Source organism: Burkholderia sp. Nafp2/4-1b, from assembly GCF_003635165.1.
Taxonomy (GTDB): domain Bacteria; phylum Pseudomonadota; class Gammaproteobacteria; order Burkholderiales; family Burkholderiaceae; genus Burkholderia.
Map to the genome: position 1 here is coordinate 796924 of NZ_ML058597.1, position 56712 is coordinate 853635.

Annotated in this window: 51 protein-coding genes and 5 pseudogenes (2 of these 56 cut by a window edge); 25 read left to right on the forward strand and 31 right to left on the reverse strand. The window is 66.7% G+C overall.

What is annotated here, in order from left to right:
• The 3 genes from C7H84_RS03665 to C7H84_RS03680 form a co-directional block, all read left to right on the forward strand.
• Positions 1-520 carry the 3' portion of a cytochrome b/b6 domain-containing protein gene (locus C7H84_RS03665; RefSeq protein ID WP_121857464.1) on the forward strand. Its footprint begins 11 nt before the window's first position, so 520 of the gene's 531 nt are visible here — the last part of the coding sequence; the start codon falls outside the window, past its left edge; it ends in the stop codon at positions 518-520.
• Positions 521-751: 231 nt separating this feature from the next.
• Positions 752-1336, forward strand: coding sequence for a hemerythrin domain-containing protein (locus tag C7H84_RS03670; RefSeq protein WP_121857465.1), 585 nt, complete (start codon positions 752-754; stop codon positions 1334-1336).
• A gap of 284 nt (positions 1337-1620) precedes the next feature.
• Complete coding sequence (locus tag C7H84_RS03680; RefSeq protein ID WP_121857466.1) at positions 1621-2571, forward strand: universal stress protein; 951 nt, start codon at positions 1621-1623, stop codon at positions 2569-2571.
• Between the two features lie 16 nt (positions 2572-2587).
• On the opposite strand, the gene C7H84_RS03685 is transcribed toward C7H84_RS03680, so the two are convergent.
• Complete coding sequence (locus tag C7H84_RS03685) at positions 2588-4879, reverse strand: heavy metal translocating P-type ATPase (protein WP_121857898.1); 2292 nt, start codon at positions 4877-4879, stop codon at positions 2588-2590.
• A 232-nt stretch (positions 4880-5111) separates the two neighbouring features.
• Here C7H84_RS03685 and C7H84_RS03690 point away from each other — a divergent pair, with 232 nt between their 5' ends.
• Entirely contained in the window at positions 5112-5729 is a 618-nt protein-coding gene (locus C7H84_RS03690) for a hypothetical protein (RefSeq protein ID WP_121857467.1), read from the forward strand.
• Between the two features lie 391 nt (positions 5730-6120).
• On the opposite strand, the gene C7H84_RS03695 is transcribed toward C7H84_RS03690, so the two are convergent.
• Together C7H84_RS03695 and C7H84_RS03700 are read right to left on the reverse strand one after the other, a co-directional pair.
• Positions 6121-8499 (reverse strand): exo-beta-N-acetylmuramidase NamZ domain-containing protein, encoded by a 2379-nt coding sequence (locus tag C7H84_RS03695; RefSeq protein ID WP_121857468.1) that lies wholly within the window; start codon positions 8497-8499, stop codon positions 6121-6123.
• A 109-nt stretch (positions 8500-8608) separates the two neighbouring features.
• A complete protein-coding gene (locus tag C7H84_RS03700) occupies positions 8609-9082 on the reverse strand; it encodes a carboxypeptidase regulatory-like domain-containing protein (RefSeq protein WP_121857469.1) in 474 nt (157 codons plus the stop codon).
• A 468-nt stretch (positions 9083-9550) separates the two neighbouring features.
• Here C7H84_RS03700 and C7H84_RS03710 point away from each other — a divergent pair, with 468 nt between their 5' ends.
• Positions 9551-10048 carry a lecithin retinol acyltransferase family protein gene (locus tag C7H84_RS03710; protein ID WP_121857471.1) on the forward strand — a complete coding sequence of 166 codons (498 nt, stop codon included), beginning with the start codon at positions 9551-9553 and terminating at the stop codon, positions 10046-10048.
• 55 nt (positions 10049-10103) lie between these two features.
• On the opposite strand, the gene C7H84_RS03715 is transcribed toward C7H84_RS03710, so the two are convergent.
• The gene (locus tag C7H84_RS03715; protein WP_121857472.1) at positions 10104-11360 is read right to left on the reverse strand and encodes a putative glycoside hydrolase; all 1257 of its coding nucleotides are present in this window, start codon (positions 11358-11360) and stop codon (positions 10104-10106) included.
• Positions 11353-12147: a polysaccharide deacetylase family protein gene (locus C7H84_RS03720; RefSeq protein WP_121857473.1), complete on the reverse strand. Its 795-nt coding sequence runs from the start codon at positions 12145-12147 to the stop codon at positions 11353-11355. The genes C7H84_RS03715 and C7H84_RS03720 overlap by 8 nt, the downstream gene beginning before the upstream one ends.
• A 270-nt stretch (positions 12148-12417) precedes the next feature.
• On the opposite strand from C7H84_RS03720, the gene C7H84_RS03725 reads away from it, so the two are divergent.
• Positions 12418-14022: a bifunctional aminoglycoside phosphotransferase/ATP-binding protein gene (locus C7H84_RS03725; RefSeq protein ID WP_121857899.1), complete on the forward strand. Its 1605-nt coding sequence runs from the start codon at positions 12418-12420 to the stop codon at positions 14020-14022.
• A gap of 19 nt (positions 14023-14041) precedes the next feature.
• On the opposite strand, the gene C7H84_RS03730 is transcribed toward C7H84_RS03725, so the two are convergent.
• The 5 genes from C7H84_RS03730 to C7H84_RS03745 form a co-directional block, all read right to left on the reverse strand.
• On the reverse strand, positions 14042-15301 hold the full coding sequence (locus tag C7H84_RS03730; protein ID WP_162999214.1) for a nitrate/sulfonate/bicarbonate ABC transporter ATP-binding protein: 1260 nt from the start codon (positions 15299-15301) through the stop codon (positions 14042-14044).
• 119 nt (positions 15302-15420) lie between these two features.
• Complete coding sequence (locus tag C7H84_RS03735) at positions 15421-17154, reverse strand: ABC transporter permease subunit (protein ID WP_121857475.1); 1734 nt, start codon at positions 17152-17154, stop codon at positions 15421-15423.
• A 136-nt stretch (positions 17155-17290) separates the two neighbouring features.
• Positions 17291-17416 (reverse strand): hypothetical protein, encoded by a 126-nt coding sequence (locus C7H84_RS37540; protein ID WP_276208390.1) that lies wholly within the window; start codon positions 17414-17416, stop codon positions 17291-17293.
• Positions 17417-17443: 27 nt separating this feature from the next.
• Positions 17444-17893 (reverse strand): CBS domain-containing protein, encoded by a 450-nt coding sequence (locus tag C7H84_RS03740; RefSeq protein WP_121857476.1) that lies wholly within the window; start codon positions 17891-17893, stop codon positions 17444-17446.
• Between the two features lie 133 nt (positions 17894-18026).
• Positions 18027-18962 carry a 1-phosphofructokinase family hexose kinase gene (locus C7H84_RS03745; RefSeq protein ID WP_121857477.1) on the reverse strand — a complete coding sequence of 312 codons (936 nt, stop codon included), beginning with the start codon at positions 18960-18962 and terminating at the stop codon, positions 18027-18029.
• A gap of 219 nt (positions 18963-19181) precedes the next feature.
• On the opposite strand from C7H84_RS03745, the gene C7H84_RS03750 reads away from it, so the two are divergent.
• Positions 19182-20993 (forward strand): adenosylcobalamin-dependent ribonucleoside-diphosphate reductase, encoded by a 1812-nt coding sequence (locus C7H84_RS03750; protein ID WP_276208392.1) that lies wholly within the window; start codon positions 19182-19184, stop codon positions 20991-20993.
• A gap of 55 nt (positions 20994-21048) precedes the next feature.
• Here C7H84_RS03750 and ftsH read toward each other — a convergent pair whose 3' ends face one another.
• The 4 genes and pseudogenes from ftsH to C7H84_RS03770 all read right to left on the reverse strand — a co-directional run.
• The gene (gene ftsH, locus C7H84_RS03755) at positions 21049-22956 is read right to left on the reverse strand and encodes an ATP-dependent zinc metalloprotease FtsH (protein ID WP_121857479.1); all 1908 of its coding nucleotides are present in this window, start codon (positions 22954-22956) and stop codon (positions 21049-21051) included.
• A gap of 33 nt (positions 22957-22989) precedes the next feature.
• Positions 22990-23499: a BCAM0308 family protein gene (locus tag C7H84_RS03760; RefSeq protein ID WP_121857480.1), complete on the reverse strand. Its 510-nt coding sequence runs from the start codon at positions 23497-23499 to the stop codon at positions 22990-22992.
• A 40-nt stretch (positions 23500-23539) separates the two neighbouring features.
• Positions 23540-24187 (reverse strand): BON domain-containing protein, encoded by a 648-nt coding sequence (locus C7H84_RS03765; RefSeq protein WP_121857900.1) that lies wholly within the window; start codon positions 24185-24187, stop codon positions 23540-23542.
• A gap of 103 nt (positions 24188-24290) precedes the next feature.
• Positions 24291-25153: pseudogene (locus tag C7H84_RS03770) on the reverse strand (poly-beta-hydroxybutyrate polymerase N-terminal domain-containing protein); the annotation flags it as partial.
• 185 nt (positions 25154-25338) lie between these two features.
• Between C7H84_RS03770 and C7H84_RS03775 the strand changes: the two are divergent.
• From C7H84_RS03775 to C7H84_RS03790, 4 genes and pseudogenes are all read left to right on the forward strand, one after another.
• Positions 25339-26178 carry a universal stress protein gene (locus C7H84_RS03775; RefSeq protein WP_121857481.1) on the forward strand — a complete coding sequence of 280 codons (840 nt, stop codon included), beginning with the start codon at positions 25339-25341 and terminating at the stop codon, positions 26176-26178.
• A gap of 8 nt (positions 26179-26186) precedes the next feature.
• A pseudogene (locus tag C7H84_RS03780) lies at positions 26187-27387 on the forward strand (acetate kinase).
• A 69-nt stretch (positions 27388-27456) separates the two neighbouring features.
• A complete protein-coding gene (locus C7H84_RS03785; protein WP_121857482.1) occupies positions 27457-27960 on the forward strand; it encodes a universal stress protein in 504 nt (167 codons plus the stop codon).
• Positions 27957-28790, forward strand: coding sequence for a universal stress protein (locus C7H84_RS03790; protein WP_121857483.1), 834 nt, complete (start codon positions 27957-27959; stop codon positions 28788-28790). The genes C7H84_RS03785 and C7H84_RS03790 overlap by 4 nt, the downstream gene beginning before the upstream one ends.
• Positions 28791-28877: 87 nt before the next feature.
• On the opposite strand, the pseudogene C7H84_RS03795 reads toward C7H84_RS03790, so the two are convergent.
• Positions 28878-29057 (reverse strand): annotated as a pseudogene (locus C7H84_RS03795) (universal stress protein); the annotation flags it as partial.
• A 237-nt stretch (positions 29058-29294) separates the two neighbouring features.
• Between C7H84_RS03795 and C7H84_RS03800 the strand changes: the two are divergent.
• The gene (locus C7H84_RS03800; RefSeq protein WP_121857484.1) at positions 29295-31289 is read left to right on the forward strand and encodes a PAS domain S-box protein; all 1995 of its coding nucleotides are present in this window, start codon (positions 29295-29297) and stop codon (positions 31287-31289) included.
• Positions 31286-31933 carry a response regulator transcription factor gene (locus C7H84_RS03805; protein ID WP_059608858.1) on the forward strand — a complete coding sequence of 216 codons (648 nt, stop codon included), beginning with the start codon at positions 31286-31288 and terminating at the stop codon, positions 31931-31933. Before C7H84_RS03800 ends, C7H84_RS03805 begins: the two co-directional genes overlap by 4 nt.
• 52 nt (positions 31934-31985) lie before the next feature.
• Here the strand turns inward: C7H84_RS03805 and C7H84_RS03810 are convergent, their stop codons facing one another.
• Positions 31986-32378: an OsmC family protein gene (locus C7H84_RS03810; RefSeq protein WP_240461955.1), complete on the reverse strand. Its 393-nt coding sequence runs from the start codon at positions 32376-32378 to the stop codon at positions 31986-31988.
• Positions 32379-32508: 130 nt separating this feature from the next.
• Positions 32509-32832 (reverse strand): hypothetical protein, encoded by a 324-nt coding sequence (locus C7H84_RS37060; protein ID WP_240461977.1) that lies wholly within the window; start codon positions 32830-32832, stop codon positions 32509-32511.
• Here C7H84_RS37060 and C7H84_RS03815 point away from each other — a divergent pair.
• Positions 32729-33472, forward strand: coding sequence for a helix-turn-helix domain-containing protein (locus tag C7H84_RS03815; RefSeq protein ID WP_240461972.1), 744 nt, complete (start codon positions 32729-32731; stop codon positions 33470-33472). The genes C7H84_RS37060 and C7H84_RS03815 overlap by 104 nt on opposite strands.
• A 25-nt stretch (positions 33473-33497) precedes the next feature.
• On the opposite strand, the pseudogene C7H84_RS03820 reads toward C7H84_RS03815, so the two are convergent.
• A pseudogene (locus tag C7H84_RS03820) lies at positions 33498-34118 on the reverse strand (alcohol dehydrogenase catalytic domain-containing protein).
• Between the two features lie 173 nt (positions 34119-34291).
• Here C7H84_RS03820 and C7H84_RS03825 point away from each other — a divergent pair.
• From C7H84_RS03825 to C7H84_RS03840, 4 genes are all read left to right on the forward strand, one after another.
• Positions 34292-35299: a nitroreductase family protein gene (locus tag C7H84_RS03825; protein WP_121857486.1), complete on the forward strand. Its 1008-nt coding sequence runs from the start codon at positions 34292-34294 to the stop codon at positions 35297-35299.
• 19 nt (positions 35300-35318) lie between these two features.
• Positions 35319-35654 (forward strand): c-type cytochrome, encoded by a 336-nt coding sequence (locus tag C7H84_RS03830; RefSeq protein ID WP_121857487.1) that lies wholly within the window; start codon positions 35319-35321, stop codon positions 35652-35654.
• Positions 35655-35709: 55 nt separating this feature from the next.
• Positions 35710-36735 (forward strand): LOG family protein, encoded by a 1026-nt coding sequence (locus C7H84_RS03835; RefSeq protein WP_121857488.1) that lies wholly within the window; start codon positions 35710-35712, stop codon positions 36733-36735.
• 90 nt (positions 36736-36825) lie between these two features.
• Complete coding sequence (locus C7H84_RS03840) at positions 36826-37041, forward strand: hypothetical protein (protein WP_121857489.1); 216 nt, start codon at positions 36826-36828, stop codon at positions 37039-37041.
• Positions 37042-37176: 135 nt separating this feature from the next.
• Here the strand turns inward: C7H84_RS03840 and C7H84_RS03845 are convergent.
• The 6 genes and pseudogenes from C7H84_RS03845 to C7H84_RS36195 form a co-directional block, all read right to left on the reverse strand.
• A pseudogene (locus C7H84_RS03845) lies at positions 37177-37260 on the reverse strand (OsmY domain-containing protein); the annotation flags it as partial.
• 79 nt (positions 37261-37339) lie between these two features.
• A complete protein-coding gene (locus tag C7H84_RS03850) occupies positions 37340-37774 on the reverse strand; it encodes an Hsp20/alpha crystallin family protein (RefSeq protein WP_121857490.1) in 435 nt (144 codons plus the stop codon).
• A 177-nt stretch (positions 37775-37951) separates the two neighbouring features.
• Positions 37952-38227, reverse strand: a complete 276-nt coding sequence (locus C7H84_RS03855) for a DUF1488 domain-containing protein (protein WP_121857491.1) — start codon at positions 38225-38227, stop codon at positions 37952-37954.
• A 118-nt stretch (positions 38228-38345) separates the two neighbouring features.
• Positions 38346-38819 carry a universal stress protein gene (locus tag C7H84_RS03860; RefSeq protein WP_121857492.1) on the reverse strand — a complete coding sequence of 158 codons (474 nt, stop codon included), beginning with the start codon at positions 38817-38819 and terminating at the stop codon, positions 38346-38348.
• A gap of 143 nt (positions 38820-38962) precedes the next feature.
• Positions 38963-40564: a GMC family oxidoreductase gene (locus C7H84_RS03865; protein WP_121857902.1), complete on the reverse strand. Its 1602-nt coding sequence runs from the start codon at positions 40562-40564 to the stop codon at positions 38963-38965.
• Positions 40551-40742 (reverse strand): hypothetical protein, encoded by a 192-nt coding sequence (locus C7H84_RS36195; protein ID WP_162999195.1) that lies wholly within the window; start codon positions 40740-40742, stop codon positions 40551-40553. The genes C7H84_RS03865 and C7H84_RS36195 overlap by 14 nt, the downstream gene beginning before the upstream one ends.
• A 190-nt stretch (positions 40743-40932) precedes the next feature.
• Here C7H84_RS36195 and C7H84_RS03870 point away from each other — a divergent pair, with 190 nt between their 5' ends.
• The 4 genes from C7H84_RS03870 (at position 40933) to C7H84_RS03885 (ending at position 45285) form a co-directional block, all read left to right on the forward strand.
• A complete protein-coding gene (locus C7H84_RS03870) occupies positions 40933-41193 on the forward strand; it encodes a hypothetical protein (RefSeq protein WP_121857493.1) in 261 nt (86 codons plus the stop codon).
• 762 nt (positions 41194-41955) lie between these two features.
• The gene (locus C7H84_RS03875; protein ID WP_121857494.1) at positions 41956-42216 is read left to right on the forward strand and encodes a hypothetical protein; all 261 of its coding nucleotides are present in this window, start codon (positions 41956-41958) and stop codon (positions 42214-42216) included.
• Between the two features lie 298 nt (positions 42217-42514).
• The gene (locus C7H84_RS03880; RefSeq protein ID WP_121857495.1) at positions 42515-44899 is read left to right on the forward strand and encodes a molybdopterin cofactor-binding domain-containing protein; all 2385 of its coding nucleotides are present in this window, start codon (positions 42515-42517) and stop codon (positions 44897-44899) included.
• On the forward strand, positions 44827-45285 hold the full coding sequence (locus tag C7H84_RS03885; RefSeq protein ID WP_121857496.1) for a (2Fe-2S)-binding protein: 459 nt from the start codon (positions 44827-44829) through the stop codon (positions 45283-45285). Before C7H84_RS03880 ends, C7H84_RS03885 begins: the two co-directional genes overlap by 73 nt.
• A gap of 24 nt (positions 45286-45309) precedes the next feature.
• Here C7H84_RS03885 and C7H84_RS03890 read toward each other — a convergent pair whose 3' ends face one another.
• Positions 45310-47436: a serine/threonine protein kinase gene (locus tag C7H84_RS03890; protein ID WP_121857497.1), complete on the reverse strand. Its 2127-nt coding sequence runs from the start codon at positions 47434-47436 to the stop codon at positions 45310-45312.
• Between the two features lie 397 nt (positions 47437-47833).
• Here C7H84_RS03890 and C7H84_RS03895 point away from each other — a divergent pair, with 397 nt between their 5' ends.
• Positions 47834-48052, forward strand: coding sequence for a hypothetical protein (locus C7H84_RS03895; RefSeq protein WP_205611388.1), 219 nt, complete (start codon positions 47834-47836; stop codon positions 48050-48052).
• A 35-nt stretch (positions 48053-48087) separates the two neighbouring features.
• Here C7H84_RS03895 and C7H84_RS03900 read toward each other — a convergent pair whose 3' ends face one another.
• Complete coding sequence (locus C7H84_RS03900; RefSeq protein ID WP_162999196.1) at positions 48088-48330, reverse strand: hypothetical protein; 243 nt, start codon at positions 48328-48330, stop codon at positions 48088-48090.
• Between the two features lie 42 nt (positions 48331-48372).
• Positions 48373-48918: a lecithin retinol acyltransferase family protein gene (locus C7H84_RS03905; protein WP_121857498.1), complete on the reverse strand. Its 546-nt coding sequence runs from the start codon at positions 48916-48918 to the stop codon at positions 48373-48375.
• A gap of 481 nt (positions 48919-49399) precedes the next feature.
• Between C7H84_RS03905 and C7H84_RS03910 the strand changes: the two genes are divergently transcribed.
• Together C7H84_RS03910 and C7H84_RS03915 are read left to right on the forward strand one after the other, a co-directional pair.
• Complete coding sequence (locus C7H84_RS03910; RefSeq protein WP_121857499.1) at positions 49400-49684, forward strand: hypothetical protein; 285 nt, start codon at positions 49400-49402, stop codon at positions 49682-49684.
• Positions 49685-49768: 84 nt separating this feature from the next.
• Positions 49769-50539: a protein phosphatase 2C domain-containing protein gene (locus tag C7H84_RS03915; RefSeq protein WP_121857500.1), complete on the forward strand. Its 771-nt coding sequence runs from the start codon at positions 49769-49771 to the stop codon at positions 50537-50539.
• Positions 50540-50571: 32 nt separating this feature from the next.
• Here C7H84_RS03915 and C7H84_RS03920 read toward each other — a convergent pair whose 3' ends face one another.
• The 4 genes from C7H84_RS03920 to C7H84_RS03935 all read right to left on the reverse strand — a co-directional run.
• Positions 50572-51891, reverse strand: a complete 1320-nt coding sequence (locus C7H84_RS03920; RefSeq protein WP_121857501.1) for a sigma-54 dependent transcriptional regulator — start codon at positions 51889-51891, stop codon at positions 50572-50574.
• On the reverse strand, positions 51888-54959 hold the full coding sequence (locus C7H84_RS03925) for a peptidase domain-containing ABC transporter (protein WP_121857502.1): 3072 nt from the start codon (positions 54957-54959) through the stop codon (positions 51888-51890). Before C7H84_RS03925 ends, C7H84_RS03920 begins: the two co-directional genes overlap by 4 nt.
• Before the next feature lie 18 nt (positions 54960-54977).
• Entirely contained in the window at positions 54978-55730 is a 753-nt protein-coding gene (locus C7H84_RS03930) for a peptidylprolyl isomerase (RefSeq protein ID WP_121857503.1), read from the reverse strand.
• A 100-nt stretch (positions 55731-55830) separates the two neighbouring features.
• Positions 55831-56712, reverse strand: the 3' portion of a protein-coding gene (locus tag C7H84_RS03935; protein ID WP_205611389.1) for an HlyD family efflux transporter periplasmic adaptor subunit. It continues 528 nt past the right edge of the window; the window shows 882 of its 1410 coding nt (coding positions 529-1410); the start codon falls outside the window, past its right edge; it ends in the stop codon at positions 55831-55833.

The following is a 56712-nucleotide window of genomic DNA, read 5'->3' on the forward strand; positions in this document are numbered from 1 at the left end:
GCTGCTGGCCGCCGCGCTGATCGGCAACCTGATCGTCGGCTTGCTGCTGGACGACAACGAGGACCTCGTCGGCCTGCACAAGTCGATCGGCATCATCGTTCTCGGGCTCGTGCTGGTTCGCATCGCGAATCGATTCCGCCTGCGGCGCGGATTGCCCGCGTCGATCAATCCGGCAGGCTCGGCCACCCGCCTCGCCGAGCAGGCGGTCCACAGCCTGCTGTACGTGTTGATGTTCGCCATCCCCGTGCTCGGCTGGATGAAAACGAACGCAGCCGGGCATACGGCCAGTTGCTTTGGCCTCTTCTCATTGCCGACACTGGTGCCGAAAAGCCGCGCCGCGTCGCAGTGGCTGGGTGAATTGCATGCGCTGACGGCATACGGGCTCGCCGCCTTGATCGGCTTCCACGTGCTTGGCGCCCTGGTGCATCGGCTGATGCGCACGGAGAGTGTTCTTCCGCGCATCCTGCCCTGGAACCCGCGTGCAAGGCACCGCCGGGTTCAGGCGGAGGATATCGGCTGAGACTGGGCAGCAGTTTTCACACGGTACGGGCGGCCGAAAAAGCCTGTCGACACCGGCACGCCTGACGGGCAAATGTGCCAGATCGCTCGTTGATCTTCGTCAACGCCGTGGGATTCGCCCGCTTTGATCGCGCGTGGCGCGCGATCAATATGGAGATGACGATCCTGGTTTTCGTGAGCGCCGTCGCAGTGAGGACGTGAGCCGCCGGTTCGTTCCTCTGTGGAGCTGGAAATGCCATTGCTCGGGCCGCGTAGCGCTGTCACCGTCATCCGCCGGGAACACGACCAGTTGTCTACCGTGATCCACGGCATGCGGCGCTTTGTCCATCTGCTGGTTGCCGGCGCGCCCGTTCCGGGCCTCATCGTGTTTCGGGCAATGCTTTATTACATCAGGGAATACCCACAGCAGATACATCATCCCAAAGAGGATCTCTACCTGTTCAGGCCGTTGCGGGATCGGACCGACGAGTTCGACAGCGTTCTCGACGAACTGGAGTCCCAGCACGCAAGAGGCGACATGAAGCTGCGAAATCTGGAGCATGCGCTGACGCGGTACGAGTTGAAAGGCGCCGCGGCACTTCGCACGCTGGGCGCACTGATGGACGATTATGCGGAGTTTTATGCGGACCATCGGTGCCTGGAAGAGACACTGATCTTGCCGGCCGCCGAACGTCTGTTGACGAGGGACAACTGGGCCGAGATCGACGCCGCCTTCGGAGCAAATCGCGATCCGTTCGAAGAAGAAAGGCTCGAGGGCGATCTGGAAAAACTGTTCTCGATGATCGTCGATGCGATCCCGGACCGGGAGGCAAGCTAGCCCGGAATCGGCCCGGTAACGAGAGTCAGACGTCGAGAACGGTTGCCGCGACTCCAGCCACTCCGAGACTTCTTTCGCTTCATCGGCGCCCAGTGTGTGCGCCACGGCCGTCATGACCGGCGCATTTACGCGTGACCGTTCCTGACTACTTCAATCTGGCGAAGCAAGTACGCCTTGTGCTGGTATCGCGACGACGACGGTGCTTGACGCAGGTCAAACCGGAAAAACCGCGCGAGCGAAAAATTTCCGCAGGCACGTTCGCCCGTTGCCACCGGGAGGCATTCATGAGCACAACGACTTCCCCCTTCCAGGCAGTTCCCGCTCCGCGGCGAGTATTGATCGCCGTCGACGGTTCGAGCGCATCCGCTCATGCACTCGCGTATGCCAAGGCGTTACTTCCGGCGAATGCCGCGGTGCACATCGTCAGCGTTGCGGAAAATCCGAGAACGCTCGTCCCGCTCGGATCGAAAACCCTGGCATTCCTCGAGTCGGCGCGCGACGAATTGCTCAGGGATGCATCCGATGCGCTGTCGCGCGCCAAATCCGCGATAGAGCGCGACGACCTCGCCATCGACACGGAGGCCATCGATCTGGGTGCCCACGGCGGTGATATCGTGCATGCACTGGCCGACAGTGCGCAAGCCTGGCAGGCCGATCTCCTGATCGTCGGCGCACGCCAGCATCATGGCCTGCTCGGCTGGGTCGAAGGAACGGTTTCCGGCCCGCTCGGCAAGCTCGTCGGCTGCCCGCTGCTCATCGTTCCGGAAGGCTTCGCATCCGTTGCCGAACACCTGCCGCGGCGGATGCTGTTCGCCGTCGACGGCAGCCCGATCGCACTCAACGCATTGCGAACGGGATTGAAGTTCGCACGACCGGACACCGAATTCCGGGCGATACACGTCCTCGATCGCCCCGTATCGCTGGGTGATTTCGTCCCTGTCGAGACGCTGGAAAGCGCATTGATCAGCGAGGGCAATCGTGCGTTGCAAAAGGCCACGGCCCTGCTCGGCGACAGCGCAAGACAAGCACGGTCGGAACTGATTCAGACGGACCCGAGCGGTGCTGACGTTGCTCACCTGATCGTGCACGACGCCGTCGAATGGAACGCGGATATGCTCGTCATGGGCACCCACGGGCGGCGCGGTGTCACCGGCTGGCTCGTCGGGAGCGTGGCCGGACGCGTTGCTCGCATCACCAAAACGCCGCTCCTGCTCGTGAACGCGCCGCATGCGTGACGCGTCTCTACGCTCGTCACGCATCCGCGCCCACGGCGTGGAACAGCTCCTCCTCCTGCGCGCAATGCAGGCGTACGATCGCTTCCAGACCGTACAACAAGCGTTGTATCGCCTGAACCTGCAAGGTGTTCGTTCCGTCGCGCGGCAGGTCCGCGACCGTCTGCCTGAGCGAGCGGACCATCTTGAAGATCTCCCGGTGTGCGCCGCTCATCGCTGCGAGGGGATCCTCGCCACCGAGCAGCGGCGCAAGACGCGCGTAGACTTCCCGATCGTCGGCGCGCTCGTGCGGCAGCAGCCGTTGGTCCAGCGAGTCGACGACGTCGACAAGCTCGCTGGCGATAGTGGCCCCGGCCAGCTGCGGCAAGCGATCCGCGAGATCCCTGATCCGGTCCAGCAACGGTGACAACGCCGCGTGCTCGCGCTTGAGTTGCTCGATGTCGACACCGGCCAGCCGGGTTTCCGGCGGCCTCGGGCGCACCAGCAACACGCGCAGCGCATTGACGATGACGACGACATCGACGACTTCCTGAATCACCGCGCCGGCAATCGGCTCCAGGAATCCCGCCGCCGCGATCGTCATCGCGACGATCGACAACGACATGCCGATCAACACGCTCTCCAGCGCGATCCGGCGCGATCGACGTGCGATGCGCATCGCATCCACGAGTCGATCAAGCCGATCCACCAGCAATACCACGTCGGCTGCTTCCGATGACGCGGCCGCTCCCCGCGCACCCATCGCGATGCCGACGTCGGCCGCCGCCAGCGCCGGCGCGTCGTTCACGCCGTCGCCGACCATGATTGTCACGCCCTCCTTGCGCGCCGCCTGGATGGCGGCAAGCTTGTCCGCGGGCGTCTGTTCGGCGCGCACGTCGGTGACGCCCAGCAGTTCGCCAACGGCCTGGGCAATGTCGCGCCGGTCGCCGGTCAGCATGACGAGGCGCTCGACGCCCTCGCGTCTGAGCAGCCGCAACGCCCGCGGCGTTTCGAGTCGCACCTGGTCGGCCAGCTGGATCGCGCCGACCATCACGCCATCGACGCCGACGAACACGGCAGCCCCGCCCTCGTTGCCGACCCGCGTCAGGAAGGCTTCGCTCCAGGGTGCCACCGCCGAGCAGGCGCGGACGTGCCCGAACTTGCCGATCGTGACGGTCCGGTCGTCGACCCGGCCGGTCACGCCCTCGCCGGCCGTTTCCATGACGGCCGACGGCGGCGACAGGTGGATCCCGCGTTCTCGCGCCGCGACCGTCAGCGCATCCGAAATGACGTGGCCCGAGGCCTGGGCCAACGACGCCGCGACACGCAGCACGTCGTCCGTTCCGATGCCGGTGCCGCATTCGATGGCAACGATGCGTGCGCGCCCGCCCGTCAGCGTCCCGGTCTTGTCGAAGAACAGGATCGTCGCTTGCGCGAGACGTTCGAGCGCGCCCCCGCCTTTGACCAGGATGCCGCGTTTCGAACAACGCGACAGGCCGGACACGATGGCGACCGGCACGGCAAGGATCAATGGACAAGGCGTGGCGACGACGAGCACGGCGAGCGCGCGCGTGACATCGCCGGTCAGCAGCCACGCGATCCCGGCGACGAGCAGCGAGGCGAGCACGAAGAACGCGGCGTAACGATCCGCGAGACGCACGGACGGACCGCGCTCGTGTTGAGCGCGCTCGACCATGCGGACGATGCCTGCAAACGTGCTGTCGCCTGCCGTGGTGCGGGCGACCATGTCGAATGGCGCGCCTGCGTTGACCACGCCGCTGCAGACGCTTTCCCCCGAACGTCGCCGTTGGGTGGACGACTCGCCCGTCAGCATGGACTCGTCCAGTTCCGCGTCGTCCGTCAACGTGCCGTCGACCGGCGCGCATTCGCCGCTACGCACGAGCAGCCTGTCACCCGGAATGATGGTTTCCGGCGCAACGGAACGCCATTCGCCGTTCTCGAACCGGGTCGCCTGCCGGGGGGCACGGCCGAGCAGCGCGGTCATCTCGCGTTGCGCTCGGTCCTGCGCATACCGCTCCAGGGTCCGGCCGCTTGCCAGCATCAATGCGATGACCGCGGCAGTCAGCGTCTCGTCGAGCGCGATGGCGAGCCCGATCGCCAGCCACGCGAGCACGTCGATGCCAGCCTGCCGTTTCGCCACTGCCCTTGCAAGGGACACCGTCAACGCGAGCAAGACCGGCACCGTACCCAGCAGCCAGACGACCCGCGCGAGCGAAGGCAGGCCGAACGCCATGCATATACCGCCTGCGGCGAGCGTAACGGCCGCCAGGACCAGCAATGCGAGATCGATCGACCAGGGAATTCGGGACATGACCATTCTTCCGATTGCCGTGCACGGCGGGTTCGCCGCATCCGGTTCCGATTGCGGTTGCGGACGGCGTGGCATCAGTCTAGGAAACGCCGCGGTTCGACCGTTGACCTGCGTCACGGCGAAGCGCGTCACGCGAACGGCCGGCATGGCGCGCTGCTTGACATGAATCAGGCGTTCGACGCCTTTCGTCAGCACAATCGAAGCGTGACACCGGAGCCCTGGAGTCGATATCGTGCTGACGCTGGCTGTACTGTTTCTGCTGATTCTCCTGCTGAATCTCATGCCGGCGTTCGCCCCGCCGACATGGATGGCGATGTCGTGGGTCGGGTTCAACCTGCCCGACGGCAATCCGCTGGTCTTTGCCGTCGTGGCGGCTGGCGCGGCGACGACCGGCCGCGTCATTCTGGCGATCTTCGCAAGGTCGCTCGTGCGCTCCCGCTGGATGCGGGACGCGGATCGCGAGAACATCGACGTCGCCACGCACTGGCTGCGCAAGCACAGGACGCTCACCGCCGGTGCGTTCTTCTTCTATGCGTTGAGCCCGCTTCCGTCGAACTATCTGTTCATCGCTTACGGCCTTTCCGGGTTGCCGCTCAGGATCATCGCCGCGGCGTTCTTCGTCGGCCGCGCCACGACCTATGCGATCTGGGCGCACCTCGGCCGCTTCGCGTCGACCCGGCTGGACGTGGAGTCCGGATTCGAAGGCACTTATCTCGGCGGGTACTTCGTCGTTACGCAACTGGTGTTGCTCGGCGTCGTGTTCGCGTTGATGAGGCTCGATTGGCGCGCGCTGCTCACCGAACGCCGGTTGACGTTCCGGCGCAGCCATCCTCCGCACGGTGCGGAATGAAGCCCCGCATGCGCGCCGTGCCGATCGGCCGCGCCGGCCGCATCGGCCGACCGTTGCTGCTCGCCGTGCAGTCTGTTCGGACACGTAGATGACCGACTAGCTGGCCGCCCCGGTTTCATCGGCCAACTATGAGGTTGACCGAATCGGCTATTGGGTGAGCCGGCATGGCTGGCATTTCGCGCAACTGCCGCAGGCCGGCCACGAATTCACGCTGATGCTGCTCGTGTTTCCAATGCAGGTCGCCGCATTCTGAATCGAACCCGGCGCCCGGCGCATTCGGCCTTGTGTCGGCGGACAGCTCCTGCACCGAACCGTTGCAGGCAGCGCGTTCGATATTGCGCAGACGCCGCGCGCCTATCGGTGTCACGACCGCCGTCGGTCCGACATTCGTTCAGTACAGCAGAAACGCGGCCCGCTCGCCGGCGAACGCCGTATCCTGAGCATCGATCACCCGTTCGATCTCGTCGAGCGGCCGCCCCGCGTCCAGCATGTCCGCCACCTCGCGCGAGCCGACCGATGCCCGTATCGCGTCGATGCGGAACTGCGCCGGGTAACGCCGGCGCAGCGCCAGTGCGAGCGCCAGCCCGAGCTTGCCCGGCCGCGCCGCGCCGGGCGTCCGTTCGATGCGCACGCCTTCGCACACGCTGCCCCCGTACGGTCCTTCCGTCGGCACGAATCTGACCGGCGAGAACTTTGCATCGAGCCGCATCGCGCGAAGATCGTCCGCGAGGCGACGCGCGTCGATCCACGGTGCGCCCACCACGCTGAACGGCGTCGCCGTGCCGCGCCCGACACTGATCGCCGCCCCCTCGATGAGCCCGGTCTCCGGGTACAGCGACAGCGCGGCGCCGTCGCGCAGGTTCGGCGATGGCGGCACGCGGCCGAGCCCGGTATCGTCGAAGCGCAGCGCGCGTGTGTAGTTCGCCATCGGCACCACGGTCAGCACGGCGCCGATATGCAGGCGGTCGTTGAACAGCCGTGCCAGTTCGCCGAGCGTCATGCCGGGCTGCAGCGGCAACGGGTAATAGCCGGTGAACGTCGCCGGCCCGGCATCGGCCACGGGACCGCCGAATACGTCGCCTCCCAGCGGGTCCGGCCGATCGAGCACGAGCACCGGGCGATGCGCGGCGGCGGCGGCTTCGAGCGCGTAACCGAGTGTGGCCAGGTACGTGAAGAAGCGTACGCCCGCGTCCTGCAGGTCGATCACCAGCACGTCGGCATCGGCAAGCAGCGCGGGCGCGATCCTTCGCCGTTCGCCGTAGAGGCTGTGAACGACCAGACCGGTCGCGTCGTCGATCGTGTCGCCGAACGTTTCGTCGATGTCGGTGCCGAGCCCGTGCTCGGGTGCGAACAGCGCGACGAGCCGAACGTCCGGCGCCTGTGCGAGCAGATCGACCGTGCGCCGACCGAGCCGGTCGAACCCGCTGCGATTCGTGACGAGCGCGATGTGCTTCCCCGCCACGGCCGCGAAGCCGCTCGCCGCGAGCACGTCGATGCCGGCCAGTACCGGCCCGTGCGATACCGGCAGCCGTGCCGCCCGCGCGACAGCCGCGGCCATCTCGGGCACGTGCGTCGCAATCCGCGACGACGTCGCCGGCGCGGTCCCGCTCGATACGATGCCGAGCACGAGCGCGCGCAGTGGCATCGCCGTGCCGGTTTCGTCGGGATACAGCCGGCTCGTCAGCACGATCGCGAAGCGGCGCGTCACGGGATCGATCCACAGGGCCGTGCCTGTGTAGCCGAGGTGCTGCAGCGCGCCGAGCGGCGGCAATCGGTAGCGGTTCGCAACGAGCGGCGGCGCCACCGCCCAGCCCGGCGTGTGCAGGTCGCCGTCCGCATCGAGCGTGGCCGGTGTCTCGAGTGCGGCGACGCTGCGGCGCGCTAGCACGCGTGTCGGCCCGAGCGCGCCGTCGTTCAGCAGCATGCGCGCGAAAAGCGCCAGATCATCCGCGCTCGAGAATAGGCCCGCATTGCCGGCAATGCCGCCCATCGCCGCCGCGACGGGATCGTGCACGCGCCCCCTCGGCAGGCGGCCATCGCGCACGACGGTGGGCGCCACGCGCGTAAGCAGCGGCGCCGGCGGCCGGAACGCGGTACTCGCCATCCCGAGCGGCGCGAACAGATGTGTAGCGCACCACACGTCGAGCGGCCGGTGCGACACGCGCTCGACGATCTCGCCCAGGGCCACGTAGTTGACATCGCTGTAGCGCACCCGTGTGCCGGCCGGGGCATCCGGCGTCATCGCGACGATGTCGGCCAGCACGGCAGCGCGGCTGCGCAGCGCGCGGGAAGACGACACGCCGGCCGGCAGCCCCGACACATGGGCGAGCAACTGTCGAATCGTGACGCCGGCCTTGCCGTGCGTACCAAACGCGGGCCAGTAGCGTGCGGCTGGCGCGTCGAGGCTCAGCATGCCGCGCTCCGCGAGCTGCATGATCGCGACGGCGGTCGCCACTGGCTTCGTCAGTGACGCGAGATCAAAGACGGTATCGGCCGTCATCGCCTCGACGTGCCCGCCCGTAACGCGCAGACCACGCGCCACGCGCACCCGCACGCCATCCGCGTCGCCCGTCACGACCACCGCGCCGGCCAGATGGCCGTCCGCGATCTCGGCCGCGATCGCCTCATTGATCACGGCGGCCTGCTGCTGCGCCATTGCCGTGCCGGGTTCCGCGTGCGCTCCGGCTGACGCAAGCGCGAACAGCAGCGCGCCGATCAGTGCGGCAGCGCACCGGGATCGTCGCAATCGAGCGCGTTTCACTGCATCCATTCTTTCTTGCCGACAGCAGCGGCGATGTCGATCCGCACCCGGACGACTGCTGTGCCGATGTCGGGAACGCCTCGCATCGCCTGGCTCGTCCGTGCCGATCACAGCATGGCTAGCGGTCCGTTTGCGGCTGCGAGGCGGGACACCCCGTACACAGACGCATCGCCCCGTGCCGTTCCGGGTCGTGCCAGTAAAAGCGCACCTCGACGGCGCCGCGCGCCGGAACGACGGCGTGCCGGACTTCCTGAACAGCCCGATCGTGCGCGGACACGGTATATCGCCCCGGCGGCACGCGGGCGAACAGGAACGGCCCGTTCGTGTGTGCGTCGAGCACCCTCGACTTGCCGGACAACAGCGTCACATCGACGTCGGAAAGATAGTGGCCGGCCTTCGATGCGAACGTGATCCGCAGGTTGTAACGAGGGGCGACGTCGCGAAACGCGGTGACCTCGTCCTGGCCGATCCCGCCGGTGATATAAGCGACACCATTGCGCACGATCGGTTCGGTCGACGTTTCGGCCAGCGCGTTCGCGCCGGCGTTCAGCAGGCAGGCCGCCAGCAGCACCTTCACGGTTCCGGTCCACATCTTCACTCTCCTGATTGAACACGCATGGTCGCGCTGCCGCCTGTCCCGTCTCAGAGCGTGGCGCGGACGGCAACGTCGCCCCTGCGTATCGACGACGATGCCAGCGTCGCGCGGAACGTCAATTTCCCGTTGACCCATGTCAAGCGCGTTCCAGTCGAAGAGTACGCAGGCGAAGCGGGCACCGCGATTCAGTCATCGCGCCCCGCCCTCCCGAGCGGCGCGGCAAGCCCGAAAACGCGAGGCACCGCATCCGGCACGCGCAATCGCTCGTGACGGCTGTCAGCCGATATTGCATGGCCCGTCGGAAATTTCCGACACGGCGGCCCGACGTCGGACAGCAAGCTCAGGCCACGCTGATTGTCCCGCGCGGCGCCGCTGCCAATACTGGAGACGTGACAGGACGCAACGTGTTTCGCGGCCGGCGCGTGGTTCTTCCGCCACGCCGCCGCAGGGATCGAGGAGCAGGCGATGATTCATCTGACCGCAGAGCATGCCGACGATGCAATGCTGGGTGGCGAACCACCGGTCGGTGCCCACCTCGTAACCCGCCGCCCCGGCTATGTGCATCACGGGATCTACATTGGCGACGGCAACGTGATTCACTACGCGGGATGGTCATGCCATCAGAACGGCGGTCCGGTCGAAGTCGTCAGCCTCAAAGTCTTCCGTGCAGGCTTCGACCTCGCGGTCATTCGGCACACGCGCACGCTGTACAACGGAACGGAAGCGGCACGCCGTGCGGCATCGCGCCTTGGCGAATGCCGCTACCGACTTCTCACGAACAACTGCGAACACTTCTGCCTGTGGTGTCTGTTCGGTGTCGGTCGGAGCGAGCAGGTCGCGTCGTGCCTGCGCAATCCGGTGCACGGCGCCGCGGTCGTCGTCATGCTGATTGCCTGCGTACTCGCAGCACGGTGGCATCCGGCAACGGACGCGCTCGAATGCCCGGTCCGGTGTACGGCCTAGCATCGGCCGCAGTGCCGCCACCGGGTCGATCGATACCTTCGTCCAGGCAGGCCGCTCAGCGCGGCACCGCGGCTGGATCGTAGCGATTGCGCGGATTCCACAGCATCCAGCCGTCGGTGCCTGCCGCATCGGCCGCGTCGACCTGCGCGCGGATCTCGTCGGCATCGAACGGCCGGTGATCGAACGCATAGTCGCGAAACGCCTGGAGCCACGGCCTGAACCGGACACCGTCCAGTCCGGTGCGGCGCTTCGCCTCCTCCAGCGACCGCGAAACGATCTCGCCCGGATGCTCGGTCGGTTTCCGGCAGCCCGGCAGCCCCCACGTAAAGCTGGACGGATACAGCATCGGCGACACATAGTCCAGGGCCGCCCCGAGCGCATCGAGCCGCTGTCCGATCGCGGTGTCGTCGGTGTTCCAGCAGACGTACCCGAAGATGTCGGCCGACGTGTAGAGGTTGTACGGCTTCAGTCGCTCGCGCGCGCCGGTCAGGAATCCGGTGATGGCCGCGACCCGGTTGGCCTCGGTATTGGGCTCGGCGAACCGCAGGCCATTGGCGTCGGGAAACCGCAGGTAGTCGAACTGGATTTCGTCGAACCCCATGCGGGCGGCTTCTTCGGCGACATCGAAATTGTGTTGCCAGGCCGCGCGCGACGTCGGGTCGATCCAGCGCTGATGCTCGCGGTCCTGCCAGATCTCGCCGGCTGCATCGCGCACGGCCCACTCCGGATGAGCGCGCGCGAGCGGATCGTCCTTGAACACGACGATGCGCGCGATCAGGTAAAGGCCGCGTGCGTGGAACGTCCGCAGCAGATCCGGCAGATCGGGCGGATGAACGATCGCGCCGGATACATTGTTCGCGGCGCCGACAATTTCGCGTGCCTGGCTGCGATAAGGCGTCACGCCGCTGTCGCCCTTCACGTCGATGACGAGCGCATTGATCGCCGTCTTGCCCTGGAGGGCCAGCGCCGCGTCGCGCAGCGTGCGATCCGCAACACCGTAAGCGGACAGGTAGACCGCCTTCGGGCGCATCGGTGTCATGCGGATCGTGTGCGCGACTGCGGCCGGCGTCAGCGCGACTTCCGTTCGCGCGTAGCCCGCCGCGCGCACGCTGACGCGTGTACCGCTCGCGTCGAGCTCCAGTGAAAACGAGCCATCGCGATCCGCGGTCCGGCTCACGCCCGCGGCGTGGCCGATCGCGCCGGCCAGCGGACGCCCGTTCGTGGCATCGACAACGGTGATCGCGACCGGCGCCGCCCGGACAGCGAAACCGGCGAGCGACACGAGCAGACAGATGAACAGGCGCTCAATCACGGTCTCCTCCGGAGGTTCTCAGCAATCCGTTCATGCATCGTGTATCGCACGCGTCCGTCATCAGATAGCGCGGCAGCGCCATCGCCGGGTCAGTGACACGAACGGGGTGTGCATCGAGCGTGAACGCCGCGACATAGCCTTCGCGAGCGGCGAGCTCGTCGGTCTGCGCATCGTGGATGCCGAACGGCCAGGCCAGCAGACTGACCGGCTGGCCGGTTTCGGCCTCGAGCCGCGCACGCGACCGGCTCAGCTGGAACGACACGAAACGCCGGTAGTCGTCCGGCGCGAGCCGGGCGCGCTCGGTGCGGAAGTTCGGATGCCAGACCGTATGCGACTCGATGTCGAACCCGCCGGCGCGCCCCAGCGTGCGGAGTTGGTCCCACGTCATCGCGTAGCGGGCATTGGAGATCGCCGACGGATAGATGAACAGCGTGACCGGCACCGGATGCGCCGCCAGCAACGGGCGCAGCACCTCGTAGACGGAGCGGTGACCGTCGTCGACCGTGATCGCGACCGCGCGCGCCGGCACGGCATCGCGCTGGCCGTCATGCCAGCGTACGACGTCGGCGAGCGGCACGATGCGGTAGCCGCTCGCCTCGATCGCCTGCAGTTGGTCGCGGAACGTGTCGACGCGCACCGTCATCGAATCCAGGCGCGCGGAGGCGAACCGGTGATAGGCCAGGATCAGCACGCGCTGCGGTGGAGAAGCGATCGACGCGACGTCGGCGGACGCAACCGGCCGAACGCACGACAGCAGCAGCAGGCAGGCGATCAGTCGAAAGGCCATGGCGGATCTCGTGGAATGAGTACCCCATTTTTTGCGATCGCGCTGCGCAATCCGCTGAGCCAGATCAACGATCGATCGCGCCGTCAGAGCGCTTGACGCGCATCAAGCCGCAACGGGCGACAGTCCGCTGCAATGGGGGCGTCGCACGCGTGTACCCAGCCTGCCGGCCAGGTCCCGCGACATCGAGCACACGGGAACGTGCCGTTTCCGTTCGACAACAACCTGCGGGCGCTGCGACATGCAGTCGTCCTGCCCATCGATCCACTCGCCATGTCCAGAGCGCCACGTCTGCCGTTCACGTCGAGCCGCGGAGCCGCACGACGAAAGGCCATGCAATTCGATCGTGCGTTGCGTCGGCCTGCCACCTACCCCCATCCAGCCGGCCGGATCGTACGGATCGAGACCCATCTATCCGTCGTCTATCTGGCGGGGCGCTACGCATACAAGCGCATCAAGCCCGTTCGCTTCCCGTTCGTCGATCTCGTCCGCCCCGCGCAGCGTCGCCGCTGCGCGTTGGCGGAGTGCACGCTCAACCGGCCGTTCGCCGGCCCGCTTTACCTGGGCGTCTGGCCGATCGTGGCGCGCGGCCCGCGCAGCGCCTTCGGCCCGCCCGTGCAAACCGGCGCGCGTCGCCATCGACAGCAGGCGGTGCCCGGCGAGTACGTGGTGCGGATGCGCCGGTTCGACGCGCAGGCCATGTTGTCGGCCCGCAGCGCATCACACGGCGCGGGGCTGGCGGACGCGGACGCGCTCGCGGATACCCTGGCCCGCCATCATCTGCACGCGCCGCGCCGTGCGCCGCGCGGCCACCCGGGCAACGCGGCCAGCGTCGTGGCTCAATGCCGGCAGCTGTGCGACACGCTCGACGTCACGGTGCCCCGAGAAGCTGCGCTGCGCCGCTGGTACGAGGCCGAGTTGGCTCGCGTCGCGCCGCAGTTCGCCGAGCGGCATGCACGCGGATTCGTGCGCGCGTGCCACGGCGATCTGCATCTCGACAACGTCGTCCGCTGGCGCAACCGCATCCTGATGTTCGACTGCATCGAGTTCGACGACACGCTGCGCTGGATCGACGTGGCGAGCGATCTCGCGTTTGCGCTGCTGGATTATTCCGCCCGCGGGCGAGCCGATTGCGCCCACCGCCTCCTGTCCGAATGGCTCGCCCGCACGGGCGACCACGCGGCGCTGGGCGTGCTGCCGTGCTACTTCGTCTATCGCGCGCTGGTGCGGGCGATGACTGCGCGGCTGCGCGGCGACGAGGCGGCCCGCCGTCAGTATCTGCGGATTGCGTCGGACATGGCGCAGGCACGGCGCGACGAGCAACCGGCATTGCTGCTGTGCCATGGCGTGTCCGGTTCGGGTAAATCGGTGGCCAGCCGCGCGCTTGCGGAAAAGATCGGCGCGATCCGGCTGTCCAGCGACGTCGAGCGCAAGCGCGACGCCCGTGCGCCCGAGCACGCCCGGCTGTCCGCTGCCGCTTACTCGGATTCCGCAACCGACGCGATCTACGAAAGACTGCGTGAGCAGGCCGGCGTGGTCCTCGCCAGCGGCTACACGGCGATCGTCGACGCAACGTTCCTGCGCCGGCGCCACCGAGCGGCCTTCATCTCGCTCGCCACGCAGCTCGGCGTGCGCGTCGCGATTCTCGATTTCGTCGCGAGCCGGGCAACGCTCGTCGCGCGTGTCGCGGCCCGGGCCAAGCGCGGGCGCGATGCGTCCGACGCCGACACGGCCGTACTGGCTCGGCAGATCGACCATGCCGAGACGCTGGCCGCAGCCGAGGCCGCGATCGCGATCCGCTTCGATACCGGTTGCGACGCCGCGACATACGGTGACCGCGCATTCTGGGCACCGTTGTTCGCCGTGCTACGCACGTAGCCCGCGCGATGTGCGGCGGTCAACGGCCGAATGTGCGCGTATGGTCGTCGTAGTCGAACAGCCCGGCGTAACGACCCCAGTCGGTCACGACGCGCAGCGCCTGATCCGCGCCGCGCGGATCGAGATGATCCTCGAGTTCCAGTTCAAAGCGCTCGCGAGGCGCGCGATGCGCCGCGCGCTCGTCCAGCACTTCGTCGATATGCGCGGCAAGTGGCACGAATTTGACGACATGCTCCCGAAACAGGCGCCGCCGGGCCTCGTCGTCGCTGTGCGCGAACAAGTGGCCCGCCGCGCTCAGCCGGATGGTGCGGTCGTGCCACTCGGCAAAGGCGAGCAGATGGAGCGCGGCGGCGGTCGGATGGAGCGCGTCGGCCCGCAGCGCGAGCGCCGACGCGATCGTGCCGAGCTCCGCATGGCCGTCGTACGGCGCGCCCGCCAGTGTCTCGACGAACCCGGCGAGATGGTGGCTCGTCACGTCGGGCAGCGTCATGGCCAGCGCGCCACCGGCCGTCTCGCGGTTCGCTGCCGCATCGGCGATGCGTGCGGTCAACGTCGCGTAGATCTTGCCGACTATCGCCTGAAAGGCCGGGTCGTGTCGACTGCGCGGACGGGGCAGCGGCACGTTCAGCGCGGCGTCAATGCGCGCGGGACCGGCGCCGAGCACCAGGATGCGATCGCACATGAGCACCGCTTCCTCGATGTTGTGGGTCACCATCATCACCGCTCGGGTCGACAGCTGACGCGCGTCCCACAGGTCGAGAAAATCGGTGCGCAGCGTTTCCGCCGTGAGCACATCGAGCGCCGAGAACGGTTCATCCATCAACAGCAGGACGGGTTCGCTGACGAGCGCGCGGGCAAACCCGACCCGCTGACGCATGCCGCCCGACAGTTCGCGCGGAAACGCCGATTCGAAGCCGTCGAGTCCAATCAACTCGATCGCGCCAACGGCCCGTTCGCGCACGTCGCGTGGCGGGAGGCTCAGCGCATCGAGTCCAAGCTCGACGTTTTCCACGACGGTCAGCCACGGGTACAGCGCGAAGGTCTGGAACACCACGGCGATGCCGCTGGTCGGACCGGCAAGCGTTGCGCCGCGATACGCGACCGCGCCCGACGAAGGCTCGACGAGCCCGCCCGCGATCCGCAGCAGCGTGGACTTGCCCGATCCGGAGCGACCGAGCAGCCCCAGTATCTCGCCCTCGCGCAGCGTGAAATCGATATCGGCCAGCACGCGCAGCGGTTCGCCGGACGGTTTCGTGAATGATTTGCATACGGCGCGCATCTCGAGCACGATCGGCGCTTGCTCCGATGACGGCGCGGCCGCAATCGCACCGTTCGCTTCCTTGCATTCACCGAAAGTCGACACGCCTGTCTCCCGCGGGTAAAGGATGGGGGCCGGACTCAATTGAGCCGCGTTCTGCGCTCCGCGAACGCATACATCGGGCGCCACACAAGCCGGTTGGCCGCAATCACGAGCAGCGACATGACCGCGACGCCGAGCGCGATGCGCGGAAAGTCACCGGCATCGGTCATCTGCGCGATGTAGGCACCCAGTCCACCGGCATTCAGGCGCGTGCCGCCCCAGCTCACGGCTTCCCCGACGATGCTCGCATTCCATGCACCGCCGGATGCAGTGATCGCGCCCGTCACGAAATACGGCAGGACGCCCGGCAACATGACGCGACGCCACCAGGTCGCCGGCCGGACCCGGAAGCACGCCGCCGCTTCGCGCAGATCGGCCGGGAACGCGCTCGCGCCCGCGATCACGTTGAACAGGACATACCATTGCGCGCCGAGGATCAGCAGCGGGCACAACCAGATGTCGGGTTCGAGACGAAAACGCACGATCGCAAAGACGGCGACCGGAAACAGCAGGTTGGCCGGAAACGCGGCGAGGAACTGTGTCACCGGCTGAATGCGGGCGGCCACGCGCGGCCGAAGACCGATGGCGATCCCGATCGGCACCCAGATCGCCGATGCGATCACGACCAGCACGGTCACACGGACGAAGGTGAGCGCCCCTTCGCCCCCCACGACACGCAGGTCCGCCCAAGTCAGCGTCGTGCGCCCGAGCCTGAACAGCACGTACGCCGCATACACGCATCCCGCGCCGCATAGGGTGAGCCACAGCGCGTCACCCGCGTGCCGCGGCAGCGCCATCCGGCCGCGCCACGGCCATGTGGCCGCGGGCAGCCGCGCAAGCGCCAGGCGGCGCAACAGCATGCCGACCGGGCTGCCCGCTCGAGCCATCCATCGCGATCGATGGAACAGGTCGAGAAGCCAGCTGCGCGGGGCGACCGCAGGCGCGGCATCGCCATGGCGGAACCGTTCCGACCACGCAACCAGCGGCCTGAACAGCAACTGGTCGTACAGGACGATTGCGACGCTCATCGCGACGATTGCCCAGCCCACCGCGGCCAGGTCGCGGTTCGCGATCGCCTGCGCGACATAAGCGCCCACGCCCGGCAAGTCGACGTGCAGGTTGCCGACCGCGATTGCCTCGGACGCGACCACGAAGAACCAGCCGCCCGACATCGACATCATGGCGTTCCAGACGAGGCCGGGCATCGCGAACGGCACCTCCAGGCGCCAAAAGCGCTGCCACGCCGAAAGCCGGAAACTGCGGCTGGCCTCGTCGAGGTCGAGCGGCACCGTACGCAGCGCCTGGTAAAAGCTGAACGTCATGTTCCACGCCTGGCTCGTGAAGATCGCGAAGATCGCGGCGCACTCGGCGCCGAGGATTCGCCCCGGAAACAACGACAGGAAGAACAGCACCGTAAACGACAGGTAGCCGAGAACCGGCACCGACTGAAGCACGTCGAGCAACGGAATCAGCACCCGTTCGGCGGACCGGCTCCGGGCCGCCGCGGTCGCATAGACGAATGTGAAGACGATCGACGCGAGCAATGCCGCGAACATGCGCGAGACGGTACGCAGCGTATAGCCGGGCAACGCCGCGGGAGACAGCGAGATGGCCGGAGGATGCGCGACTGCGAGCGGGCCTGCCATCTGGTGCGCCGAGATCCCGGCGAGCAGCAGGACGCTGGTGACGATCAGCATCGCGGCGAGATCCCGCCAGCCCGGTGCGGGCAGCGTCCAGCGGCCGCCCCGCAATACCTCCGCATGGTGCTCCACGGTGCCCCTCCCCGCCGATGATGGCGGTTCATCTTCCGGGACGGTGGGGCCAGCCGGGTTGACCTGCGTCAATCGTCCTGCAGCTGCCGGAACCAGGCCCGCCGACGAAGGCGGGCGCGTCGGCTCATGGGCAGGCTCATGCGGCTGGATACGCGATCGCGAGCGCCTCGACGAACGCATCGAGGCGCGCGGGCGCGAGCCGGAGCTGATGCAGCACGCAGATGCCGTCCGCATCGCCGTTGAATACGTCGAAACGCGTCACGATGCGCCGCGCCCGTCGTCGACCGCATCATCCACGCTGTTTCTCCTCGAAATACGGCTGGCGTGCCGCCACGAGGCGTAGTTCGTCTAGCAGCGCCGCGGCCGCGCGCAGCAGGTCGTCGAGCGACACGATGCCGACCAGCTCACCGCCGTCGCCAACCACCGGCAATCGGCGTACGCCATGCTGGCGCATCCGCTTCGCGAGCAGCCAGAGATCGTCGTCGACGTCCGCGACGGCGACCGGGGCCGACATGATGTCGCCGACGAACAATGAACCGGCCGGTGCGTCGGGGCCGACGACGGCGAGCACGATGTCCCGGTCGGTCAGCATGCCGACCGGCTCGTATCGTCCTTCCCTTTCACGTACGACGACCAGGTCGCCCGCGTGTGCATCGCGCATCATCGCGGCCGCCTCGACGACAGTCATTTGCGCCGAACACATGGTGACATCGCGGGTGCAAAGCATCGCGGCATTCATGTTCCCTCCCCTGCCCGGGCGACGCGGACCGTCGGTCGACTCCCGTCTTCGCCCGAATATTCACGCAACGGTGATTCGATCGCCCCCGTCGCGCACGGCGTCGATCGATGGATCCGGCTCGCGCGCCTGCCCGTCAGCTTGCCTGCGCAACCAGTTCGGCATGAATCCGCTCGACGTCGTCGCGCGTGCACAGCGACGTCCCCGGATGCTCGACCGAAGCGGCCGACGCCGCCAGCGCGTAACGGCACGCATCGTCGAACGGCACGCCGCGCGCCAGCGCCCACACCATGCCGCCGACAAAACTGTCGCCGGCGCCGACCGTGCTGCATACCGCTGCCGGCCTGCCGGGCAGGCGCAGCGTGCGATCGCGCGTGACGACCCAGGCGCCGCGCGCCCCGAGCGTCAACGCGACGATGTCGGCCTGGCCGCGCGCCACGAGTTCGCTCGCCTTCCGGCATGCCGACGTGTCGTCGAGCGGTTCGCCGGCCAGCGCGCTCAGTTCGCCAATACTGGGCTTGACGAGATGCACGCCGGCCTCGAGCGCCGCTTGCAGTGCCCGGCCCGCCGCGTCGACCACCACGCGGCTGCCCCTAGCCTTCGCCGTCCGCGCCAACGTCGCATAGAGATCGTCGGGCGCGCCCGGCGGCAGGCTGCCGCTCAGGACCAGATAGCGCGGCGCCGGTTGCATCGCGTCGATTCGCGCCGCGCAGTCGCGCCACTCGGCCTGCGTAAGCGTCGGCCCCGGCATCAGGAAGCGGTATTCGCGCCCGGTCGCGGTCTCGGTCACGCACACATTCTCGCGGGTCTCGCCGGCGATCCGGATGCGCTCGCTCGGCAGATGCTCGGCTTCGAGCAGCCGCGTCAGGACGTCGCCGGTCGGCCCACCCGCCAGGTACAGCGCGACACAATCGCCGCCGAGCCGGTGAACGGTCCGCGCGACGTTGATTCCGCCGCCGCCGGGGTCGCGCCGCGGCCGCGCGCAGCGCAGCTTGTGCGTATCGACGATGTGCTCGACCGAAGTAGCAACATCGACGGCGGGATTCAATGTGACGGTCACGATGTCGGTCATGGTGGGTGGCTCTCGGTCGATGGCTGGGACGCTCCGCCGGCTGCTCGCGACGGACGCCGGCGCGGCGACGCCCGGCAACCGCTGCATGCCGGCCGTGGCTCCACCTTACGTTCGATGCCGGCCACCGCGTTGACCGCCGTCAAGGCACGCCGCGAAGGCGCGCGCTTGCGCTCGATCAACGACGCGCCCGGGCGGACTCCTACAGTGAGTCATTCATCGATGCCGAGCCCCGCCATGGACGAGCAGCCGCTTTGCACCACCGTGTTCACCGAACGCTATGCGCGGCCCGGCGAAAGGTCTCGCGAGGCCCTCTTCCATCGCGTCGCGCATGCGCTGTCGCTCGCCGAGCCGGCCGAGCTGCGTGCGCAGGCGGAGCGCGCGTTCTTCCGGAACCTGCAGCGCGGCGCGATCGGCGCGGGCCGCATCCTCGCGAACGCCGGCGCGGATACCGGCGGGACGATGGTCAACTGCTTCGTCCATCCGCTCGCGATTCCGCCGGGCGCGCCCTGGCCCGCCACCGACGCAGCACTCGCGCATGCGCTCGACGACGCACGGCTCACGCTGTTGATGGGCGGCGGAATCGGCTACGACTTCTCGCCGGTGCCGCCTGCCGACGCGTACGAACGACGCGTGTCGTCCGAACGAGGCGCATGCGTCGCGATCGACCGCTTCGACGCGATGTGCCGGGCGCTGCCGTTCACCGGCCCGCGCCGGGGCGCGCAAATGGGGGTATTGTGCTGCGATCATCCGGATCTCGCGGCCTTCGTCGCCGCCAAACGCGGACGATCGCGCTGGCCGACGTTCAACCTGTCGGTCGGCGTCACCGACGCGTTCATGGAGGCCGTCCGGCAGGACCTGCCCTGGGCGCTCGTCCATCACGCGCGGCCCCGCACCGGGGCCGGCGCACAGCCCCGGCGGCCGGACGGACGGTATCTTTACGCGACGATTCCGGCGCGCACGCTCTGGCACGAGATCGTCGGCGCGGCGCGCGACAGCGCCGAGCCGGGGCTGCTGTTTCTCGACACGATCCGCGACGCGAACCCGCTGCGCGAACACGAGCGGATCGACGCGACAAACCCGTGCGGCGAGCAGCCGCTGCCGCCGTACGGCAGTTGCGTGCTCGGGCCGATCGATCTGTCGCGTTTCGTCCACCACCCGTTCGGGGTCGACGGCACGCCGCGCTTCGATTTCCCGGGGCTCGCCGACGCGGTGCGCATCCAGGTGCGCATGCTCGACAACGTGCTCGACCTGACCGCGTGGCCGCTCGCCGCGCACGCCCACGAGGCGCTGCGCACGCGCCGCATCGGCGTCGGTGTCACCGGCCTCGGCGACTCGCTGACGATGCTGCGGCTGCACTACGACGGTACGCAAGCGCGCGCGTTCGCACGCGGAATCGTGCTGACGATGCGCGAGCATGCGTTCGCCGCTTCGGCCGCGCTTGCCGCCGAGCGCGGCGTGTTTCCCGCGTACGATCCCGCCGCCTATCTGACTGGCCCCGCGCACCGCACGCCGCTACCACTGAAGGTGCACCACGCGATCGCGCGGCACGGGCTGCGCAACAGCCATCTGCTGTCGTTCGCGCCGGCCGGCAGCGTGAGTCTCGCGTTCTGCGACAACTGTTCGAACGGGATCGAGCCGGCGCTCGGCTGGACGCAGCGTCGCCTGGTGCGCACCGCGGATGGACGGGTGCGGCCGTTTCGTGTCGAGAATCACGCTTATCGGCTGTTTCGCGACCTGCATGGCGGCAACGTCAGGCTGCCGGATTATTTCGTCAAGGCGGCGGATATCGCGCCGGCCGATCATGTCGCGATGCTCGCGGCGCTGCAGCCGTGCGTCGACGCCGGCATCTCGAAGACCGTGACGCTGCCGGGGCAGTGTTCGCTCGCGGACGTCGACGCACTGTTCTTCCAGGCATGGCGTGACGGGCTCAAGGGAATCACGGTGTTCCGGCCCGATCCGCGGCTCGCGTCGGTCGTGACCGCCGACGCGGCGCAGGCGCGGCGCGAGCGCCCGGTCTGCATCGGCTGTTGAACGACGCACGCAGACCAGCGGCCGACGCTCGGCGCGCGCCCCGGCGATCCTTCGTTCAGACGGGGGCTTCCGTGGTCGTTTCCGTGTCGGCCTGCGCGGGACCAAGCGCGTCGCCGGTATCGCCCGCCGGCGTGATGAGCGCCATCAGCCTGTCGTGATCGATCGATTCGTGCTGCAGCAAGCTGCGCGCGATCCGCTCCAGCGCATCGCGATGCTCGCCGAGCGTCGCCGCGACCCGTGCGTGCGCATCGTCGAGCAGCGCGCGCACCTCTTCGTCGATCAGTTGCGCGGTGTGCTCGCTGCAATGGCCGTCGCCCGGTGTCCACACGGCCGGCGCGCCGCCCTGCGATACCGCATCGTCGAGCGTCATCAGCCCGATCCGGTCGCTCATCCCGTACTGCATGACCATGTGCCGCGCGAGCGCGGTCGCGCGTTCGAGATCGTTCTGCGCGCCGGTCGATACGTCGCCGAACGCGATTTCCTCGGCCACCCGCCCGCCGAGCAAGACATCGAGCCGGTCGAGCAGTTCGCTCCTGCGCAGCACGTAGCGATCCTCGGTAGGCACCTGCTGCGTATAGCCGAGCGCCGCGATCCCGCGCGGGATGATTGACACCTTCTTCACCGGATCGCAGTGCGCGCGGCTTTGCGCGACGAGCGCGTGGCCGGCTTCGTGGTAAGCGATGGTCCGCTTCTCCTGTTCGTTCATCACGCGGCTCTTGCGCTCCATGCCCGTCAATGCGCGGTCGATCGCTTCGTCGAAATCGGCCATCGCGATCGCCGGCTTGCCGAGTTCCGCCGCATGCAGCGCGGCTTCGTTGACGACGTTCGCGAGATCGGCGCCGACGAAGCCCGGCGTGCGTTGCGCCAGTTCCGCGAGGTCGACTTCCGGCGCAAGCTTCACGCGCTTCGCGTGGACGGCCAGGATCTGCTTGCGGCCGGTCAGGTCCGGCCGGTCGATCGCGATGTGCCGGTCGAATCGTCCGGGGCGCAGCAGCGCGGGATCCAGGATTTCCGGCCGGTTGGTCGCGGCCATGATGATGACGCCCGAATTCGCCTGAAAGCCGTCCATCTCGACCAGCAGCTGATTGAGCGTCTGTTCGCGCTCGTCGTTGCCGGACATCAGCCCGACGCCGCGCGCCTTGCCGAGCGCGTCGAGCTCGTCGATGAACACGATGCACGGCGCCTTCTGCTGCGCCTGCTCGAACAGGTCGCGCACGCGGGCCGCCCCCACGCCGACGAACATCTCGACGAATGCCGATCCGCTGATCGTGAAGAACGGCACGCCGGCCTCGCCGGCGACGGCGCGTGCCAGCAGCGTCTTGCCGGTGCCCGGCGCGCCGACGATCAGCACGCCCTTGGGGATCTTGCCGCCAAGCCGCTGATAGCGTTCGGGGCTGCGCAGGAACGCGACGATCTGCTGCAACTCGGCCTTCGCCTCGTCGATCCCCGCGATGTCGTCGAACGTGATGCCGGTTTCCTGCTGCACGTACACACGCGCCTGGCTCTTGCCCATGCCGCTCAGGTCCCTCATCCCGCCCGGCCGCCGCATCATGAAGTTCCAGGCCAGCACGAGGACGATCATCGGCAGCAGCCACGTCGCGAGCATCGCGATCCAGCCCGAATCCGGCACGCCGCGATAGCGGATGCCCGCGGCCGTCAGCGCGGCGACCAGATGATCGTCGCCGACGCGGTTCGTCGTGAAACGCCACGGTGGGCCTGCCTTCTTGACGGCGACCGAGTCGGAGGCCGGCAGCATCGTGCCGGCTTCGGGCATGCGCAGCACGCCCGAGATCGACGACTGGCCGATCTCGAGTTCGTCGACTTGCCGCGCGTCGACCAGCCGATGGAAATCGCTGTACGAGATCGATGTCGTCGCCGGCTGGGCCGCCAGCAATTGATAGGCGATCAGGACCGCGAACGCGATCGGGATCATCAACCCGGAGTAGTCGAATGTTTTCTTCATGACGTCGAGGCTGTGCGCCGGACCCGCGGCCGCTCAGGCCGCGTCACGGGTCCAGTTCGCGCGCAGCACGTCCTCGCTGTCGCGATAGTTGAAGGCCAGCGCGCCGTGATGCGCATGCAGCAGCGCCTCGCCCATGCGCCTCACCATGTGCACGCCGGTGGTTCGAATCACGAGTGCGTCGCCGGATTGCTCGATCTCCATGATGCGTTCGAGCGCGTGCTCGCTCATCTCGAGATCGGCTTGCCGCTCGAGCAGTTCGAGGATCGCCGAGCGATGCCGGCGCACGTATTCGCCGCGCAGCACCAGTTCGCCCGCCGGCGCGTCTTCCCGCATGCGCTTGCAGGCCGGACATTCGAGCTGGCGCCGCTCGAGCGGCGTCGCGTACCAGGTCCAGCGGCCGGCGTCGCAGACGGCGCCGCATCCTTCGCAGATCCGGTCGCCGGACGGCCGTTTCGGATCGCGGTAACTGTCTTTTCGGTGCGGCTGCATGCGTGTGTCGCGGCGCAGGTAATTTCGACCGGGACCGGAATGGGATCGGTTCATGACGGGTTCTCCGGGGTAACGAACAGCGCAGACATGCCCGTCACGCGACGGTCAACCGGTCGACGACCTCTCGCACGCCCCTGACCGACGCAGCCGCGCCGCACGCGGCACGTCTTTCCGCCAGCGACGCGACCGTGCCCGTCAGCGTGACGATGCCGTCGTCCGCGTCGATCGCGATCCCGGCGGATTCGCGCTGCGCGCGACGGGCCAGTGCTTCGGCAATCCGCGTGCCGACGTCGGGCACCGTATGGTCGGCCCGCACCCGAATGCGGTTCGCGACGCCGACGACGCCTTTCATCCGGCTCACCATTTTTTCCGCTGCACGGCTCTGGAACGCATGATCGACCTCGCCGTCGAGCGTCACGCAGCCGTGATCGACTTCGACGCGAATCTGATGCTCGCGCAATGCCTCCTGCCAGCCGAGCGCGAACGTGATCGCGATCGCCAGTTCGTGGTCGGCGCACGCATTCTCCGGCGGCTCGACGTTCAGTTCGAGCACCAGCGCGCGTGCATCCGCGACATGCAGTGCGGTTTTCTGGGCTTCGAGCTTCTGGGCCCAGCTGTCGACCGTGCCGCGCAGCGTCACGATCCGGTCGCGTACGTCGACGTCGATCCGGCGCGAATCGATCGCCGGATTCCAGAACAGCGCCTGCTCGACATCCTGCTTGAGTGCTGCATCGGACTTCATGTCGGTCTCCCGTCCCGGCGCGTGCCGATCGCGAAGCGCGCGACCGGACGTGTGCCGTACCCGATTCAGCATCGCGCATGGCGGCACCAGCGGCTTGACGAGGATCAATCAACCGCAGGCTTGCCGGCTGCAGATCGAGGATGTAGTACTTCATGATCCACGACGGCACGATCAGGATCGGCTCGCGGGCCACGTCGGCCGTCGTCGGCGCGTACTGCAGCAACTCGCACAGCGCGTTGCGCCAGACGACGCGGCCCGGCGTGATCGCAACGTCGCGTCCCGGCAGATAGGCGCATGTATCGCGGCCCCGCGTGCCGCTCGCGCGATCGAGCAACGCGTTCGCGTCGTTCAGCCAGTGTCGCCAGCCTGCCTCGAGGTTCGCGCCACCGCTGCGCATTGTCGCGTCGAGCACGACCGGGTTGGTCGCGAGGAAATTTCCAGGGGAGCATGCGTCGAGCCACTGTCGCGCGACGAATCCGACCAGTTCCTCGTGATGACGTTCGACGCCCGGCACGCCGCGTGTCGCGTCGCGCCACCAAGCTGGATCGCCAGGAAGCCGTCGCGATACGCGCGAAATGGCCAGCCGCCCCACGCCGGCGCGGCGAAGCGCGGATCGGCGTAGCCGGCGTGCACGGCAAGGCCGCTCGTATCCGCGTCGCCGGCCTCGCCGTCGCGCCCGTTTGCCGCCGGCGCCACGGCGCCCAGCCACGCCTGCGTCGCGAGCACGAAGCATTTTCCCGGGGCCACAGCCAGATGCGCGCCCCAGTCAAGAATGGCCAGCGCCAGCGACACGGGTGACAACCCGAAGGTCATCGCGGCCACGTTCGCATGCGCGGCGCGATTCCACTCGTCGGCGGGCGCCGCTCGAACCGGTGCGCAGCCGGCGGCGCTCGACGCGATTTCGACCGCATCGGGCGGGCGCGTCGGCTTCAGCCCGAACGGCGCGCGGATGACGGCTGCCTTCATTTCATATGCATCCCGCCGTTGACGTCGAATTCCGCGCCGGTTGCGAACGCACCTGCCTCGGCGTCGTGACCGCTTCACTGTGCGGGTATCGCGTACGGCTGCCGTTGATCTGAGTCAAGCGTGTGGAAACCCTGCTTCGTAGACTGAATTGCACTGGCGGATCACCCGTCGATGGAGCGATTCCGATGAGCTACAAAAGCATGGTCGTGCACCTCGATACGAGCACCCGCGCGCATTCGCGTCTCGAGTTCGCGTTGCGTCTCGCCCGGCGTTTCGGTGCGCATCTCACCGGGCTGTTCGCGGTCTACACCCCCGAGCCGCATTCGTTCTACGTGATGGCCGGTTCCGCCGACTATTTCCGCGCGCACCGCGAACAGCGCGACGAGCGGCTCGCCGCGCTGGAGCGTCTGTTCCATGCGGAGACGGAGCGCGCCAAAGTGCCGGCAACCTGGATTCGCGCCAACGAGCGTGCGAACGTGGCCGTACCGCGCGCCGCCCGTCTCGCCGATCTGGTGATTGCAGGCCAGAGCGACCCGAACGATCCCGAGACCTATATCGACGACCAGTTTCCGGAGAACCTCGTGTTGTCGGCCGGCCGCCCCGTGCTGTTCTGGCCGTACACCGGAGAATTCTCGTCGATCGGCGAACGGGTGTCCGTCGCGTGGGACGGCAGCCGCGAAGCGGCCCGCGCCGCGCACGACGCGCTGCCCTTTCTCGAACACGCGAAGCGCACGACGGTCGTCGCCGTGGTCGACGGCAAGTCGGAGGCCGCGGCCACGCGGGTTCCGGCCGCCGATGCCGCGGTGATGCTGGCGCGCCATGCGGACGACGTGAACGTGCTCGACATCGATGCCGGCGCCGGCTCGTCCGTCGGCGACACGCTCCTGTCGCGCGCGTATGACACGGGTTCCGACCTGCTCGTCATGGGCGCGTACGGTCATCCGCGCTGGCGCGAACTGTTGATGGGCGGCGCCACGCGCACGGTGCTGGCGTCGATGACGCTGCCGGTCCTGATGTCGCACTGAACCCGTCGCTGCGTACGCTCGCGCTGCTCGTCGTCAACGCGGGTTCGTCGAGCGTGAAGTTCGCGGTGTTTGCGTACCCGCCGCATGGCGATCCCGCGCGGCAGCCGCTGCACGAAGGCGAAGCCGTTGCGGCCGGCAACAGCGTGTCGATCCGCTTCGATGCCGTCCAGGACGGCACGCTGCCGCTGGGCGTGGGAGACCCCTACCGCGCGGTGCTCACGCAGATCGCGAGGTGGATCCGCGTGCAACTGCCGCATATCGCACCGAGCGCCATTGCGCATCGTGTCGTGCACGGCGGCGCCGGTACGTCGACCCGGTCGTCGACGATGCGGTGCTCGACGCGCTGCGCACGCTGACGCCGCTCGCGCCCCTGCACCAGCCGCACAGCCTCGACGCGATCGACGGGCTGCGCGACGCATTTCCCGACGTGCCGCAGATCGCCGTGTTCGATACCGCGTTTCATCGCACGCTGCCGCGCGCCGAGCAATTGCTGCCGTCGCCGCACGCATGGTTCGACGAGGGCGTGCGGCGCTACGGGTTGGGTTCCACTGTCTGTCGTACGAATACCTGGCCGTCGCGCTCGACGAGCAGTTCGGCGCGCATGCACACGGCCGGATCATCGCCGCCCATCTCGGCAGCGGCGCCAGCCTGTGCGCGATGCACGACTGCCGCAGCGTCGCGAAGACGATGGGCTTTTCGGCGCTCGACGGGCTGATGATGAGCACGCGCTGTGGAACGCTCGATCCCGGTGTCGTCCTGCACCTGCTCGAGATCGGCAAGCTGTCGGGCGATGCGCTCGGTCACCTGCTGTATCACGAGTCGGGCCTCAAGGGTGTTTCAGGCGCATCCGGCGACCCGCGCGTGCTGCTCGCATGCGAAGCGGCCGGGGACGCGCGGGCTGGCGATGCGCTGACGCTGTATGTCCATCGCATCGTGCGCGAAGCCGGTGCGCTGACCGCGCTGCTTGGCGGCCTCGACGTGCTGGTCTTCACCGTCGGCATCGGCGAACACTCGACCGTGTTGCGCGAGCGGATCTGCGCGTCGCTCGGCTGGCTCGGCATCGACATCGACGCGCGCGCGAATGCGGACAATGCACACGTGGTGTCGTCCGCATCGAGCGCGGTCACGGTGGTCGTCGAGCCGACCAACGAAGCGTGGATCGCGGCGCGCGCCGCGGTGGCCGGGCTGCGCGGCAACCGGGACGCTTGATCCAGATCAGCGCCACCGGCGTGCACGCGCCGATGATGAGCTCATCCGCATCCGTTCAAGAGAAATGCCATGTACTCGAACATTCTGATTGCGCTCGACGGCAGCGACACGTCGTCCCGTGCACTCGACGCCGCGCTGGATCTCGCGACGGAAACGGGCGCGCGGCTGACACCCGTCTACGTCGTCGATTTCCTGGTGCCGGCCTACGACATGTACGGATACGATCCATCGATCCTGGTCGATTCTTTCCGTGAAGAAGGATTGCGCGTGACCGAGGACGCAGCGCGACGCATGAAAGCGCGCAACGTGGCCGGCACGCCGCAGATTTACAACGTCGCGCCGGCAGGCGAAGACATCCCGCACCGGATTGTCGGTCTCGCGGGCGAGATCGACGCCGATCTGATCGTGATGGGCACGCATGGCCGGCGCGGCTTTCAGCGTCTGTTCCTCGGCAGCGTGGCCGAGCGCGTGCTGCGCCAGGCCACGTGCCCGGTTCTGATGATTCCGGCAAGTTGCGAAACGAAGGCGTCCGCCGAGGCCACTGCCGCATCTACCGAAAAGGAGCCGTCATGAGCTACAAGACCCTGCTCGTTCATCTCGACGATAGCGAACGCTGTGCGACGCGAGTCGACCTCGCGCTCCAACTCGCGGGACGCTGGAACGCGCATCTGATCGGTCTCTATGTGATTTGCCAGGATCTCTTCGAACCGTTGCGACGGCCCGACGAACCGCTGAAGCTGGCCGTCTACGAGCGCCTGTGCGAGCAGCGGCGCAAGGAGGCGGAAGAACGATTCCTGGCAGCCGCCGTCCGTGCCGGACGCAGCGTCGAATGGCAGGCGCCGGCCGGCAATGCGACCGATGCCGCGATCCTGCATGCACGTCACGCCGATCTGCTGGTGCTCGGCCAGGAGGATCCAGACGATCGCATGACCTACGTGGCGCGCCATTTCGTCGAGGATGTCGTGATGGGCAGCGGCCGTCCGGCGATCGTCGTGCCGTACGCGGGCGACGTGCGCACGTTCGGCGAGAACGTGCTGATCGGCTGGGACGGCGGGCGCGAGGCCGCGCGCGCGATTGCCGACGCGCTGCCGCTGCTCGGCCGCGCACGCTTCGTCAACGTCGAGACGGTCGTCCGCGGGCACCCCGATCCGGACCGGACGCCTGCCGGCGTCGACGTCGCCGCGTATCTCGAACGACACGGCGTTCGCGCGTCGTTCTCGACGACGCCGCGCGAGCGGTCGGTGGGCGTGGGCGGGACGCTGATGAACCGGGTGACCGACCTGCATGCGGACCTGCTCGTCATGGGCCTGTACAGCCATACCCGCGCCCATGAGCGCGTGCTGGGCGGGGCGACGCGCGCGATCCTCGAGACGATGACGGTGCCGGTGCTGCTGTCTCACTGAGCCGTCGAACAGGGGCAGCCACTCGAGGCTGCCCCCTTTTGTCATAAGACGGCCGCACCCGCGCCCTGGCCCTCCCGCACCACCAGCACCGGCCGGGTCGCGCCGGTCGATATAGCCGCTGTCGACGTCCGTCAGCCGTGGCGCGTCCGATACCACGCACACGGCGACGATCGAGCCGCCCGACTCGCGGGCGAGCGAAATCGCCTCGTCGAGCGCGAGCCGCGAAGCGCGGCTGCCGTCGAGCGCCGCAAAGATCCGTGCATACATGACGCCTCCCTGTTGCCGTTCGGTTTCGATTGACGTGCTCACCCAGTCTGGGCTCGGCGCGCACGATTCAATTGACGCCGCTCAAGCCTGCACGGGGCCGGCGTACGCATCGGTCCCGATTGGCTAATACAGACAAAACGCGCACAATTCCGGGCGACATCGCAGTCTGGGCCCGCCCCCGCTTTTCGTGCCTCGCGTCCGGTCCGCCGCCAGCGAAATCCGTCAGGATGAACGGCAATGACAGTCAATGCGCCCGCCTTCAAGACCGGGCCGGCTCCGCGCAGGACTCGGCCCGCGCGATACGCAACCCTGGCCGCGCTGCTGGCGCTGGCGCTGGGCGTGGCTGCATCGCTCGCCACGTCCCGGCTTCTGCAGAACCGGGCGCAGGAAGCTGCCCAGGCACGCTTTGCGCAATCGGCGACGCTCGCGACGGCCGACCTCCGCCGCAGCCTCCTCGGCGCCGCTGCCGTGCTGCGCGGCGCGCGCGGCTTCGCGTCGACGCTCGCTGAACCTCAATCCGGCGACGCGTGGCGCCGTTACGTTGCCGGTCTCAATCTGGACGGTTTGCAGTCTCCCGTCCGCAGCCTCGGGCGAATCGAGCCGAGCGCCGCCGACGACGATCAGGCGACCCGGCGGGCACTGCAGCGCGCGGCGGAGACCGGCAAGGTTGCGCTGGCCGCAAACGCGACCCAGGACGGCGCCGACGCGACGATGGCTCGCACGGCGCTGATGCTGTATCTGCCGATTTATGCAAACGCTGAAGACGGGGCGTCGTCCGGAACGCAGCACGTGCGCGCGACCGGTTACGTCTATGCCGCACTCGACTCGGCGCGTCTACTCGATCCGTCGATACTGGATCGGCTTCACGTGGACATTGCAGCCGACATCCCGGCTGCCCCCGTCTATTCCGGCGGCTTCGACGACGACGATGCGACAACGGCCCACGACAGGCTCACGCGAACGGATTCGCTGTCGTTCGGCGGCACACCGCTCTCGCTGCACTACAGTGCGTTGCGCGCCGACACGTCCGGCTCCACGACGGCCGTACTGGCGGCCGGCTTTGCGCTGTCGCTGATCCTGGCCGCTCTCGTGCGGCAGGTCGTTGCCCGGCAGGTGTCGACCGTCATGCCGGCCGGCGACAGCCAGCCGACCGAGGCGCGGATGATGGGCATCATCCGGTCGTCGATGGAAGCCGTCATCACCGTCGACGAAAGCCAGACGATCGTAATCTTCAATCCGGCCGCGGAACGCGTGTTCGGCGTCTCCGCGATGGAGGCGATCGGTGCGCCGCTCTCCCGCTTCATCCCCGAGCGCTTCCGCGCCGCGCACGCGCGGCATGTCGAGCAATTCGGCGTGACGGGTGTGTCGGAACGTCAGATGGGACGGCAACGCGTGCTGTTCGGCCTGCGCGGCGACGGCTCGGAGTTTCCGATCGAGGCGTCGATCTCGCAGATTCGCGACGGCACGGGCAAGCTGTATACGGTCATGCTGCGCGACGTCACCGAGCGCGTCCGGGCGGAAAACGCGCTCAAGCAGTCGCGCGAGGAACTGCGCGACCTGTCCGCCAACCTGCAGAACGTGCGCGAGGAAGAAAAGACGCGGATTGCGCGGGAACTGCACGACGACCTCGGCCAGCAGCTCACCGCGCTCAAGATGGATCTGTCCGCCGTCGAGCTGGGGCTGGCGGGCATCGTCGCGCCCAACACCAACGTGCGCGAGCAACTGGGCGGCATGCATCGCCTGATCGATTCGACCGTTGCGTCGGTTCGGCGCATCGCGGCCGATCTGCGGCCGGTGATGCTCGACGACCTGGGGCTTGTCCCGGCGATCGAGTGGCTGGTCAACGATTTCACGCATCGCTACCGAATCACGGTCGACCGGGACATCGCCCCCGCCGATACCGCGTTCACCAGCGCCGCGGCCACCACGCTGTTTCGCATCGTGCAGGAAGCGCTCACCAATGTCGCGCGGCACGCCGATGCGACGCACGTGAAGCTGGCGTTGAAAGTAGAAGACGGCTACTGCATGCTCCGCATCGCGGACAACGGTCACGGCGCCGCGGAGACCACTCATGACGAGCGCGATCGTCCGTCGTTCGGGCTGATCGGTATCCGTGAGCGCGCGCACATGCTCGACGGCACGGTGACGATCGACAACCGGCCGGGAACGGGATTCACGATTACCGTGGCGTTGCCGCTTCACACCATCCAGCAAGGAGACGTGCTGTCATGATCAGGGTACTCATCGCCGACGACCACGCACTCGTCAGGGACGGCCTGCGGCACATCCTGCAGAGCGCAAGCGGTTTCGAAGTCGCGGGCGAAGCGCGCGACAGTGCGTCCACGATCGCGCTCGTGCGTGACACGGCCGCGAATGTGCTGGTGCTCGACCTGTCGATGCCTGGCCGCAACGGCGTCGAGCTCATCAAGCAGATCAAGGACGAGAAGCCGGCCTTGCACATCCTCGTTCTGACGATGCACGCCGAGCAGCAATATGCGGTGCGCGCGTTCCGCGCAGGTGCGTCCGGCTACATGACCAAGGAAAGCGCAAGCGCGGAACTGGTCGCTGCGCTGACCAAGATCGCGGCCGGCGGCGTCTATGTCAGCCTGACCATGGCCGAACAATTCGCGCAGAGTCTGAACGAACCAACCGATCTCCTGCCGCACCAGCGCCTGTCCGACCGTGAATTCGACGTATTCCGGCGCGTCACCACCGGCCAGTCCATTTCCGAAATCGCGCAGGCACTCTGCGTCAGCGTCAAGACGGTCAGCACGTACAAGACGCGGATTCTCGAGAAGATGCAGATGCCGAACGACACTGCGCTGGTGCGCTATGCGATGCGCCACAAGCTGTTCGACGACCCTGACGAACTCTGATACGGCAATGCAGTCGGCTGGCATACTTCGACGAACACGCTCCCCCGCTGCGTCAATGGCTTGCCACTGCGTGTGCCGACCGGGTGGCACCAAACTGCTGGCCATCTATATCCGTGACGTTCACCGTCACCGGAATGCCGTGACGAACGCTTTCCGTCACGGTGCAAAATTCCTCGAACCGTGCGAGTGCACGAGCGGCGTGCGCCAGTTCCGTCCATTTCTTTCCGGCCTTCAGCTCCACGGCCATGCTTCCGACGCGCAACCGGTCGGCCGTATCGCGAATCAGCGCGATGTCGATGTGCGCGGTAACGGGATGCGGATCATTTCGATACTTCTGCAGCGAATACAGCAGACTGGCGACAAGGCAGTTCGCGATCGCCGCGCCCAGCAATCGAACCGGATTCGGTGCACGGCCGTCGCCCAGCGGCTGGAGTTCGTCGGTCACCAGGGTGCAACCGCAATCGCGACAAGATACGGCGCCCCTGTAGGAAACGTCCTACAGGGCTTCCACGTCTCCTACCGCATCTTCAATTCCGGCTGATTTCCGTCACGCCCCGCGCCATCCATACTGCGTATCAAGAAAAACGAGCAAGCGTGCCGCCCGGCGCAAAGACAGCCTTGCCATCGAGATCGGCGTATCGGTCTCCTGGCCCGTCCGGTGCGGTTCCCCTGTCAGGAAGGCGGCAATCGCAAAGGCCGCCGGTACGACGGCCCGCGCGATTCTGCCCGACAGCGATGCCGCCGCCCCAGGAATTGGAGCCGATCATGCAAAACCATGCCGATGTTTCGCCGACCATGCCGTTACGCCCGTTCATCCCGTTGCATCCCGTCGAACGGGCGGAACAACCGAAACGCGCCGCGTCCCGTTGCTCGACGTGCGCGTTGCGGACCGTGTGCATGCCGCCCGATCTTTCTCCTGACGATTTCGCGCGCGTCGACGCGATGATCTGCACGACGCGTCACGTCAGGCGCGGCGAGACGCTGTTCCGCCCGGGCGACACATTCAACAGTATCTATGCGGTAAGAACTGGGTCGTTCAAGACCATCGTGATGCATCGCGACGGCGACGAGCAGATCACCGGCTTCCAGATCGTCGGTGAGTCGCTCGGGCTCGGCGGCGTGTACACAGGGCACCACAACGGCGAAGCCATCGCGCTCGAGGACAGCACGGTCTGCATCATCCCGTTCGGCCAGCTCGAGCAGATGTGCCGCGAAGTGCGGCCGATGCAGCACCATGTGTATCAGATGATGGGCGGCGAAATCGTGCGCGAGTCCTCCCAGATGCTGCTGCTCGGCACGATGACCGCCGAGCAGCGGGTGGCTGCGTTCCTGCTGAATCTTTCGTCGCGCTTCAAGGCACGCGGTTACTCGGCTGCTGAATTCGTGCTGCGGATGACTCGCGACGAGATCGGCGAATATCTCGGGATGAAGCTCGAAACGGTCAGCCGCATGCTGTCGAAATTCCAGCGCAAGGGGCTCGTCGCCGCGCAAGGCAAGCAGATCCAGATCGTCGATTCGGAAGGACTCCGGCAGATCTGAGCGCGCCGCGGGAACGTCGGCGGGATCAGCCCCGCATGCCCAGCACGGCGGCACCCGACACGCGCCCGCTGCGCAAATCGTCGAGTGCGCGGTTCGCGTCGGTCACGCGTTGCGCACCGTCTCGACCTGCAGCGGCATCGCGGCGGCGATCCGCATGAACTCGACGGCATCCGCACGCGTCAGGTTGGCCACCGACGCGATGCGGCGCTCGCCCCACAGCCATGCGTACGGAAAGCCCGGGATCTCGCTCATGTGAATACCGCCGCACACGACGATCCCGCCTTTGTCGACCGCGCGGAGTGCGGCCGGTACCAGTGCGCCCCTGGCGCGAAAATCAGCGCCGCCCGCCATGCGCAAGGTTCGATAACCGATCAGTCCGGCGCACAGCAGCGGCGCGGCTTCCAGGTCGGAATAGCGCTGCGGCAGACGCACACAATACCGATGGTCGGCAACGGCGCACTCGGCATAGCCGCCGTCGATCGTATAGCCGGTGAATCCCGGGCTGTCACACAGGTTTTCGCGGCCGGATCTGCAATACGCGTAATGCCCGCACGTCGATCAGTAGCTGACCGGCCGCAGGCAAGGGGTCCGGCATGCGCGCTTCGCGCAAGTGCGGTGTCGTGCCGTCAAACATCATCGCAAGCACGTTCGCCTCCCCGCGCAATCGTCGTCGCACGCCGTTCATTCCAAGACTAGTCGTTCGCCTCGCGCGCGCATCACCGGGTGCCAGGCGCTTGATGTGGGTCAACGGCCGCAGACCAGTTGCTGACACGATGAAGTGGCGTTACGCCGCCAGAGCGGCGACCTGGAGACGATCAAATGATATCCGTTCCGCCGCTTGCCGCAAGCGCCCGTCCCGACCTTTACCTGCGGTCGTTGTTGGGCTACGCGGTGCTGGCTCCGTCCAGCCACAATTCCCAGCCGTGGCGCTTCCTGGTCAACGGCACCACGATTTCGGTCTGCGCGGACCGCATTCGCGCATTGCCCGTGGTCGATCCATTCGATCGCGAGCTGATCATCAGCTGCGGGGCAGCGTTGCTCAATCTGCGTGTCGCGCTCAATCACGCAGGGCTCGCCCACACGATCAGCACGTTTCCTTCCGAAGTCGATCCCGATCTCCTTGCGCTCGTCCGGATCTGCGACGACGGCTATTCCGATGCGTCGCTCGGTGAGCTGTTCGACGCGATTCCGGAGCGCGTCACGACACGCGCCCCATTCGAATCGACGGCTGTTCCCGACGCGATCCAGCAATCGTTGATCGCAGCCGGCGTCGCGGAAGGCGCCGACGTCGCATGCGTCGACTCGATCACGCATCGGGCGCGCGTCGCCGAGCTGGTCGCGGAGGCCGATCGTCAGCAGTTCGCGGACCCGCGCTTCCGCCGCGAGCTGGCGAGCTGGATCGATCCGCGCCGGCACGTGGACGGCATGCCGGCATTCGCCGCCGGCGTACCGGCGTTGCTGGATTTCGCGGCGCCGGTCGTGACGACTGCGGTACGGACCTTCGATCTCGGCAACGGGCTGGCCGCGCTGCATCACCAGCTCGTCGGCGCATCGCCGCTGGTCATCTGCATCGCGACCGTGCGCGACGATCGCGAAGCCTGGCTCGCCGCCGGCCAGGCGCTGGAGCGGATCCTGCTCGTCGCGACGCGTGTGGGGTATACCGCGTCGTACCTGAACCAGCCGATCGAGACGGCCGGATTGCGTGCCCACCTGTGCCACATGCTCGGGTTGCGCGGCGAGCCGCAGTTGCTGCTGCGCGTCGGACGTGGTCCGCATACACCGCATTCGCCGCGGCGCCCGCTCGACGAAGTGATTTCGTGCTCCTGATCCGCACGAGGACATCAATATGAAAATCATGCGCTGCGCCGCCCTTTGCGTGTTCGCCGCCACAGGCAGCATCGCCGCTGCACAGACGGCCGTACCCGAGCCAACCGAGCTCGTCGACGCGCAGCACTGCATGTTCTGCCATACGCCCGACATGACGTTCCTCGGGCCGTCATTCCACGAGATCGCCGAGCGCTACCGCGGCGATCCGCATGCTGCCGCGGATCTGGAACGCAAGCTGCGCGTCGGCGGCCCCGCACACTGGGGCAACACGCCGATGCCGGCGGCGATCGACCGTGGCGGGCCATTGTCCCTCGACGACGCGCATCGCCTCGTTCAATGGGTGTTGAGCCAGTAACCGTCGCGTGCCCCTTCAACTCATGTCGCCCATGGTCAAACGCGTTCTCCCCGGCATGACGAACGGCAACGCTCGCGACCGTGCTGCATCCGACTCGGCGATCGGGAAGACGCGCGGCAAACGGCTAGCCGGCAAGGACAGCCTCCGACGCACTCCGCGCCGCGCACGGCGTGGCGCCAAAAGCCTGAACCGGCCTCCTGCCGATCAAGACGTGACTCTGCTGCAGCGCGCCAGCATGCGCGGCATCCGGCTGCAACTGGACTACTGGGCAGCCGAGGAGCGCCTGCAGAATCAACGCATCGGCCACGCAATTGTGATCTACGGCAGTACGCGCATCGCTGCGCCCGCCGTCGCGAATGCCCGGCTGGACGAAGCGAACCGCCTGCTCGCCGAGCGTCCGCACGACACCCGCCGGCGTCGCGCCGTGACGATCGCCAGCCGACTCGTCGAGCACAGCGTGTATTACCGCATCGCGCGCGAGTTCGGGCGCATCGTCGCCCACGCCGATCGATGCACGCGCGCCGCGCGACTCGCGATTGTGACCGGTGGCGGCCCCGGCGTCATGGAGGCCGCCAACCGCGGCGCCTTCGAGCGCGGCGCGCCGAGCATCGGCTTCAATATCGAGCTACCGCGGGAACAGGCGCCGAATCCGTACATCACACCGGATCTCTGCTTCCGGTTTCACTATTTCGCGATTCGCAAGCTGCACCTGCTCGAGCGCGCGAAGGCGGCGGTATTTTTCCCGGGCGGCTACGGCACGTTCGACGAACTGTTCGAAGTGCTGACGCTGCTGCAGACGCGAAAGATCGCGCCGCTACCGGTGATTCTCGTCGGCGAAGCATACTGGCGTCGCGCGGTCGACCTGGCGTTTCTGGCGGACGAAGGGATGATCGACCGCCGCGACCTGGAGTTGCTCACGTATTGCGAATCCGCCGCGGAAATCTGGCATGCGATCGGAAGCTGGTATGCGCGGCGTCGGGAAAACACGACGGCAGGCACACTGCAGGGCTTCTTCGAAGCCACGCGCCGTGTAGGAATCCGCCGACGGCATTTGCACGATTCCTACCGCAGCTTCGGGTGAGGCTGATTGAATCGCACCGTGCCGACAACGATACTGAAAACACCGAGAACGTTGCACGACATACCGCTCGCAGGCACGAGGAGAGACGCCATGTCACACGCCAGCTACCGCACCGCCCCGGACGATCCGACCGACGCGGACGCATTCGACACGCGGGTACTCGTCGCCCTGGCTCGCGACGCCGGCATGCTCGTGATACTCGATGGTCAGATCGGGCGCGAGCGCTACGAAAGCGTGACGGGATCGGTCGCCACGCTCGCGCGCTTCGCCAAGGCATTGCAGTTGTCGGTACTCAAGGCTGCGTGAGGCAGAAGATGGCGTGGCTTGACGCTGCGCCCGAATCAGATACACCAGTCCGCTTCGTGAAGCTCGCCCGACAGTGTCATCGGACTTCCCTCCTGGATCTCGGCGCACCGCACATGCGCCGGCCGCCCGCGGGATTCACTCGACCACCAGGTCGTCGACGACGGCACGCACGCCTCGTGCGGACCACGCGGCCCCTCGGACGGCCTTGCGCTCGGAAAACGGCGCGCGGATCGCTCCGCGCGCCGGATTCCGCCCGATGGGCCATGCGCGCCTGTATCGCCAGTTGCCCGTCGTCCGTTCAGCTGATCGTCAGTTTTTTCTGCCTGACAGGCGCCTTCTTCGGCAATGTCAGCGACAGCACACCATCCAGATACGTCGCCGTTGCGTTCGCCTCGTCGATTTCCGCGGCAAGCGAGAATGACCGGCTGATCGCACCGCTGTAGCGTTCGCGCCGAATCACCCGCTCGCCGTCCTTCTGTTCGTTGTTGCGCTCGATCTTTGCGTTGATCGATACGGTTCCGCCCTTTACATCGATGTCGATGTCCTCCTTCAAGACGCCCGGCAGTTCCGCCTTGACCTTGTAGGCGTCGTCACTTTCCGTCACGTCGATCTTCATCGACGCAAGATCCGGCTGGTCTGCCGGCGCCATGCCGCGCAGCGGTCTGAACAGCCCCTGAAACAGGTCGGACACGGGTTCGATCGAAAACGGATCGTAACGCGTCATGTTGCTCATGATTCGCACTCCTCATACAGATTTCACGTGGCCGCTGCTTTCGTCCCGACAGCATGGGCCGCAATGGGATCGGATGGCACGGCACCGGATGCCGCGCAAGGGACGAATGATCGTTCGAAGTCCAGCGTACCTTTCCGCACCGGTACGCGCTTGATGCGAGTCAAAGGCGGTGGCCGATTACGTACAGAACCGGAAATAACCGCTGTGAAGCAGGATCGGCCGCCCGCCGACTTCCTCGAGCAGGCAGCGTGCCGCTCGCTCGATCGCGGGACGGTGGCGCGCAAAGGCGTCGATGAGATCCCGCTCGCGAAACGACGCCGCGCGGAAGTGATCTTCCAGCGCTTCCGCGGTGATCGCGCAACGCACGCGGCGGCCTTCGACGAGCGCCGGAAAGGCCAGCGCCGGATCCAGGCCGCAGTACGTCGGATGTTCGACAGGAAAAGATATCTGCATGATGACCCCCTGGGCAGATTGCACTGCTCGTCGCCCGCTTCGGATAAATTGGGTACGTCACGCCGTCCGGCCGCTTGCTTGACCGCTGCAGCCCGACCCGTCACCCTGCGGCGCGATGCTAGGCCGCCGCCGCCACGGCATGGGCAGCATCGTTGCTGCGCACGAGCAGTACCGGACAACGCGATCCGCGCAGGAACCGTTCGGCGACACTGCCAAGGAGCAGCCGCCGCACACCGCGTCGGCCGTGCGTACCGATCACGGCCAGATCGATCGAATGATCCACAACAACGCGCTGCAGCCGCTCAGCGATATCCTGACCGAGATCGGTTTCAAGGATTTCCGTATCACCGTTGACTGCCGCGTGCGAGATGGTTCGTTCCGCGCTTCGCAGAACCGCCGCGCCATCCCGCCGGACTTCATCGAGCAGCGCGTCCGGGTCCAGTCGCCCGGCATAAGTGATCAGTAGGGATTTGTCGACGACGAAAACGGCGAACAGGCGCGCGCCGCACGATTTGGCCATCTTCACGGCTTCGTCGAGTGCCTGATTCGACGAAGGACTGCCGTCGACGGCGACCATGATGTTCGTGTACATACCGGCCTCTGTGGATGATACGGCGCGCAAACGGCATTCGGATTGGTTTCCATCATCGGCGCGCGTGGAAAACGGGCGTTGATGGAAGTCAAAGGTGCGTAACGCAAGGAGGCCAACCACGAACCACCAACCGTCCGGCACACCTAAGCGGAACCCTCGCGGAGCAACGCGGCGACATTGCGCTCGCTCAGCGCGGCGATCGTGCGCGACGGATTCAGCCCGAGCGCACGCGGGATCGTCGCACCGTCCATCACGTAGAGCCCGTCGTAACCGAATACCTTTCCGTGCGAGTCCACCACGCCATCCGCGCGCGTGAGCCCCATGTTGCAACCGCCGAGCGGATGCGGGGTGATCAGCTTGTGGAGTTCGCTCCACGTCGGCGGCACGAATGGCTCGCCGCCGGTGACAGCCGACAGGCGCCGGTGCGTATCGACCATCGCAGCGACGACAGCCTGTGATCGCGTGTACGACCAGTCGAGCCGCAACGCGCGACGCCATGGCGCAAACCAGCAGCGACCGAGACGCATGCGCCCGTCCCCCGCATCGATCGCCTGGCCGAACCAGGGCATCATGTTCTCGACCGGGTCATCGCAATCGAAATGGCGCGCGAAGGTTCGCCAGAACGCGCGCATTACCCGGTCGTGCGAGCGCTGCAAGTGGCGGCGCACGAAATCATGTGCAAGGTTGGGCACGCCGCCGTCTTCCACGAACAGCGGCTGACCATTGTCGGCAGTCCCATCGAGAAGGTCGATCGCAGCGGAAATCGTGACCCCGTGCGACGGCGAGATCTTCCGGTGACGATAGAAGCTGGGCGTGACGAAGTCGCCGTTGAAGGCCCAGCCCCAGCCGAGTCGCGGCGATAGATTCGGCAGCGTGCGATGCTCGTCGCGACATCGGAGCAGCAACTCGGTACTACCGATCGATCCGGCGCTGACGATCACCTTGGCGGCCGTGGCGGTTCCCGGTAGAAAACTGCCGGCGGCGGAATCGATGACGTTGAAATGCACGCGCCATCCGTCGCCGAGCGGCTCGAGTTTTCGCACGACGTGCAGCGGCAGGATTTTCGCGCCATGGCGCTCGGCCACGGCCAGATAGTTGAGGTCGAGCGTATTCTTCGCCTGCACCTGACATCCGATGTCGCAATTGCCGCAGTGCACGCACGTGCCTTGCGGTACCCCGTGCACGTTCACGTGCCTGACCGAATGCCGGTCGTCGCGCGCGCCGGGCAAGGCCGGATCGTAGGTCGGCGAGAACGACACGGCGAGCGGCAACTTGCGATACCGATCGCCCCAGCCACACGCGTCGGCAGCGTCGCGCAACAAGCGGGTGCGTTCGCTGATCTGGTTCTCGGGCACCTCCTGGACCGACAGCATCCAGCCCACGCGCTGATAGTAAGGCTGGAGCGCGTCGTACGTGATCTCGGGCGGCCAGCCGTGGTCGAAGGCGTCGGGTCGGGCCTCGACCGAGACGTTGGCGTAGATCAGCGACCCGCCGCCCACGCCCGCGGCCGCCACCACCGACATGTTGGAAAAAACGCGCAAGTCGGCCCAGCCATGGAATCGTTGCGGGTCCTGCTGGTTCCAAAGCCACGGGTCGGACTCGTCGCGCGGATACGTGTGCGGCGTCCAGCGGCGACCGCGCTCGAGTACCAGCACCTTCCATCCCGCCTCCGCGAGGCGACAGGCCGCCACCGCTCCGCCGAAGCCACTCCCCACCACGATGACATCGTATTCAATCGCGCTCATGACGACGATCTCCTGACGCAGGTGCGCCACGCTTCCGATGCGAAACATCTGAAGAACCCGCGATTTCCGCACGCATCACGATGCCGAACGGGACGATGACGAAGCGGCTCGTCGTGGCGCGTTCGTGTTGGATCCGGCAAAACAGTTGCCAGCAAAATGGTTTGGAAAAGCCAGACATCGTCATTCCCCCATCTTGCCCGGCGTGCTCGGCTCAGCAGCGGCAACAAAATAAAAAGCCTTGTGTTTTCAGGCACTTGCAAGCCACGCATGCACGCATGATGCGCGGTTGGCACGGCCCATGCGTTAGTAGCTGCGAGCGCAACGAAAAGTGCTCTCTTCCAAACCGCAGCAAATCTAGGAGATTTATCATGTCCGCACTGGTGATCAACGACCTGTCCCACGCCCACGAACTCGGCCGCAAGGAAATGGCTTCCGTCAGCGGTGGTAGCGTGTTCCAGAACTTCGGAATCAACAACATCGCGACTGGCGGCGGATTCTCCTTCGCCAGCCCCAATACCATCACGGCCCCGGTCACGCAGGTCGATGCATCGACCCACCTCGATCTCACGAGCGTGACCAATTCGGTCAACAATCTCGGCGGCCTGGTGGTCGCGAAGATGGGCCTCTAAGTTTCGCGGTCCATCCTCCTGCGGCAACCCTTTTGGAGTGTCGTAGCGAAGTTCGCGAGCCCGCCCGGGTCTGTTCCCTGGCGGGCTTCTCTGCATGATGAAAACGAAGCCGGCATGATCAGGCGGAGTTGTTGACTACCCGGCAGCTGCACCGCGCGCGCCCTCAGCGGCTCGGTCGATCCCGACGTGCGTTCAGGCTCAGTCTCCTGCACGCGGTCCCATCCCCTTCTCCCTTCTCCCTCGTCGAAATCGATAGCGCCACGGCGTCAGTCATGGCGCTGCGTGGTTGCATCCATGCGTCGTTGACCATCGGCGCAATATCCCCGATGCATTGCGCCACTTCAAATGGTACGTAATGAATTCAGTGATCCGAAGTAAGCAAGAGAAATCCGTGCATCTATGCTGGTTGCAGCCGACTGTCGGTGCATCACCGCATGAGCGCATTTTTCGCGCAAACGCTCGCTCGCTGCTTCCCATCGATGCCTTCGAAGCGGATCGCACGCGCCGCGCCCCTTTCCTGTTGGCCGCGATAAAACAGCAGCCTCGCGAATCGTTTGGAGAAACCCGACATCGCTGTGCCTCGATCGTGCCGGACGAACCCGGTGAAATGGCGTCACACAGAGAGAATTTCGTTTGTTTTCATGGAGTTGGGAGAGCACCCGGCGCGCCTGCGTCGAGACTGGCACGTCCCGTGCATTTGTATCTGCGAGCGCAACGAAACGTGCTCTTTCCCAAACTGAAGCAAACCCAAGGAGATTGACCATGTCCGCACTGATGATCAGCGATCTGTCCCACGCCCACGAACTCAGCCGCAAGGAAATGGCTTCCGTCAGCGGCGGTAGCGTGTTCCAGAACGCAGGTATCAACAACATCGCTACCGGCGGTGGGTTCTCGTTCGCCAGCGCCAATACCATCACGGCGCCGGTGACGCAGGTCGATGCATCGACCCACCAGGACATCACCAGCGTGACCAACTCGATCGCCAATCTTGGCGGCCAGGTCGTTGCGAAGCTGGGCCTGTAAGTTTCGTGATGCTTCCTTGCAGTGGTAGCGGTGTTCGATAGCGTTGAAATGCAGCTTTCCAGGTTGCCGCGGGTTCTTCGCCGCGGCGTTTCAAGCCCGCCAGGTTTCCTTGGCGGGCTTTCTTGCAGGTGCGAAGACATCACATTGAGGTTCTCGGTTGCCGATATCAGTGACTAATATAGGTGATTGCGGCAGCAATGAAATGTCGGATTGTGCTCGAAACATTGAATTCTCGAGGCGCGTGGCGTGATTCGCCGCATGCGCCGTGACTCGATCAACACATGTCGGCGGCCACCTCATGTTGAAGCGCAGAACCTTCGTGTTGGGCGGTGCGGGCGCAGCGGGCATGCTGGTGGTCGGCTGGGCATGGTTTCGCCGCGACGACCGGCTGGCCATACCCGCGCAGCTGGAGAGCTCGCGTGTCGACGTACCGCTGAACGGCTGGGTGATGATCAGTTCCTCTAACGACGTGACGATCGTCATGAGCAAGGCCGAAATGGGCCAGGGCATCCATACCGGCGCGGCCATGTTGCTGGCGGAAGAGCTCGATGCCGACTGGTCCAGGGTCCGAGTCGTCATGTCGCCGCTTGACGCGATCTACAAGGACCGTGAATCGCTGGCCGACGGCCTTCCGTTTCGGCCCGATGACGACAGCCTGCTCGCTCGCGGCGCAGCGGCGTTGGTGCGCCATGGAGCACGCTACCTGGGTTCGATGGTGACGGGCGGATCGACCAGCATGATCGATCTGTGGGGGCCCATGCGCCAGGCAGGCGCCACGGCCCGCGCCATGTTGCGCAGCGCCGCGGCGAAGGATTGGCACGTGCCCGTCGCTGAATGCGAGACGAAAGCCGGCATGGTGCTGCATCGTTCGGGACGCACGGCGACCTACGGTGAACTCGTCGCGCTCGCGAAGGATGAGCCGCGCCCGACACATGTCGATCTGAAAGACCCGAAGGCATTTGCGCTCGTCGGCAAACGGTTGGGCCGCGTCGAGGCGCACTCGAAGCTCGATGGCAGCGCGCGCTATGGCATCGATGTGCTTCCGGACAAGCTCCTGTATGCGAGCGTCACGATGTGTCCGACGCTCGGCGGAACCGCGCTCGATTTCGACAAGTCGACGGTGGCCAGCCTGAAAGGCGTGACGGGCATCTTCAGAATCGAGCCATACCACGGCGGAACGGGAGGTGTTGCGGTCATCGCCGACAATCCCTTCATTGCCATGCGGACGTTGTGCCAGTTGTCGGTCACATGGGACCACGGGCCGGCTGCGGGCGTGAATAGCGCGGATATCCGCACGGCATTGACGCGCGCGCTCGACGGCGACGCGGGCCGCCACGTGTTTTACGCCGCTGGAGACGCCGATGCCGTGCTGAGCCACGCGCAGCCGATCGTCGCGCAGTACGAAGTGCCCTATCTGGCCCACGCGCCGCTGGAACCCATGAATTGCACCGTGCTGGTCGAGGACGGCTCGGCAACGATCTGGTGCGGCACGCAGATTCCCATGGTGGCACGCAAGTCCGTCTCGGCGCTGCTGGACCTTGACGAAGACAAGGTGATCGTCAATCAACAATTGATCGGTGGGGCATTCGGCCGGCGGCTCGAGGTCGACTTCATCGCGCAGGCCGCCGCCATCGCGCTCCATGCGAAGGGGCGGCCCGTACAGACGATCTGGTCGCGCCCACAGGACATGACGCACGACTTCTACCGCCCGGCCTGCGTGGCGAGATACAGCGGTGCGCTCGATGCGAGCGGCAGGCTGGTCGCATGGAAAGGCATGTCGGCCAGCCAGTCGATCAGCGCGCAGGCGATGCCACGGACCTTCGGCATGCCGAGCGTCGCTGCGAAATGGGTGCCCGACGCCACCTCGGCGGAAGGCGCATTCGACCTGCCCTATGAATGCGAGAACACGCTCGTCCAGCACAACACGGTGGCGCTCCCGATTCCGGTCGGCTACTGGCGCTCCGTCGGGCACTCGCATCAGGCCTTCTTCGTCGAAAGCTTCGTCGACGAGATGGCCGTGCTGGCACGGAAAGACCCGATCCAGTTCCGCCTCGACATGCTGACGCAGCCCGCGCACCGGCGCCATGCGGCCGTGTTGCGCGCGCTCGTCGCACTGTCCGGCTGGCGTTCGCCGCTGGCATGGCGTGACAGCCGCGGTGCGCGGCGCGCGCGCGGCGTGGCGATGCACGATTCGTTCGGCAGCGTGGTCGCGCAAGTCGCTGAAGTCTTGCAGGAAGGCGACGGCTTTCGCGTGACGCGCGTGGTCTGCGTGGTCGACTGCGGGCTGGCCGTGAATCCGAACCTGGTCGAGCAGCAGATGGAAAGCGGGATCGTCTTCGGCTTGTCCGCCGCGCTGGAGCAGGCGATCACGATCGAAAACGGGCAAGTCGCGCAGCATTATTTCGACAGTTATCCGCTGGTCAACATGGAGACGTGTCCCGAGATCGTCACGCATATCGTGGCAGGCGGGACCGAGCCGCACGGTGTTGGCGAAGCGGGCACACCGCCGATCGCGGCGGCCGTGGCGAATGCGCTGTATGCGCTCACGGGCGTGCGTCACCGCACGCTGCCGTTCGCCAGGCCGAGCCCGCCCCGGCAAGGAGACGACCGATGGTGTCAGTCCGTATCAACGGGGAAACCGCTCACCTCGATGCCGATCCCGACACACCGCTGCTCTGGGTGATCCGCTGCGACCGGAAGCTGACCGGCACGAAGTTCGGCTGTGGCGTCGGCATCTGCGGTGCATGCACGGTGCTGCTGAACGATCAGGTCGTGCCGGCTTGTCAGCTCCCGGTCGGGACGCTGAACGGTGCGCGCATCACGACCATCGAAGGGCTCGACGGCGTCGAAGCGCGGGCGCTGAAGGCCGCGTGGATTGCCGTCGACGTCGTGCAATGCGGCTATTGCCAGAGCGCGCAACTGATCGCCGCCACTGCCCTGCTCATGCGCTGCCCTCGCCCCGACGACACGCAGATCAACGACGCCATGAAGAACATCGCATGCCGGTGCGGCACGTTTCCGCGCATCCGCAAGGCCATTCAGGCAGCGGCGCAAGCGCTGGGCCGCTGACCGGGATGAATCCGTCGCGCTCGATCAGTTGCTGTTGGCATGCGTCGTGATCTGGATGAAATCCGCGGCAATGCGCCCCTCGCCGTATTTGGCCTCGAGTTGCTTCAACTGCCGATCGATTGCCGCGAGATAGGCGGCGCGCGGCTCGGACGGCGGGCGCATCCCGTCGAACAGCGGCGCGGGTGTGACGAGAAGCGCGATCATCTCGGTCCCGAACGGCTTGCCGATCACCCATTCCCCCATGCTGCCGATCGTGGCCGAATAATTCGGCGGCGCCTGGTTGTCGCGTTCGCGGCTGCTCGGCACGAGATGCACGACGCTTCCGTTGAGCACGTAATAGTCGACGTTCACGTACGAGTCGTAACCGGGTGTCGTGATGTCTATCACGAGCGGGTTGCCTTCAGTGAGCTGCGCATCAGGCGCTCGCGTGCGGATCGACGCGGCGTGTGACGCAGAGCGGTTCGATCGCCAGTACGGCGCAAGCGCGCTCACGACCTCGCAATTGTGGGCATCGACGGGATGCACGTCGAGATTGGCCGCCGGCCCGCCCGCCAGGCCGCTGAGCGCGCTTCGCACGCGCCCGATACCGACACCGGCTTCCGCGTAACCGCGCACCTGCAGCACGTGATCCTGCACCGATGCATCCAGCGCCGAACACGGGATGCGCGCCAGCGCGGCCATCACGGCTGCCAGCGAGATCGTCGGTGCGGGTGCCGGTACCTGTGCCGGTGCCGACGGCGGCTCGCCGGCTGCAGCGGACACGGCGACCGCTGCGGGCGCGACCGCGGGCGCACTGCCGGCCGCGGCGCTCGCCGTCGCGTCACTTCCTCCGCCCGCCGACGCGTGCACGACCGGGTCCGCGACGGGACGCCTTTCGCCGCCCCGCGAAAGCGCCTGATAGCCGTACCAGAGCACGGCGGCCGCGGCCACCGTGCACACGCCCACGGCCGCCCCGGCGCGTGCGGCCGAGGCCCGCTCGGGGCGCTTGAACACGCCCATGCCTTCCAGGAACAGGTTGACGCTGGGCGTGCGGGTCGCGCGGTCGAACGACAGCGCGGCGCTCAAGGTGCGCCATTGCGTGCGATCGAGACCGGGATGGCGTTCGGGCCGCAAATGATCGTGACGCGCCTGGGTGGCCGACAGCCGATTGAACGGATGGTGTCCCGTCAGCAATTCGTAGGTGACGCAGGCGAGCGCGTAGACGTCGTCGCGCGGATCCGGTTCGAGATGCTCGAACATCTCCGGGCTCGCGTAGGCCGGCGTGATGCCGCCAAGGCTCGCCGGATCGAACACGGTGACGTCGGGATCCTCGTCGCGCCGCTGGAATGCGCGTGCGATCCCGAAGTCGATCACCTTCACTTCGCCGCGGTCGGTGAGGAACACGTTCGCGGGCTTGAAATCGCAGTGGACGAAGCCGCGTTCATGCGCGTAGGCCAACGCGTGGCCCATGCCGGCGATGATGGGCAACGCGCTTTCGAGCGGCATGCCCGCAAAGCCCGGTGCACGCAGCACCTTGCTGAGCGGCTGGCCCGACAGATACTCCATCGTGAGATAGACGAGCGGACCATCCCGGTCGAAGTCGTAGACGGTGACGATGTTGCGATGCGCGAGCGTCTGCGCCTTGCGGGCTTCACGCTGAAGCGCGATCAGCGACGTCGGCTGGCCGCGAAACTGCACGTTGAGCACCTTGATCGCGATGTGCGGCTTGCGATCCGAGGCCTCCAGCTTGCGGAGGTCGAGCGCCTTGTACACGGTGCCCATCCCGCCGACGCCCAGGCACTCCTCCAGCACGAAGCGCCCGTTCAGCGTATCGCCGATACCTTTCACGCGCTCGCCGCCGACGGACATTGCGTCGCTCGAGAATCCTGACGGGATGTCAGGACGCGCCTCCGGCCGAAGCGTGCTCTCGTGGATCCGGGTGGCATCGCCCGCGGATGCCGTTCTGTCGTGACAGCGTTCGATGCGCTTCAGCACTTCCGCATAGATATCGTCCGACAAGGGTTGCGTGGTTTGCGTCTGGTCGAGCACCTCGCGCAGCCGGGCACAATCGACCTGACCGGTCGCCAGCACCCGGTCGATCTCGGAGAAGAACGCGTCCTGCGACAGCGTCCCGCTCTGGAATGTGTGAATCAGCCGCGCAAAGCTCATCATTCGTATGCCGTTTACTCAGCTTCAGCTTGCCGACCCGCTTCGGCGCCACATGGCGCCGCCAGGGCGAGGACTGTCCATCGCGTACCGATGCAGCGCGACGTATCGGTGCGGCACCGGACACTGTCGAATCCGCCGCGACGCCATCGTCAGACGAATCGCCGTGCGCGCCGCACCGGCCGCCGGCTCTCGACAGGATATCTAACAAATCATACTAGTCGGTGGTCACGCCCTGCGCAATCGGTGCCGGAACTAGAATCCGCGCGGCATGCGCGCGTCGCCCATTTTCCCGCGCGCGCGGCCGTGCGGCGAACCTATACTGGACAGATTCCCGGTACGTCGTCGCATCGCATGCTATTGCGCGGCGGCCGTTCTCCCATTCGATTTCGCGGAGCCAACCATGGGTGTGCTCGTCATCAACGATCTTCCCGAGAGCGTCGACCTCGACAGACAGGCGATGGCCGCCATCTCCGGCGGCGCGCGGGTCCGTGCGCATCAGACGATGCTCGCGCCGCACGCTTTCCCTTATCTGCACACCGGCGCCCGCGGCGCGGCGCCGGCACGGGCGCCGGTGGCCGAAGCGGAGGCTTGCCCGGCGCGGCCCACGCTGTTGCGCTGACGGATGCGCGACTCGGCTCGGTGCGGCGCGCACGATCAGGCCGCCCGCGCCATCATCGTGGGCCGCCGATCGGCCGGCGGAAATACCCACCACGAGCCGTCGTCGTGACGGAAGAAGAAGATCGCGATCGTGCCCGCCGGATGCGCGGCCTCGACGCAGACGAAGCGCCGCCGTTGCGCGGGCATGCGACTGAAGCGCACGATGCGCGCCGGTACGCGCTCGCTCGGCGCGAGCCACTTGTCGACCTGCATGCGCAGCATGGATTCGATTCCGTTCATTTGAGCCTCCTGGTGGCGATGTCTGACGCGTCGGGGCGTCGTTCATGCGGTGACGATGGCGGCTGCGGCGCACCGGCCGTCCGCATGCCGCGCCACGAGCAATGCGCGGCAAACGGACAACGCGAACCGAAATGCCGTCCGCGGATGCATGACGCACGTGCGAACCTGCTCGCTGTGGCCCGTGCCTTCCACGCACCACGTGCAGAAGTGCTCGCAGTTGTTCGTCAGCAGGCGGTAGCGGTTTTCACCCAGGCGGGAACGCGCGCGCAGCACCGCGGTGCGCCCCGCATAGGCGGCGTACGGATGCGGTACGACGCGAACGGCGTGACCGGCGGCGAAACGTTCGAGCGTGACTTCCTCGATCGGGCCGCGATGCAGCGACGTGCACAACCCCGCGTAGTGGACGACGCGCCCGTCGCCGACGTAGATGCCGTGATGGCTGTAGCCGCCGCGATCCGAAACCAGGTGTGCGCCGGGCTGCAGTGCGTCGACGCCGTCGGCCAGCGACGCCGCATGTGCGATCGCGTCCGCGGCGCCGGCTGCCGTGCGGGACACAGTGCTGTTCACGGGTTGAAGGTCGCGTTCCATGACGGGCTCCGTCTGCAGGTTGGCGGCTGCCCGTGTTGCGCGAGGGTCAGCCGGTTGCCAACTAACCTGCATCAAGCATGCCAATGGCCCGGCGCCCGCCACGCAATGCCTGGCGGGGAATGCCCGGCGAGCCGGGCGCCGCGCTGTCGCCGCGCGGCCAACCATTTTCCGGCGCTTTCGTTGGTGCGACGACACCAGTTGGCGCGCTGGACGGCCGTCCGCGTTCGCCAGCGCATGTGTCGGTTTCGCGACCACGTTCGTGCGCCCGACTGTTGTCCTGCATCCAACCATTGCAGGAACCGGCCGCGACGCACTAGCATGCAAGCAGCGCGTGTCGATGACGCCATGCCTTGCCGCATGCGGCGCTCAGCGGATCGAACGCACGCTCCCGGGCGGCGCACACGGGTTGTGTCACGCATGGCACGAGGTTTGCACGTATTGGTTACCCGATCCGTCGGCAAGCCCCATCCGGAGACTCATCATGACCACGCTCGCGATTACCGACCTTCACATGCAGCACGACCTCGACCGCAAGACGATGTCGTTCATCCGCGGCGCAGGCGCGCCGTGGGTATTCGGCTGGATCCAGCCGTATGCGCCACCGGCGCCGGCGTTCGGGCCGGTCGTCAACCTTTATCAGACGAACAACACGTTCTACGCGAATCAGGTCCTCAACCAGATTCAGAACATCGACGTCGCGAATTCGGCGCCCGGCTCGACCATCGTGGTCGGGGTCAGCGCAGACGGCAGGAACCGGCTCGTCTAGCGGCCGTTCCCGCCAATCGGCAACGCGTGTTCGCAAGCCCGTGACCGGCACGAACACGCCCTGGACGAAAAGGAATGGCGCGCCGTGAGCGCAGAACTGCAATGGACTTCGGCGTCACGCACCGACGTGGGCCTGGTTCGCGAGATCAACGAAGACGATTGCCTCGCGTTGCCGCACCGTGGCCTGTGGGCCGTGGCGGACGGCATGGGCGGACATTCGGCCGGCGATCTCGCGAGCCGGATGATCGTGCAGGCGCTGGAACGGCTGGCCGCGCCGGCCACGCTGGCGGACTTCATCGACGCAGCGCGCACCGCGCTCGATTCCGTCAACGCGCATCTGCGCGAGTCGGCCGTCCAGCGCGGCGTGCGCATGATCGGCAGCACGGTGGCGGTGCTGCTCGCGAGCGGCCGTCAATGCGGCTGGCTCTGGGCCGGCGACAGCCGGATCTACCTGTACCGCGATGCGCAACTGACTCAACTCACGCTCGACCACAGCCACGTCGCGGAACTGCAGGCACAGGGCCACTTGAACGCAGAGCAGGCGCGCCATCACCCGTCACAGCACCTGATCACGCGTGCCGTCGGTGCCGCCGAGCAGCTGGATCTCGACGAACGACGCATCGACGTATGCGACGGTGACATGTTCCTGTTGTGCAGCGACGGCCTGAGCAACGAGATGGAAGAAGCCGACATCGCTGCCGCCCTCGCCTGCGGCGATTGCGCGCGTGCAACGGACGCGCTCGTGGAGCTCGCGTTGCGCGCGGGCGGCCGGGACAACGTCACCTGTATCGTGATCCGCGCCGACGATCCCGATGCGTCGGATCGAACGCTCGCCAACCCTGCCGTGCAACGCTGATCGATCGAACATCGAGCGGACGCGCGCGACGCTCACGCGTCCTTGTCGGGGGCCGTGCCATCCGGATGACGGAACGCTTTCGAACGGATCCCGTGCTTCTTGAGCAGCATCTGCAGGTGCGACCGGTTCATCTCGCATCGGCGCGCGAGCTCGGCCACGGTTCCGCCGGTTTCCTGCAGCCCGCGCTCGAGAAACGCACGCTCCGCCTCGTCGCTCGCGGCGCGCTTCGCGTCGCTGAGCGACATCGGCCTGCCCGGCGTACCGTCATCCGTCGCACGCATCGTGCTCGACACGAGTTTCGGCCGGATGTCCTCGGGCAGGTGCTCGCTATCCGCCACTTCGCCGGCCAGGCACGAGAGCCGGTAGACGAGGTTGCGCAATTCGCGAATGTTGCCCGGATACGCGTAGGTCAGCAGGAAGTCGCGCAGCTTCGGCGTCGTCTTGATGGGCCTGCGCTTCAGTGCCCCGGCCGCTTCGTCGCCGAAGTAGGAGAGCAGCAGCGGAATTTCGTCGCGACGCTCGCGCAGCGCCGGCAACGTCAGATGAATGACGCTCAGCCGATAGAACAGGTCCTCGCGAAAGAGCCCCTGTTCGCTCAATTGCCGCAGATTCTTGTTGGTGGCGGCGACGATGCGCGTATCGACGGTGATCGGCTCGTCCGAGCCGACCCGCTGGATCTCGTGCGACTCCAGCACGCGCAGCAACTTGACCTGGCCGGAGAGCGGCAATTCGCCGATTTCGTCGAGGAAGATCGTGCCGGTGTGCGCGCTCTCGAACTTGCCCTTGCGATCGTTCGCGGCACCGGTGAACGCGCCGCGCCGATGGCCGAACAGTTCGGACTCGAGCAGGTTGTCGGGAATCGCGCCGCAGTTCACCGAGATGTACGGCCGGTCGGCGCGCGCTCCGTTCGCGTGGATGACTTTCGCCATCAGTTCCTTGCCGGTCCCGCTCTCGCCGTCGATCAACACGGGCAGATCGGTCGGCGCAGCCTTCTCGGCGATTTCGAGCGCGGCGAGCAGCTTTGGATTGTCGCCGAAAATACCCTCGAAAATGAAACTGCGCTCGATCAACGCCTGTCGGCGTCGTTGCACCGGGGGCGCGGCCGCTTCCGGCGCATCGGGTGCATCGGACGTCGGCGGCGCGGCCGCCACGGCCTCGACGAAGCGCTCCTTGCGCGACATCTGCATGACTTCGTCGCGCAGCACATTCGCCTGGTTGAGCAGCTTCTCGATGTCGGCGCGCTCGAGCCTGGGTGCCCAGCGCAGCATCGAGCGCAGGATCTCGATCTTCTCGAGCAGGCCGGCATACGATATCGCGGAGTTGCCGAATCCGTGCGGGTCGAAGAGTTTCATGCGGCCCCCAGCTGTTTCTGCACGAGCTGGTAGTACATGCCGTTGAGGGCAACCAGCTCGTCGTGCGAGCCCTGTTCGACGATCGCGCCTTCGTACAGGACGAGGATCTTGTCGGCGCGCATGATGGTGCTGAGCCGGTGCGCGATGATCACCGCCGTGCGCCCTTGCAGGATTTCGTGCATGTTCGCGAGAATGTTGCTCTCCGACTGCGTGTCGAGCGACGAAGTCGCCTCGTCGAACACGAGCAGGCGCGGGTCGTGATACAGCGCGCGCGCGATGCACAGCCGCTGGATCTGGCCGCCCGACAGGCCCACGCCGCGCTCGCCCACTACCTGCTCGTAACCGAGCGGCAATTTGCTGATGAATGCATGCGCGTCGGCCATCCGTGCGACCTCCTCCATGCGGCGCCAGTCGGGGCTCGCGTCGCCGCATGCGATGTTCTCGGCGATCGAGCCCGAAAACACCAGGTTGGACTGCATCACGTAGCCGATCTGCGCACGGTAGAAAGCCTTGTCGATCGCGCTCATGTCGTATCCGTCGACCATGATCTTGCCGTCCGTGGGTGCATAAAATCCCACGAGCAGCTTCGCCAGCGTGGTCTTCCCCGAACCGCTGCGCCCGACGATGGCCACCATCTCGCCTCGCCTGATCGTGCAGTTGATGTTCTCGAGCACGTATGGCGTTTCGTTGCCGCCATAGCGGAAATACACGCCATCGAAGCTGATGTCGCCCTGCAGGTCCGGCAGCAACACGCGCGAGGCCAGTTCGGACGGCTGTTGCTCGGGCGCGATGTCGAGCACGTCGCCGAGCCGCTCCATCGCCACCGCCGCGTCGTTCATCAGGCTCCACATGCCGACGAGCCCCATCAGCGGCGCCAGCACGCTGCCCATGAACGCATTGAACGCGATCAGTTGCCCGATGCTGAGTTCATGCGCGAGTACCAGGTTCGCACCGACCCACAGGATCACGACGGTGGTCGCCGCATTCAGAAGCTGGCTGCACAGCGACACCACGATATTGAATGCCTGCGCGCGGTACTGGACGTCGAGCGCCTTCGCATACTTGCGCTCCCACTTCAGCCGGACCGAGCGCTCGATGCCCATGCCCTTCACGGTCTCGACGCCGCCGAGCGTCTCCATCAGCAGCGACTTCGCATCGGTGGACGCGGCAAACACCTCGCGCGCATAGCCTTTCAGCTTCGGAGTCGCGAGTGCCGTGAGCGCCATGATCGGGATCACGAAGGCGATCAGCACCAGCGTCATCTTCACGTTGTAGAGAAACATGATCGTGAAGTAGATGAAGATCATCAGAAGATTGAGCGCGGTGGTCACGGTGGACTCCGTCAGAAACGCCCGGATCGTCTGGTTTTCCTGGAAGCGCGCAAACACGTCCCCGCTCTTGCGGCGAGCGAAGAACGAATAAGGCAGCGACATCGTATGTTTGTAGAACTGCGACATCATCGCGAAGTCGAGACTGCGCACCATGAAGTTGGAAAGATGCGCGCGGATCGTGGTCATCAACTGGGTAAACACGTTCGAAATGACGAGCCCGGCAATCAGCAGATGCAGCAGGCTGACGTTCTGGTGCACGACCACGCCGTCCAGAATGCTCTGGATGATCAGCGGCGGTATGACGCCCAGCACCTGGATCACGAACGTTGCCAGGAACAGATACCCGAGAATCTTCCGGTAAGGGTGCAGATAGCCGATGAAGCGCACCCATGGCGAACGTGACTCGGCCGGCGCCGCGGCCGGCCCGCTCGCGGTAAACAGCAGGCAGGTGCCGCTCCAGCCGCGTTCGAACGCCTCGACGCTCAGCTTCCTGAAGCCAAGCGCCGGATCGGCGATACGCACCCACTGCTTCGATACCCCGTACACGACGACGTAGTGGTATCCCTCCCAGTGCACGATGAACGGCAGGTCGAACCCGAGCAGCGCCTCATACGTGCACTGCACGCCGCGCGTCGCGAAGCCCACCGCCTCGCCGGTGCGCGCGAGACTGTCGAGCGTCGCGCCCTGGGTCGTCACGTTCGCCAGATCGCGCAGCTTGCCAAGCGTCATCGCGACGCCGTAGTGACGGCAGATCATCGCGAGGCACGCCGCCCCGCAATCCATTTCCTCCGCCTGCTCGACCAGCACGAAACGCTTGATCATGCGCTCGCCGAACGCGGCGTCGGCGCCGATATCGATCTGCAGCGGGTGGCGGCGCCGTTCGGCGAGTTTCTTCTGACGCTTCAGTTCCTGATCGACGAAGCGGATGCGCTCCTCGAGCACCTCGCGCAATTTCGGGTTGCGCTCGAGCATGAAGTGCACGGTCTTTTCCGGAATCACGAGCAGGCGCGTATCGGTGACGGCGGTGACGGTCGCCGCCTGCTCCTGCCGCAACAGGCAGGCGCGCTCGCCGAAGATCTCGCCTGCGCCGAGCGTCGCGAGCGGATAGTCGTTGCCGTCCTCGTGGCACGACACGCTGACCTCGCCCTGGCGCACGACATACAGCCGGAGGTCGCCGCCCGGGCCCTGCCGGACGATCTCCTTGCCGGCCGCCACGCGCTTCACGCCGACGCTCGACACGTATTCCTCGAGCTCGGCGCGCGTCAGCTTGCCGCGCAGGTCGAACAGCCGCGTCACGAAGCCGCCGGCCGAACTGATCGCGACATAGCTCGTCACGAACGACTGCGCGGCGGGATTGTCGCGCAGGATCGGCTCGATCGCGCTGCGCGGGATGCACAGCACCTCGGTCTTCGTCGACGCGCGCACCGACACCTCGTGCCAGTAGTCGCGCAGCATCGCCATTTCGCCGAACACTTCGCGTTCCTTGCGCACGCCGACGCTGGTTTCCTTGCCGCGCTCGTCGGCGATCAGGCGCACGGACCCGGAGCGCAGCACATACAGGCCTTCGGCCGGTTCGCCGCGATTGCAGACGGTATCGCCGAACGCGTAGGTGCGCACCTGCGCATGTGCGGCCATGCGATCGAGTTCGTCGGGCGAGAAGAGCGACAGCGGCTCCACCGACGCGAGAAACTCCGCGAGCGACGGGGTGCTGGCCGGGGCCGGGGCTTGTGCGTCCATCGATGCGGTTCTCCGTGATCAGCGTGCGTCGATGATGTGTTCCTGCGCGCGCGCGGCGAGCCACTCCTCGCGCAGCAGGCGGCGCACCTCCGACGCGACGTCGGCGTCGAGCGCGGCCGGGTGTTTCGCGGTCACCGAGAAGATCTCGAAGAACGAGCCGTCGGGCGCCGCGAACGGCCCGAGCAGGTCGCCCACGCGCGCGTTGAACACCTTGGCCTCGATATCCGTCTTCAGCGAGCCGCGCAGCACCTTGCCGATCACGCCACCGCGCTCGCTCGTGTCGGCGATCGAATGCTCGCGCGCCATGTCGCCGAAGCTGTCCGGGTCGTCCTCCAGGATCGCCATCATTTCGCGCGCCTTGCCTTCCGAATCCAGCACGATGTGGCTGACCTCGATGTTGTCGAACTTCGGCGAATTGAGCTTGAAGTACGCTTCGACGGCCGCATCGCTGCACACCGTGTCGAGCGTCTTTTCCTGATACAGCGTATCGGTGATGAATCGCTCGAACTCGTCGAGACTGACGCCGAACACGTCCAGGTAGCGGTTCATGTCCGCCGCGCGGTGCAGTCCGTGCACGCGGCGAAACTGGTCGGCACGGTCCTGGATTTCGTCCGGCGTCACCTGCACGCCCATCTTCCGCGCCGCGATCACCGTCAGCCGGTCGCGAACCTGCTGTTCGACGAGGCCTTCGAACTGCCCGGTGAGCTTCAGCACGCGGATGAAATCGTCGGTGCCGATCACCTCGTCGTCGATACGCACTATTGCCGTCATCTCGTTCCCCTTGATCCTGTCAGCGGCGGTTCGCCCTGATGCGCCGCCGATGCCGCACGTCACCGCTTGCCTGCGTTCCACTGCGCCGTGGATGTCCCCATCAGCCCGCGATCTGCCTGAACGGGTCCAGCGCGACCCCGATCAGGCGGCGCTCGCGCACCACGATTTCCGCCGTGGCCGTCATCCCGTAGCGCAGCGGGTATTTCGTGCCGGCAATCGTGTACGCGTTGCGCTCCAGCGCCACGCGGCCTTCGTACACGGGTTCCTTCGTCTGCGCCTGCGGCTTGGTCGCCGGCGAGATGTATTCGAGCGTGCCGTCGATCACGCCGTAGCGCTGATACGGAAACGCGTTGAACTTCAGCTTCACGGGCAAGCCTTCATGCAGGAAGGCGCGGTCCTGCTCCGCGATCGCGACCTTCACCACCGGCCGCGCATCGGACGGCGCGATGCTGCCGAGCGGTGTGTTGGCGAGGATCTTGTCGCCGGGCTGCGTCGTCGTCACATCGGTGATCACGCCGGAGACGGGCGCCAGCACGAGCAGAAAATTGTCCTTGTCGATGTTCTCGAAGCGAATGCGCGCGGCGGCATCCGCGGCGAGGCGCGCCGTCTGCACCTGCAGGCGCAGCTTCTCTTCGGTGTTCGCGATGTCGCGCACGGTTGCGTCGTACTGGATGCGCAGCCCGGTCAGCGTCTCGCCGCTGCCTTCGAGTTGCGCCTTCGCCTGCGCGAACTCGTGGCTCTGCTGCGCCTCGAGCTGCGTGAGCCGCGCCTGCGCGACGCGAAAGCTGTCCTGGGCCTGCAGGTACGTGCTGCGCTTCTGCTCCACCTGGCTCTGCGACACGCCGCCGCCGCCCGGCTGCGCGAACAGGCGCGCGTATTTGTCCTGCTCGTCCCTGGCGAGATCGAGCGCGTGGCGAGCGTTGTCGATATTGCTGCGCGCTTCGTCGATCTGCGCGCGCTGAGATTGCGCGAGCTTGCTGGT

Bases quoted from the DNA above. Each gene is read 5' to 3' on its own strand.
- C7H84_RS03880 (WP_121857495.1), top strand. From the start codon at position 42,515: ATGTTGAAGCGCAGAACCTTCGTGTTGGGCGGTGCGGGCGCAGCGGGC.
- C7H84_RS03905 (WP_121857498.1), bottom strand. From the start codon at position 48,918: ATGGAACGCGACCTTCAACCCGTGAACAGCACTGTGTCCCGCACGGCA.
- C7H84_RS36195 (WP_162999195.1), bottom strand. From the start codon at position 40,742: ATGTCTGGCTTTTCCAAACCATTTTGCTGGCAACTGTTTTGCCGGATC.
- C7H84_RS03695 (WP_121857468.1), bottom strand. From the start codon at position 8,499: ATGGATGCAGTGAAACGCGCTCGATTGCGACGATCCCGGTGCGCTGCC.
- C7H84_RS03895 (WP_205611388.1), top strand. From the start codon at position 47,834: ATGGGTGTGCTCGTCATCAACGATCTTCCCGAGAGCGTCGACCTCGAC.
- C7H84_RS03785 (WP_121857482.1), top strand. From the start codon at position 27,457: ATGTACTCGAACATTCTGATTGCGCTCGACGGCAGCGACACGTCGTCC.
- C7H84_RS03830 (WP_121857487.1), top strand. From the start codon at position 35,319: ATGAAAATCATGCGCTGCGCCGCCCTTTGCGTGTTCGCCGCCACAGGC.
- C7H84_RS03885 (WP_121857496.1), top strand. From the start codon at position 44,827: ATGGTGTCAGTCCGTATCAACGGGGAAACCGCTCACCTCGATGCCGAT.
- C7H84_RS03765 (WP_121857900.1), bottom strand. From the start codon at position 24,187: ATGAAGTCCGATGCAGCACTCAAGCAGGATGTCGAGCAGGCGCTGTTC.
- C7H84_RS03900 (WP_162999196.1), bottom strand. From the start codon at position 48,330: ATGAACGGAATCGAATCCATGCTGCGCATGCAGGTCGACAAGTGGCTC.
- C7H84_RS03850 (WP_121857490.1), bottom strand. From the start codon at position 37,774: ATGAGCAACATGACGCGTTACGATCCGTTTTCGATCGAACCCGTGTCC.
- C7H84_RS03720 (WP_121857473.1), bottom strand. From the start codon at position 12,147: ATGGCCTTTCGACTGATCGCCTGCCTGCTGCTGCTGTCGTGCGTTCGG.
- C7H84_RS03925 (WP_121857502.1), bottom strand. From the start codon at position 54,959: ATGGACGCACAAGCCCCGGCCCCGGCCAGCACCCCGTCGCTCGCGGAG.
- C7H84_RS03865 (WP_121857902.1), bottom strand. From the start codon at position 40,564: ATGAGCGCGATTGAATACGATGTCATCGTGGTGGGGAGTGGCTTCGGC.
- C7H84_RS03870 (WP_121857493.1), top strand. From the start codon at position 40,933: ATGTCCGCACTGGTGATCAACGACCTGTCCCACGCCCACGAACTCGGC.
- C7H84_RS03860 (WP_121857492.1), bottom strand. From the start codon at position 38,819: ATGTACACGAACATCATGGTCGCCGTCGACGGCAGTCCTTCGTCGAAT.
- C7H84_RS03775 (WP_121857481.1), top strand. From the start codon at position 25,339: ATGAGCTACAAAAGCATGGTCGTGCACCTCGATACGAGCACCCGCGCG.
- C7H84_RS03790 (WP_121857483.1), top strand. From the start codon at position 27,957: ATGAGCTACAAGACCCTGCTCGTTCATCTCGACGATAGCGAACGCTGT.
- C7H84_RS03685 (WP_121857898.1), bottom strand. From the start codon at position 4,879: ATGTCCCGAATTCCCTGGTCGATCGATCTCGCATTGCTGGTCCTGGCG.
- C7H84_RS03700 (WP_121857469.1), bottom strand. From the start codon at position 9,082: ATGTGGACCGGAACCGTGAAGGTGCTGCTGGCGGCCTGCCTGCTGAAC.
- C7H84_RS03725 (WP_121857899.1), top strand. From the start codon at position 12,418: ATGTCCAGAGCGCCACGTCTGCCGTTCACGTCGAGCCGCGGAGCCGCA.
- C7H84_RS03680 (WP_121857466.1), top strand. From the start codon at position 1,621: ATGAGCACAACGACTTCCCCCTTCCAGGCAGTTCCCGCTCCGCGGCGA.
- C7H84_RS03815 (WP_240461972.1), top strand. From the start codon at position 32,729: ATGCCGTTACGCCCGTTCATCCCGTTGCATCCCGTCGAACGGGCGGAA.
- C7H84_RS03750 (WP_276208392.1), top strand. From the start codon at position 19,182: ATGCCGAGCCCCGCCATGGACGAGCAGCCGCTTTGCACCACCGTGTTC.
- C7H84_RS03920 (WP_121857501.1), bottom strand. From the start codon at position 51,891: ATGAAACTCTTCGACCCGCACGGATTCGGCAACTCCGCGATATCGTAT.
- C7H84_RS03910 (WP_121857499.1), top strand. From the start codon at position 49,400: ATGACCACGCTCGCGATTACCGACCTTCACATGCAGCACGACCTCGAC.
- C7H84_RS03670 (WP_121857465.1), top strand. From the start codon at position 752: ATGCCATTGCTCGGGCCGCGTAGCGCTGTCACCGTCATCCGCCGGGAA.
- C7H84_RS03800 (WP_121857484.1), top strand. From the start codon at position 29,295: ATGACAGTCAATGCGCCCGCCTTCAAGACCGGGCCGGCTCCGCGCAGG.
- C7H84_RS03930 (WP_121857503.1), bottom strand. From the start codon at position 55,730: ATGACGGCAATAGTGCGTATCGACGACGAGGTGATCGGCACCGACGAT.
- C7H84_RS03805 (WP_059608858.1), top strand. From the start codon at position 31,286: ATGATCAGGGTACTCATCGCCGACGACCACGCACTCGTCAGGGACGGC.
- C7H84_RS03825 (WP_121857486.1), top strand. From the start codon at position 34,292: ATGATATCCGTTCCGCCGCTTGCCGCAAGCGCCCGTCCCGACCTTTAC.
- C7H84_RS37060 (WP_240461977.1), bottom strand. From the start codon at position 32,832: ATGCACACGGTCCGCAACGCGCACGTCGAGCAACGGGACGCGGCGCGT.
- C7H84_RS03875 (WP_121857494.1), top strand. From the start codon at position 41,956: ATGTCCGCACTGATGATCAGCGATCTGTCCCACGCCCACGAACTCAGC.
- C7H84_RS03835 (WP_121857488.1), top strand. From the start codon at position 35,710: ATGACGAACGGCAACGCTCGCGACCGTGCTGCATCCGACTCGGCGATC.
- C7H84_RS03760 (WP_121857480.1), bottom strand. From the start codon at position 23,499: ATGAACCGATCCCATTCCGGTCCCGGTCGAAATTACCTGCGCCGCGAC.
- C7H84_RS03710 (WP_121857471.1), top strand. From the start codon at position 9,551: ATGATTCATCTGACCGCAGAGCATGCCGACGATGCAATGCTGGGTGGC.
- C7H84_RS03740 (WP_121857476.1), bottom strand. From the start codon at position 17,893: ATGAATGCCGCGATGCTTTGCACCCGCGATGTCACCATGTGTTCGGCG.
- C7H84_RS03730 (WP_162999214.1), bottom strand. From the start codon at position 15,301: ATGCGCGCCGTATGCAAATCATTCACGAAACCGTCCGGCGAACCGCTG.
- C7H84_RS03890 (WP_121857497.1), bottom strand. From the start codon at position 47,436: ATGATGAGCTTTGCGCGGCTGATTCACACATTCCAGAGCGGGACGCTG.
- ftsH (WP_121857479.1), bottom strand. From the start codon at position 22,956: ATGAAGAAAACATTCGACTACTCCGGGTTGATGATCCCGATCGCGTTC.
- C7H84_RS03855 (WP_121857491.1), bottom strand. From the start codon at position 38,227: ATGCAGATATCTTTTCCTGTCGAACATCCGACGTACTGCGGCCTGGAT.
- C7H84_RS03745 (WP_121857477.1), bottom strand. From the start codon at position 18,962: ATGACCGACATCGTGACCGTCACATTGAATCCCGCCGTCGATGTTGCT.
- C7H84_RS03840 (WP_121857489.1), top strand. From the start codon at position 36,826: ATGTCACACGCCAGCTACCGCACCGCCCCGGACGATCCGACCGACGCG.